Here is a 54,463-nt window from a genome sequence, read left to right as displayed (position 1 = left end):
TCTGGGCGATCATCTTCGCCCACTTCGCGGTGCCCGCCCAGTTCCAGCACCGGGTCCTGTTCCTCGGCGTCCTGGGCGCGCTGGTATTCCGCGGCATCTTCATCGCCGGCGGCGCGCTGCTCATCCAGAACTTCTCCTGGATCCCGTACATCTTCGCCGCATTCCTGCTGTACACGGGCTTTCGCATGATCCGCCAGCGCGACGAGCACCTCAACCCGGACCAGTCCCGCATTCTCGCGGCCTTCCGCCGGCTGGTGCCCATGACGGACACGTTCCACGGTCAGCGGCTGCTGGTCCGTAAGGGCGGGCTGATCATGGCCACTCCCCTGTTGGCTGTGCTGGTGCTGGTCGAGACGACCGATGTGGTCTTCGCCGTCGACTCCATTCCCGCCATCTTCGCGGTCACCGACGAGGTGTTCCTGGTCTTCACGGCCAATGCGTTCGCGATCCTGGGCCTGCGCGCGATGTACTTCCTGCTGGCGGATCTGGTCCACCGGTTCGTCTACCTCAAGATCGGGCTGGCACTGGTGCTGATGTGGGTCGGCGCGAAGATGCTGCTCAAGATCGACGTCTTCTACATTCCGACCCCCATCTCGCTGGCCGTGATCGCGACCATCCTCACCGTGTCGGTCGTGGCGAGCCTGCGGGCCACGCGTGGTCACGAGCGCCAGAGCCCGCCGACACCGGCCGAGCCTCCGTTCCGCATCGCCACCGCCGAGGAGGACGCGCAGCTCGAACCGCTGTTCCGTCGCGGGCGGACGCGCGGCGTGTCAGAGGACTCCCCCGCCGCGACACCACGCTGACCGTTGCCGAAGAGCGTCCCGCGCACACCCCGCGACAAGCGGGTGCGCGGGACCCTCTCGAGCCCCAGCCCGGGTACGCGTGACGCCTTATAACTTCCGGTTTTCGGGAGTAGGGTCGGCAACAACGCCGGTGATCCTCGTCACTAGCACGGGCCGCACCGGCACCTCTACGAAAGGGCCGGTCATGAGTGTCAACAGTTTCGGTTCGAGGGATTCGCTGGCAGTCGGGGGCGTGGACTACGAGGTCTACCGACTCGATCAGGTCTCCACCGCGGTCCCGCTCCCCTACAGCCTCAAGGTCCTGCTGGAGAATCTTCTGCGCAACGAGGACGGCCGAGTGGTGACGGCCGAGCAGGTCGAGGCACTGCGGGAGTGGACTCCCCAGTCCCGGCCGGAGCGGGAGATCCAGTACACGCCCGCCCGGGTGCTGATGCAGGACTTCACCGGGGTGCCGTGCGTGGTGGATCTGGTCGCGATGCGCGATGCCATCACCGACCTCGGCGGCGACCCCAAGAAGATCAATCCGCTCATCCCCGGCGAGCTCGTGATCGACCACTCGATCATCGCGGACGTATTCGGCCGCCCGGATGCGTTCGAGGTCAATGCCGAGCTGGAGTTCGGCCGCAACCAGGAGCGCTACCAGCTGCTCCGGTGGGCGCAGGAGTCGTTCGCCGACTTCGTGGTGGTCCCGCCGAACACCGGCATCTGCCACCAGGTCAACCTCGAATACCTGTCCCGGGTCGTCTTCACGCGCGAGGGGACCGACGGTATGACCCAGGCCTACCCGGACACGCTCGTCGGTACCGACTCCCACACGCCGATGGTCAACGGTCTCGGCGTGCTGGGCTGGGGCGTCGGCGGCATCGAGGCGGAGGCCGCGTTGCTCGGCCAGCCGATGAGCATGCTGATCCCGCAGGTCATCGGGCTCAAGCTGACCGGCGAGTTGCGGGAGGGCACCACGGCCACCGATCTCGTCCTCACCGTCGCGGAGCTGCTGCGCCAGACCGGCGTGGTGGGCAAGTTCGTGGAGTTCTTCGGCCCGGGCGTCGCGGCGGTCCCGCTGGCCAACCGGGCGACACTGGGCAACATGAGCCCCGAGTTCGGCTCGACGTGCGCCATCTTCCCGGTAGACGACGAGACGCTGGACTACCTGCGGCTGACGGGTCGGTCGGAACAGCAGATCGAGCTGGTCGAGGTCTACGCCAAGGAGCAGGGCCTGTGGCACGACCCGGACAACCCGGCCGAGTACAGCGAGGTCATCGAGCTGGACCTGGGGACGGTGGTCCCGTCGATCGCCGGGCCCAAGCGGCCGCAGGACCGCATCGCGCTGGGCGATGCGCCGGCCGTGGTGCTCGGCAATCTCGATGAGGAGAAGAACCGGTCGGAGAAGGACGACGGGAGTCTGGATGACGCCTCGGCGGACTCCTTCCCCGCCAGCGACCCGGTCTCCCCCGGTTCCACTACGGCGAAGAACGAGCCTCCCCGCCACTACTCCGAGGAGCAGCTGACCGCCAACGCCGAGCTCGGGTGGCCGAGCGATCCGGCGGAGATCATGATCGACGGCGACGAGGCGCCGGTGATCTTCGACCACGCGGACGTGGTCATCGCGGCGATCACCTCGTGCACCAACACGTCCAACCCCTCGGTGATGATCGGAGCGGCGCTGCTGGCCAAGAAGGCCGTGGAGCGTGGTCTGAAGCCCAAGCCGTGGGTCAAGACGACGTTGGCCCCCGGGTCTCGGGTCGTCACCGACTACTACGACCGGTCCGGCCTCACCCCTTACCTGGAGGAGCTCGGGTTCGATCTGGTCGGCTACGGCTGCACGACGTGTATCGGCAACTCCGGGCCGCTGACCCCGGCGGTGAGCAAGGCGGTCAATGACAAGGACCTCAACGTCGCCGCGGTCCTGTCGGGCAACCGCAACTTCGAGGGCCGCATCCACCCCGAGGTCAAGATGAACTTCCTGGCGTCCCCGCCGCTGGTCATCGCCTATGCGCTGGCCGGGACGATGCGCAAGAACCTTCTTGAGGACCCGCTCGGAACGGGCTCGGACGGCGAGCCGGTCTACCTCCGTGATGTGTGGCCCAGCTCGGCGGAGATCAAGGAGGTCGTGGACGCCAATCTCGAGGCAGACATGTTCACCAAGGGCTACGCCGACGTCTTCGACGGGGATGACAACTGGCGCGGCATGGACGTGCCGGGGGGTGACAAGTTCGACTGGATCGAGGACTCCACCTACATCCGCCGGCCGCCGTACTTCGACGGAATGGCGGTCGAGCCCGAGCCGATGCGGGACATCACCGACGCCCGCGTCCTGGCGCTGCTGGGCGATTCTGTGACCACGGACCACATCTCACCGGCCGGGGCGATCAAGCCCAGTTCGCCCGCGGGCGAGTACCTGCAGCAGCAGGGGGTCGAGCCGGCGGACTTCAATTCGTACGGGTCGAGGCGCGGCAATCACGAGGTGATGATCCGTGGCACGTTCGCCAACGTCCGGCTGCGGAATCTGTTGGCGCCCGGCACCGAGGGCGGGGTCACCACCCATTTCCCCAGCGGTGAGCAGACCAGCATCTATGACGCCTCGAACCGCTACGCCGAGGAGGGCGTGCCGTTGGTGGTGATCGCCGGGGCCGAGTACGGGTCCGGGTCGTCGCGGGACTGGGCGGCCAAGGGTACGTCCCTGCTGGGGGTACGGGCGGTGATCGCGCAGTCGTACGAGCGGATCCACCGCTCGAACCTCATCGGGATGGGCGTCCTGCCCCTGCAGTTCCCCGAGGGCGAGTCCGCCGAGAGTCTCGGCCTCAAGGGCGACGAGTTGTTCTCCATCACCGGGCTCGAGGGCCGGGACAGCGTTCCGGAGGAGGTGACGGTCCGGGCCGGCGAGGGCGACTCGGCGGTCGAGTTCACGGCGAAGGTCCGCATCGACACCCCGGCGGAGGAGGCGTACTACGAGCACGGCGGCATCCTGCCGTACATGCTCCGGCAGATGCTCTGATCCCACGCCCCACCCCACGCCCCGCGACCCAGCCCACCGTCGCGAAGAGCGTTACGCGCACGTTCTGCGAGAGGCAGGTGCGCGGAACGCTCTTCGCGTTGGGGCCGCCCCGGCACCGGAAGTCTCGACGACAACGACAACGACAACGACGACGACGAGATGGGCGCCCGCTGACGCCCCGCAGTTGCGGAGAGAGCCGAACGTGACGAGTATTCGGTCAGGCGTCGAGGTCCCGCGTGCGCATGCTGAGCTGGTGACCCGGCGGCACCGGACCGAGGTTTCCTCGCGAACCGCCTTGACGCGCCCCGTCGTATTTGACCGCCTGGTAGTCGGCGAGGTCCACTGTCCGTCCGTCTTTCCGTCGGGACACAATGGTCCAATCCGACCCGGCTCGTCGCGCTATGACTCCCCATTTGCCGTTCGGAATGTCGGCCTGGTCAATTGTGCGCTCGATCTTCTTGAAGTCCGCCGAGACGCCCCGCGGGGCGGAACCCGGTGCACAGTAGTGCTCGAATGTGGGCCACCAGGCCCACGTTCCGGACACAGGCGCTAACGCTCCGGCCCTTGGCGCCGGTGTCTGGGACGAGGGGGCAGACGCCTTGGTGATGATCTTTTTTCGCCCCTCGAGCACGTCCTTCGTCTCGAGCAGCGCTCGCCGGAGTCGCGTCCTGCCGTCGCGGTTGTTGAGCCCGCGTTGCGATGGATGCGGAACGTCCTCGGGAACGTGAACGTTCGGAAGCTCGAGACCCGCCCGCTGCCACCCATCCCGCGCGTGGTCACCCATGAGAAGAACGACCTCGAGATTGGGCAGCAGTGCGACAATCTCCCTGAGCCACCCCGCGCCCCGTTCGCGTTCAGCCGGCGACGACGCACCGTTCTTCTCGCCTGCGATCGGAGCCGGCGCGGCATTCCAATGGACGAACAACTCTGGACCCAGCTCGACGTCGTTGTAGAAGGTTGCACAATTCTTCGCGGAGCGATCATCGTTCTCCAGACTGAGCAGGCCAGAACCAGTTCCCGCTTCCGCTTTGGTCGACGGATTGTCGAGTAGTACCAACACCCGGGCGTCAACGCCCCCGAGCTGCGGATCGACGTACGGCACCAGTCCATGCTGGAGCCCTTCTGCATCCGCTACCGAATCCGCCACTGCGTTCAGAGCCGCGACGTGCGGAGCACGCAGATGGCGCTTCTTCTTCGCCAGCGCCTCCGCTGCCGCGTTGCGCCCGGGCACGAAGGGCCCAGTCCGCATATCCGCGATGGTGGCGACCAGGTGATTCTGTCCTTGATTCATGCGGCCACCTTCGCACACGTCTACGACAGCAACATTGTGAACGGTGAGGCAGTCAGTGTCCCTCGGTTCTTGGTATGCGAAGCACGCGATCCGGCCGGTGCCGCTGCTCGGCGCAGGTAACGTCCGACATCATGCAGCCCTCGCCGGATCAGGCTTCCGAGACCCCGCCCGACCAGCCCGAGGTCATCCTCGATCGCCACGGCGAGATCGCCGTGATCCGGCTCAATCGTCCGGCCAGGCTCAACGCGGCGACCTACGAGAACCTGACGGACATCATCACCGCCCTGGACAACTGCGATGCGGACGACGATGTGCGTGCCGTGGTCCTCACCGGCACGGGCCGGGCGTTCTGCGCGGGGGCCGACATCTCGGGCGGGGGCGACACGTTCGCCGCTGACCCCGATGCCGACACCGGCGACGCCCCGCCGGACACCGGCGGTCAGGTCGCGCTGCGCATCTTCCGCATGACCAAGCCGGTCATCTCGGCGATCAACGGGTCGGCCGCGGGCGTCGGGGTGACCATGACCCTGCCGACGGACGTGCGCATCGCCGCGGACACCGCCAAGTTCGGGTTCGTGTTCACGCGCCGGGGCCTGGTCCCGGAGGCGTGCTCGACGTGGTTCCTGCCCCGCATCGTGGGCATCTCGACCGCGATCGAATGGGCTGTGGGCGGCAAGACGATCCTCGCCGCCGAAGCTCTGGAGAGAGGACTGGTGAGCGAGGTGCTCCCGGCGGACGAGGTCCTCCCGCGCGCCATCGAGGTCGCACGCGAGATGACGCGCGGCACGTCGCCCGTGTCGGCCGCGCTGACCCGCCAGCTGATGTGGCGCATGCTCGGCGCGCCCGATCCCGAGGTGGCCCACCGCGCCGAGTCGATCGGCATCTACACCCGTGGGAAGTCGGCGGACGTGCGGGCTGGCGTCACCGCGTTCCTCGCCAAGAAGGAGCCGGAGTTCCCGGACCGCGTGTCCGACGGCCTGCCCGACCTCTTCTCCTGACCCGGCTTCTCCTGAACCCGGCCGCTCTCGGGCCCACGACCGATAGGACCCCACCATGACTGCTGATGACCTCACGGGACGCGTCGCGATCGTCACCGGATCGACGGCCGGACTGGGCGCCAGGTTCGCCCACGTGCTCGCAGGCGCGGGCGCGACTGTCGTCGTCACCGGGCGGCGCACCGAGCGGATCCGGGAGGTCGTCGAATCCATCGGCCGGAGCGGCGGCAAGGCACACGGCGTCCGGCTCGACGTCACCGATCCCGCCTCGATCGAGGATTGCCTCACCGGAGTCACCGAGCAGATCGGCCTCCCCCAGATCCTCGTCAACAACGCCGGCATCCCGGACGCGCAGCGTGCACACAAGATGTCGTTGGAGCTGGTGGACGCGGTGCTGGACACCAATGTCCGCGGCCCGTGGCTCATGGCGACCGGCGTGGCCCGCCGCCTCATCGAGGCAGGGATGCCGGGCCGGATCGTCAACATCACGTCGATGAGCGCCTACCAGTACGACGGCAACGGAGCAGCCCTCTACTCGACCACCAAGGCCGCGGTCAGTCGGATGACGGAGGCCCTGGCCGTGGAGTGGTCGCGCAGGTTCATCAACGTCAATGCGATCGCCCCGGGGGTCTTCGCCTCGGAGATGACCGACGGCATGCTCGCCCGCGTGGGCGACATCGCGCCCGGACTCCCGCGTCGGCGCCTCGGGCAGCCCGAGCAGATCGATTCGACGCTGCTCTACCTGGTGTCCGACGCGTCCGAGGCGGTCACCGGCACCGTCATCAAGATCGACGACGGGCAGCTCCCCCGCTGACCTCTCAGCTGACCCCCGCTGTCCCCTCAGCAGACGGGCTGGCCCCTCACGCCGTGCACTTGCTCAGGTCGTTCTCGAGGAGCTCCTTGCCCGCCGGGGTCACGTAGGTCGCCATCAGAACCATGTCCTCCGTACCGTGATTCCGGCTCTCGTAGATCGAGCCCGCTTCCTCGATGTTCGAGTCCCCGACGCGGTAGATGCGGGGGCCGTCGGGGTGGCGATCGGAGTAGTGCGTGAGTTCGCCCTGCTTGACGACGGCGATCAGAGATCCGTAGTGACAGTGTTCGCCGGTGCTCGCCCCCGGCTCGATCGTGATCTCGCGGAAGGTCACCGATACGCCGTCGTCGCCGCCGTCCACCTGGAGGTCGACGGGGCGGGACTGTCGGCCCTGCACGATGTCGACGGCCAGGAAGGGCTGCGACCCCGCGATCGTCGAGGCGGGCGGGAGCGGCTCGGCCGGGTTCACGGTCCTCACCTCGGGCGTCTCCGCCGTCGGGTCGTCGGGACTGCACGCGACCGTGGCGAGGACGCAGACCCCGGCGAGTAGTGCGAAGACGGATCTGGTCACTCTGTGGCGCATGGCGTGTTCGTCCCTGAGTCGGCTCGGACCGTATGGGGATATCGGTCGGCTCTGTGCACGTTATCAGCGAACGAGGGCGAATTCCGGCCTACGCCGTCCCGTGCGGCTGTGCTGGGGCATCGCGTCCTGCGCCGCTGACGACAACGGGGACGACGACGGGGACGACGAAATGGACGACGACGACGAGGACAGCCCCTCATCGAAGCGCCGCCGGCTCGTGGAAGGCGGAACCGGTCGCGCGACCCCGCTGCTAGCGTGGGATCTCACTCTCACCGACCCAGGAGTTGCCGTGCCCCTGCCCCATTTCGCGTGTCGGCGTCTCGGCCTCGCGGTGGCCCTGGTCGGCGCGGTGAGCGCGCTCGGCCCCGCCACCGCTGCCGCCGATCCGGACGCCGCGGGACCTCCCGGCGCGGCGCCTCCGATACCCCGCGGGATGCCGCAGGTCGTCAGCGACGTGCTCGGGCCGGAGGACCCGGCGTTCTGGAATCCGGCGATCCCGGGGACGAGGGTCCTCACTCCGCTCGAGCCGCGCGCCGAGGTGATCTGTGCGACGGGTTTCGTGCCTGTCATCTCGTGCTCGACGGTCAACAGGTGGGACTTCGACTCGAGGCAGCGTTCGCTTGAGTTCGTGGACGTGCCCGTGATCGGTGGGCCGCCTCTACGGGTGTGGTTCGACGTACCCCGCCTGGGCGACGGGTCCACGCGCGAGCCGGTGCACCGCGCCGTGACCTGGTGGCTGACGGATCGCACGCTCTCGTAGCCCGTTCACCTAATCCACGCCCCGAGCAGCGCACTGTCGGCGCCGGGCCTCAGTCCTCGCCGACCGAGACGGTGACCTCGATGTTGCCCCGCGTGGCCCGGGAGTACGGGCACAGCTCGTGGGCCAGCTTCGCGAGCTCGTCGGCCTTCTCGGCCTCGACGCCGGGGATGATGACCTCGAGGTCCACGGCGATGTCGATGCTCTCCTCGCCCGAACGCACCAGTGACACCCGCGCGCCCACGGACGAGCCGTCGATCGTGACCTTCTCCGCCCGCGCCGCGCTCTGCAGGGCGGAGTGGAAGCAGGCGGCGAACCCGGCGGCGAACAGCTGCTCGGGGTTGTTTCCCTCGCCCGAGCCGCCGAGTTCCTTCGGCGGGGCCATCTCCAGGTCCACGGCCTTGTCGGCGGTGGCGACGTGCCCGTCCCGGCCTCCGCCGGTGGAGAGTGCTTCGACGGTGTAGAGCGCATCGGACATTCAGGGATCTCCTCGGTAGGGGGCGTGCAGGTGTCGCCCAACGTACGCGGCGGCCGCGAGCGCTGCCGCCTGACCGCCGGGGGTTAGGCGAGTGGCCAGGCCGGCGATCAGGAGGGATTCGGAGCCACCTCCGCCGCGGACGTGTGCCCGCGCGGCCTCACCGATCAGAGCTCAGCCGCGGCCGCGTACATGGCCGCGAGTTCCCGCAGGGTGGCGTGGTCCTGTCCGAGCAACCCCATGGGTGAGCGGCGGTCCGGCAGCGAGTCGGCCGGCGCTGTCCACCACGCGGTGGCGGCCTCGGGGTAGTGGCCGGCGTCGAGCATCCGGTTGATCATGGCGACGATGTTGTCCGGGTCGCGCGGGTCGAAGTGGTCGAGCTGGAACCGCGGGTAGACCCAGCGTCGGTCGCCGCGGAGCACGATGAGCCGGCCGTCCCTCGCGAAGGTCCGCAGCGCATCTGCGGGTGTGGAGCCGGGGACCACGCCCCGCTCGATGAGGATCTCGCATGCCTCGGTGGAGCAGGCGTGGGGTACCTGCAGCACGGCGCTGTGCACTGCGGAGGCGATCATCGCCCGACGGGCGGCAGCGGCGGGGTCGGCGGGCGGCCAGAACGGATCCCCTATCGGGAAGCGCGCTGCCCGGAGGGCTCCGTCGACCTGGTCGGCCACCCTGGCGAACGTCCTGCGCCGCCTCAATTCCCGCAGCATGACCTCGGTGAGGTGTCGGTCGTCGAGATCCCGCAGGGCACGCTCCGCGGTGTCCTCGGACACGGATCTCCGTGACGCCGTCCGGTTCTGAAGAGTCATCGCGGGCACCTCGCCTTCTCCAGCGAATTCTAGGCCGCGCGGTCGCCCGCAGCGAGGGGCTGGGCCGACTCGAAACATGCTGGAAACGTGGCCGCCGGTACGGGTCTCAGGACTCCGCCCGCCGCAGCTCGGCTGCCTTGCGGGCCAGGTACCGGCGCTCGGCCACCGACGTCGCCTCGGTGGCGGCGCGGCCGTAGAGCCCGGCGGCCCCGCCGGTGTCCCCCGCCAGTTCGTGGAGGTACGCCTGCGCGGCGGTGCGCCGGGGCAGCGACTCCGGCAGGTCGACCAGCGCCGCCAGGCCGGCGTGCGGGCCGACGGCGTGGCCCACCGCGACGGCCCGCCCGAGCCGCGCCGCGGGGTTGTCGCGCAGAGCGGCGATCGCGGCCTGCGCCTGGTACTCCCCCAGCTGGTCGCGTGCGAGCGCTGCCTGCAGGATCGCGACACCTTCCGCGATCGCTCGCGCGTCCCATCGGGTGCGGTCCTGCTCGGCGAGGGGGATGAGCTCGTCGTCGTCGTCGCCGCCGTCGTTGCTGTCACGGCCGGCCCCGCCGCTCCTGAACCGCGCGGCGCGGCGCGCGTGGTGCAGCAGCATCAACGCGAGCAGGCCCCGCACCTCGGGGTGGTCGATCGACGCCGACAGCTGCCGGGTCAGGCGCAGGGCCTCCTCGGCGAGGTCGACCTCGCCGGTGTAGCCCTCGTTGAACACCAGGTACAGCACCCGCAGGACAGTGGCCACCTCGCCGGGCCGGTCGAGGCGCTCGCCGGCGAGGGTGCGCTTGGCGCGGCTGATCCGCTGCGCCATGGTCGCCTCCGGCACGAGGAACGCCCGCGCGATCTGGCGGGTGGTCAGCCCACCCACCGCGCGGAGGGTCAGCGCGATCGCCGACGGCATCGGCAGCGACGGGTGGGCGCACAGGAAGTAGAGCCAGAGGGTGTCGTCGGTGGGGTCCGGAGGCACGAGCAACGACGACGACAGCGACAACGACGAGCCCGGCCCCTGCTCCTCCGCCGCCCGCTGCTCCCGACGCCGACGGGCGCCCTCGGAGCGGACGATGTCGAGGAACCTGCGCCAGGCCACGGCGGTCAGCCAGGCGCGGGGGTCACGCGGTGGGTCGTCAGGCCAGACGCGCAGTGCCTGGATGAGCGCCTCCTGGACGGCGTCCTCGGCGGTGGCGAAGTCGGCGCCGCGGCGGATGAGGGTGCCGATGACCTGCGGCGTCAGCGTCCGGAGGTCGGGGGCGGTCATGGCACCGGTGCGTCTAGGCGTGGCCGGTGCGCGGGCTGTTCTTCTGCAGGCGGTCGATGTGCTCGGAGGCCTCGGCCTTGGTCAGCGTCGCCGGGAGTTCCTCGCCGGCCTCGCGGGCGAGGGTATCGAGGTAGCTCTTCTGCGCCTCCGTCATGGGCTCGTCGCCGGTGACCCAGTCGTCGGGGTCACGCTGCACCGAGCTGCCGTCGGCGGCCCGGCCCTCGGGGACGGGCGAACCGAGGGTCTCCTCTGCGCGGTTCTGGTTCTCGTCGGGCATCGGGGTGGTCGCGTCCGGGTTGGTCATGCCCGCACGGTACGCCCGCGCTCCCGGTCGAACCACCGGCCAGTGCGGGGTGCCCGACGCCAGAATGGGGATGGTCACTGGGACCTGCTGGGGATACGATGTGGGAAACAAGGTGGGATTCAGCAGTGACAGCCCACACGTCAGGGAGCATCACGATGGCGATACTTCATCGGCGGCCGGATCTCGCCGCGTTCGAAGAGGCGAACCGGATGACGAACGCCGAGCTCGTCGGTGCACTCCGGCCACTCCTGGGTGATCGGTTGGTCGCCTACTTGGGGCAGGTCAAAGAAACCCGTGCGGTACGGGGATGGGCCGACGGCACCCGACAGATCGCCGGGCCGGAAACCGTGGAACGGCTTCGAATCGCCTACCGGATCGCTCGAATGATCTGCGAGCGCGATTCCCCGGCGGTCGCCCAGGCGTGGATGCAAGGACTCAATCCGCTTCTCGATGACAGGGCCCCGGCTCTGCTGCTCCGCGATGGTGACGTCGGAGAAACCGGCCCGATGGTGCTCGCCGCCGCGCGTCAATTCGTATCGGTCGGATGAGCCGCGAGACGGTAGTCCGTACCGACGCCGGCGACATAGTCGTCCGGAGACACACCGCCATAACAGTTCACCGCGTGGGATTCGCTCCCACACCGTGGCAGTGGACCGATTGGGCTTACGCCGAGGACGGCCGATTCGATGGACGGTGGGACGACCCCGGAGGCTCCTGGCGGACCCTCTACGTGGGCGAGACCCGGCTCGCCTGCCTTCTGGAGCTCCTCGCGAGATTCAGGCCCAGCTCGCGGGTGTCCGACGACCTCGATGCTGCGGCGATCAGGGACGCGAGACCCCGCACCCTCACACGGGGAATCGCCTCCTGGCTCCACGGGGTCACGGACGTAGACGACGTCCCACTCGACGGAATCGAATTCGCCTCCCGACACGGGGACGACCTCACCTTGTGGGCGATCTTCGAACGCTCCCGAGATGGGGACGTGTCGGCCATCCTGGCGCCGCGCTTCGACAACGCGGGTCTCGGAACGGGTGACGCAGACCTTAACCGCGCGATGGAATTGCTCGGCCTGCGCTGGGCCGACTGAGGCGGACCGGCCGCGGTCAGTCCTCGATCTCCGTGGGAGCGGTGAGCAGGGGCCGCAGTTCGAGCCACTCGCGGATCGGTTCGCCGCCCGGGCCCGGCGCCGCGGACAGCTCGGACGCGAGCGCCAGGGCCCGGTCGTAGTCGGCCACATCGATGATCATCCAGCCGGCGATCAGGTCCTTGGTCTCGGCGAAGGGGCCGTCGGTCAGCGGCGGGCGGCCCTCGCCGTCGTACCGCACCCACGTCCCCGACTCCGACAGTGCGTGGGAGTCCACGTACTCCCCGGAGTCCCGCAACCGGTCCGCGAAGTCCTCCATGTACTGGAAGTGGGCGGCGACGTCGTCGGGGTCCCATTCGCCCAGCGGCGGATAGGTGGGCTCCTCCGGAGCGGAGCCGCGGTAGTGCTTGAGCATTAAATACTTGGCCATGACAGAACCTCCTCGTGCTGTGCGACCCAGTGTGGTCGCTTCACCGGGGAGACGGAACAGGTCGCGGGTTCTCGACATCGGGGCCGCCGCCCACCGCCATGGCCCGAGCCGTCGCCGATCCGCCGCGCCGGGCGCAGAGTTTCTAGTAGAACTTGTTCCAGTAATCAATTTAAGAAACCGACTTAAGGATGGGCATGGGAACTCTGGACGGACGGGTGGCCGTGGTGACCGGTGCCGGGATGGGCATCGGCCGGGGGATCGCCGGGGCGCTGGCCCGCGAGGGCGCGTCGGTGGTGGTGGCCGAGATCAACGAGGCCGCCGGCACGGACACCGCGCAGTGGCTGCGGGACGAGTGGGGTGCGCAGGCCGAGTTCGTGCGCACCGATGTCACCGACAAGGAGCAGGTCCTGGCCATGGTGGACGCCGCCACCGACCGCTTCGGCCGCCTGGACATCCTGGTCAACAACGCCTGGCGGGGATCGGGGTTCGCCCGCCTGGAGAACATGACCGACGAGAAGCTGCGCGCGGGCTTCGACATGGCCGTGATGGCCGCGTTCTGGGCGATGCAGGCGGCCCTGCCGGAGCTGGAGAAGCGTGGCACCGGCCGGGTCATCAACCTGTGCTCGCTCAACGGCGTCAACGCACACATGTACTCGGTGCAGTACAACGCGGCCAAGGAGGCGTTGCGGACGCTCACCCGCACGGCCGCCCGGGAGTGGGCGCCGCGTCAGGTGTGCTGCAACGTCATCTGCCCCGGCGCGCAGAGCGAGGCCTATCGGCGGGTGGCGGAGGCCGATCCGGAGATGGCGGCGGGCATGGCGGCGGCCAACCCGATGGGCCGCGTCGGCGACCCGCTCGCCGACATCGGCCCGGTGGCGGCGTTCCTCGCGGGCGACGCCAGCCGCTACCTCACCGGCAACACCCTGTTCGTCGACGGTGGGGCGCACATCAACGGTGTGCAGTGGGCGCCGTCGGTGGACTGAGGAACGACGACGACGAGGGCCTTCAGCAGCAGGACGTGCCCGCGGTCGCGGCCTCCTCGGAACGGGTCGAATCGGCCGGGTCGTCGAGGTGCTGTGGGCTCGTGCCGAAGGTCTCGGAGTCGGCGAGGACGGTGTAGACCTCCCACTTCTCCCCCGCCGGTCCGGTGACCCACACCTTGTCCTGGGTGGCGAAGCAGCAGGTGGTGCCGATCTCCTCGTCGGTGAACAGACCCTCGTCGGTCAGACGGGCGATCTCGGCGTGCACCTTCTCCGACGACTCGACCTCCACGCCGAGGTGGTTGATGGAGCCACCCTTGCCGGGGTTCTCGAGCAGGACGAGCTTGAGCGGCGGCTCGGCGATCGCGAAGTTGGCGTAGCCGGGCTTGAGCTTGGCGGGCTGGACGCCGAAGAGCTTCGAGTAGAACGTCACCGCCTCGTCGAGGTCGTCGACGTTGAGGGCGAGTTGAACACGGGACATGGCGGCCTCCACCTGTGTGACATATATCGAATCGGTTTGCTCCACCAGAATGCTCCTGCTCTTCGATATATGTCAAGAGGGTCGCTACACTCTGTTCATGCCCAAAGCGCTCCCCGTGATCGACGTCAGCGGGCCGATCTGCTGCGACTCGGTGTCGGCCGCCCCCATGAACGATGCCGCCGCCCTCGAATTGGCTCTGCGCCTCAAGGCCCTCGCCGACCCGGTCCGCCTCAAGCTGGTGTCGATCCTGCTCACCGACAACGGCGACGGCGTGTGCACCTGCGATCTGGCGACGGGTGTCGATCTGGCCGAATCCACCGTCAGCTACCACCTCGGGCAGCTGCGCAAGACCGGCATGGTCGTCTCCGAACGTCGCGGCATGAACGTCTACTACCGGGCGCGCGCCGAGTCCCTCGACGCCCTGCGAGGGGTGCTCGACCCGAACTGCTGCCGCTGACCGCCCGGCAGGCTGACCAGTCAGTCGAGGCGTAAACCACCCCACGACCGCCGCGCCACGGCGGAGACTGAGTTCCGTGCACACGATCGAGGCAGAGGACTACCGGCGCGAGATCCTCGGCTACTGCTACCGCTACTTCGGCTGCTTCGCCGAGGCCGAGGACGCGACCCAGGAGACCATGCTCCGCGCGTGGAAAGCCCGGGACGGCGCCGGGTTCCAGGGCCGATCGTCCCTGCGTACGTGGCTGTACTCGATCGCCACCAACGTCTGCCTCGACATGACGCGGGCTCCACAGCGCAGGGCCCTGCCCACGGACCTCACCGAACCCGGCGCAGTGCCCGACGACCCCACGATGTTGGCGACCCTGCCCGAGGTCACCTGGATCGGCCCGGCGAGCGACGCACACCTCGGGATTGATCCTTCTGCCACCGCAGTCGTGCGCGAGTCCGTCCGGCTCGCCTTTGTCGCCGCCCTCCAGCACCTGCCGCCCCGGCAGCGGGTCGTGCTGCTTCTGCGCGACGTCCTCGACCACTCGGCCGCGGAATGCGCCGACCTGCTCGGCATGACCCTCCCGTCCGTCAACTCCGCACTCGCCCGTGCCCGGAAGACCCTGTCCCGGCACGAGATCGCGCTCCCCCACCCGACGGAGAACACCTCGTCGTCGTCGCCCCGCCCCGACCCGCACGTCGACGCGGGCCTGCTCGAGCAGTACGTCGCGGCGTTCGAGGCCTACGACGTCGACCGGCTGGTCACACTCCTGACCGACGACGCCGAGTTCTCCATGCCGCCGTTCGAACTCTGGCTGCGCGGCTCGGCCGAGATCGAACGGTGGTGGCGCGGTCCTGGCGAGGTCTGCCGCAACGCGCGCACCATCACCACCTCCGCCAACGGCCGACCAGCCGTCGCGGTCTATCACGCGGCCGTCGACCAGCGTTGGGAGCCGTTCGCGATCCACGTCCTCGACTCCGACGCCGGCCGCATCTCGGCCATCACCCACTTCATCGGCGCGCACCACTTCTCCGAGTTCGGCCTCCCCGCACGGTTGCCGTAGGCGTGGAAACCGGTGCCCCGACCCCGCCGGCCTGCAGACGACCGGCGCGGCAAGGAAATCCCCCCGGCACCGATCAGTTTCGCCGACCCGTCCCGTCTACCCCTGTGAAGGCAACTCCCCCGGGCCACGGGCACCCGCTCGACCGGCCACCGAAACCCCGCAGGAGGGATCATCATGAGCCGCAAGATCACCGCGCACATGTTCTCCACGCTCAACGGCGTGTCCGAGCACGCGGAGCGCTGGCAGTTCGACGCGTTCGGCCCCGACGAGATGCAGTCCATGCAGCAGATGACCGCCTCCACCACGGACCTGGTGCTGGGCCGCACGCTCTGGCAGGAATGGTCCGGGTTCTGGCCCACCTACGCCGACGACCCGTTCGCCCAGTGGGTCAACCCGGTCCGCAAGCACGTGCTCACCTCGACGCTGACCGGGGACCTGCCGTGGAACAGCACGATCGTCTCCGGCGACCCGGCGGAGTACCTCGAGCAGTTGCGCACACAGCCCGGCGGCGATATCGCCGTGGGCGGCGGGATCGAGACGACCCGACGACTGGTCCTGGCCGGGCTGGTCGACGAGCTCACCCTGACCATCCACCCGGTGATCACCGGTGACGGTCGCAGGCTCTTCGACGACTCCGTACCCACCACGCGGCTGCAGCTTCGAAGCTCCACCCAGACCCCGGCGGGCAACATCGTCGCCACCTACTCCGTCCGCCCGGAAACCCCGGACACCCCGGCCGCCTGACCGACCGGCCGCCACCCACCAGCAAGGAGAACCCGATGTCATTCCAGGCCTACCTCGACACGATCGAGACCAGGACCGGACTCACTCCCCGGCAACTGGTCGATGCCGCCACCGCGAAGGGCTTCGGCCCCGGGACCAAGGCCGGTCCGATCCTCGCGTGGCTCCAAGGAGGACTACGACCTGGGTCGGGGACACGGGATGGCCCTGGTCCATGTCATCACCACGGGTCCGAAGATCGATCCGAAGCACGTGGGGGAGGGCGGTGCGCACTCCGACGCCTCCGACACGCTGTGGCTCGACGGGGCGGCCACCAACCCCGACAGGTGACGGGCGACTGGCTTGTGCCAGGGCCGGCGGGCGACGCGAGCGCCCGAGGGGTACCTCCCCGACGAGCTCCCGGAGGGATGGTCTAGAGTTCTTTCTCGCAACGCGGTGAGCGAGAGCGAGCCTGCGAAGCGATGCGGATGTGGCGCAGCTGGTAGCGCATCACCTTGCCAAGGTGAGGGTCGCGAGTTCGAATCTCGTCATCCGCTCTCTCGGAAGTGACGACGACGAGGTCGTTCATTTCCCTCTGGACGCACACGCGCCGGGATAGACCGAACCGGCCACATTCGCAGTTACCTCAACCAACAGCCGGACGCCGCTCTACCCTCCTGACATGAGTCGAGGCGCGTCCCTCCTGCGAATCACCGTCGCGTACGTCATCGCCATCGCCGCCGGGTTGGCGTGGCTGGTGTGGGGTCCGGACACCGGGCAGTTGTGGCTGGACGGGCTGATCGCGGACATCGTCGCGACGCTGGTCATCTTCGGGTTCAGCCGCATCTTCGGGAACTCCAGCACGTACGACGCCTACTGGTCGGTCATCCCGCCGCTCCTGGCGTTCTACTGGTGGGTCGCCGCCGATGCCGGCGTGAACGACGTCCGCTGGTGGCTCATGATGGCGGTGCTGGTGGCGTGGGCGATCCGCCTCACCGCCAACTGGGTCCGCACCTTCCCAGGGATGCATCACGAGGACTGGCGCTACCCGCTGGTCCGCGAGCGGGCCGGGAAGTTCGGCCTCGTCGCCGACCTCATGGGGATCCACGTATTCCCCACCCTGGTGGTGTTCGCGGGCCTCATTCCCGTCTACGTGGTGGCCACGCGCGCGGGGCAGCCACTCGGCTGGTTGGACATCGTCGCGTTCGCCGTCGGCATCGCCGCACTGGCCCTGGAGACGATCGCCGACCTGCAGATGCACCGCTTCCTCGCCACCCGCACGCCGGGCCAGGTCATGCAGACCGGGGTGTGGTCGTGGTCGCGACACCCGAACTACGTCGGCGAGTGCGGCATCTGGCTGTCGATGGCCCTGTTCGGCCTGGCCGCCTGGCCCGGCGCGTGGTGGGTGTTCGTCGGCGCCGCCGCGATGCTCGCCATGTTCCTGGGCGTGAGCATCCCGATGATGGAGCGCCGCAGCCTCGAACGCCGCCCCGAGTACGACGACGTCGTGCAGCGCGTGTCCCGGTTCCTCCCGCGACCGCCCAGGAAGGCCACCGCCCGCGTATGACCCGCCCCCGCGTCGTGATCGTCGGGCTCGGCGACGCGGGCGTCCTCACCGCCATCGCGCTGCACCGGTATGCCGACGTCGTGGGAATCACCGCCACGCCGGAGTTCGTCAGCGGCCAGGAGCTCGGCCTGCGCCTGGCCCGGCCGGAGGCGTGGGAGCGGGACTACCGCATCGCCTACCGCCGATTCCGCGGCCTCGACCGCACTCGCATCGTGCACGGCACCGCGACCGGCCTGGACACCCGCGAGCGGCTCGTGCGTGTCACCCTCGCGGACGGCACAGCGGGCGACAGCACAGTGGCCGAGGAACCGTACGACGTCGTCGTCGTGGCCACCGGGGTGACCAACGGTTTCTGGCGCCACCCCACCCTCCGGGGCGCGGCGAACGTCGACGCCGAGCTCGCCTCGCCGCACCAGCGTCTTGCGGCGGCCGGGTCGGTGGCGGTGATCGGCGACCTGCGCGGCGGCGGTGAGCGCGGCCGCGCAGGTCGCCGAGCAGTGGCCGGACACGGCCGTGCACCTCTACTTCCCCGGCGAGCGCGCGCTGCCCCATCACCACCATCGCGTCTGGTTACGTGTGCGGTCCCGCCTCGAGCGCCTCGGCGTGGGCATGCACCCCGGGCACCGCGCGGACCTGCCGCCCGACCACGACACCCGCCACCTCACCGGCGGGCCCGTCACCTGGACCACGGGGCAGCCGCCGGCCGACGCCGACGTGGTGATCTGGGCGATCGGCCGCGTCACCCCCAACACCGCGTGGTTGCCCGACGGGGTGCTCGACGACCGCGGCTTCGTCGCGGTGGAGCCGTCACTGCAGGTCAACGGGCATCCGGGCGTGTTCGCGGTCGGGGATGTCGCGGCCACCGACCCGCTGCGCACCTCCGCCCACAACCGCGGGCACGTCCTGCTCGCGCGCAACATCCGGGCGCATCTCGCCGGCCGACCGCTACGCGCCTACCGCCGGCCGCCGCGCCGATGGGGTTCGGTGCTCGGTCCGCTCCGCGACGGCCTGATCGTGTTCGCGCCCACCGGCCAAGGCGTGCGCGTGCCGGCGCGGGTCAACGACGTCGTGCTCCAACGCGTCATCACCCGCCAGGGGATCTACGGCGGGGTGCGGCGCCGGCCGCGGTGACGCCGGCGCTCAGGTGGTCCGGTCGGGCCGGGCGGGTCGGTCACCGCCCCGATGGGTGACGAGTCCGACGACGACGAGGAGGACTGCACTGGAAGTTCGTCGCTCTGTGGCCGCCCATAACGCCACCTACGGGCTCGACTGCTGGGCCACTCCTCAGCTACACTGAATCAGTTCTGCAGTAGTGATTCAGGAGGGGGTCCGGATGCCAACGCTGCCCCACGGTGCGAGGATTGCAGCTGCGCTCAAGCTGGCGAACATCTCCCAGCGAGAACTCCAGAACCGCACCGGGATCTCGCAAGCGACGCTGAGCCGGGTTGTCAGCGGCCATCGCGCCGCCAAAATGCCCGAGCTCATCCAGATCGCCGACGCCACCGGCGTGACAGTTGCTTTTCTGACTGGCTCAGACGCCTCCGAACGAGTGCAGTTCGCCGCTCGAGCCACCAACGGATCGGCCATGGAGCAAATGCACGAACAGCTACTTCACTTCATTGAGCTGGACGCCTACCTCGACGACCAGGCGATATTCGCGAGCATATGACGGGCACAGAGGGAATGTCCGCCGAGCAAGCCGGCAAGCGCGCGGCGATGGACTTCCGCGCCAGGCATGGGCTCGGCGTCCAACCCTTGGGCGATCTCGCGGCGATCATCGAGCAGTCCACGGGGATCGATGTCGCCGTCCTCGACGCGGACCGAGACCAGCACGGATTAGCGATGCGGGATCCGTCGCGCGGCGCCATCTTCATTGGCGTTGCGCGTACTCGCCACCCAATGAGGCAACGAAGCACACTCGCCCATGAGCTTGCCCATGTGATTTTCGACGACTGGAACGCAGGTCAAGACCTCAGCGAACGCTCTCCGGCAGAGGTTCGCGCCGACTCATTCGCGCGACACCTGCTGATCCCAGAAGAGGGACTCGAAACTCACCTGGGTCAGCGCGTGTCGTTTTCCGAAGCGGACTTGTCAGCGGTGGTGCAGTGGTTTCTGGTGTCACCGCCGATTGCCGCGATAAACCTGGAACGTGCCGGGTACATCACCGAGTCGACTAAGCAGGAGTGGAGATCTCTCTCTACCCCGACGCTCGCCGCCCGCTACGGATGGAGCGACCAGTACCGATCTCTGGAAGCAGAATCCGACCGGCCGCGTCCACCGCGAAAGCTCTTGGCTCGCGCAATCTCCGGTTACGCAGAGGGGGTCGTCAGCGCGCAGACCATCGCCTCACTGAGAGGCATCGACGCCGAGCAAGTGGAAGCCGAATTGGCACAGGCAGGTGTCGTTCCGCGCAGGGCCGAAGTCTCATCGCTCGATGCATCCGACCTTCCCACCGTCAGTATCGACCTGAGCGACCTCGACGACGAGGGGCGCGAGGGCGGGACGGTATGACCCCGCGCCCGATCATGGACGCCGGACCCGGACTGAACTTCTTCGCCTCGCACAGCGAACGACTGCTGTTCGGCACGCTCGGCTCCCTCTGCGTGCCGGAAACCGTCGCGCGAGAGATGCGACAGAAGGCCACACATCCTCGGTTTGAAGCTGCTGGACGGGTAATGAGCAAGCTCACGCCGAAGTATCTGGAAGTCCTTTCCGACGACGAGACGGACCAGTTGGTACGCGCGGTCACCCGCATTAGCGGTACGCCCTTCGCCCAGCGCATTCGACGCTCCCGCGATCTCGGGGAGACCATGGTCATTGCCCACGCCGCGGTAGCTGCCGAGTCGGGAAGCGACGTGCTCGTACTCATCGACGACCGCGACGGTCGCGAACGCGCATCGCGGGAGAGCGATCGTCTACGTCGACTCAGGCACAGCGGCCAGTCGGTCGGGAGCATCAATCTCATCAGTACGCTCACCGTGCTCGAACGCGCCGCTGGCGGCCAATTCCTGCCCGACAAGCGTGCGCTCAGAGACCTCTACGCCAAACTCCGCCCGCTCGACGACGGCCTACCGCCGCTGAACTCGACTCGGCTGTTGGCCTTGCCCTGCTGGACCAAGATCTCAGGCGACGAGTAATGCCCGATTATGGGCGCTGGCTGAATGCACATTGGACGATTCCTTGTTGCGCCGGAGCGTGTGGCTACGCTTGCCTCGTAACCGCAGAACAGTCGAGCAAGACCGAACCAGGGAGGACTCGATGTCGCAGTCACTAGTTCACTTCCTGCTGGTCTACAGCTTCGACGAACAGCGACTCATCCACCAGGACGAGTTCACCGATACCGAGCTGGCCGTCGCCGCCTACGAGGACACCGAGGCGCAGTACCGCAACCGCGCCGACGTCGACCGTTTCGAGGTCGTTCTTGTGGGAGCAGACAGCATCCAGACCGTGATGCGCACCCACGGCCACTACTTCAAGGACGCGGACGAAGCCATGTTCGCCGACCTCCTCGCAAGTCACTAGCCCTGTTAGACCGCGCCGAGCCCCCCGCCGCCGGTATACGTAGGCTCCCACCAGCCCGGCCACACGGCGCCCGTAGTGGACACTTGGCCCATGACGATCCGCACTCCCCTGACGCCCGAGCTCCTGCGCGGTCACGAGTACCTCGAGACGACCTCGCGCGGGCTGCGGCCGCACCGGCTTCCGGCCTGGGTCTGCGCCCGGTTCCCCGATCCGCAGTTGCTGTCGGTCGAGGCGCAGCCCTCCGGGGTCCGGGTCGCGGTGGTCACCGACGCGGAGAGCATCGAGCTGGTCACCCACCCCACCCGCCTCGCCTACCGCGGTATCCACCGTCCTCGCGGGAGCATCGATCTGGTGGTCGACCACCGACTCGTCGCGAGCGACCGGCTCACCGGCGGCGACGCCATCGAGACGGACCTCCAGACCGGCGTGACCGAGCTCGTGCCCGGCCCACCGCACCTCACGCGGTTCACCGGGCTGGGCGCCGGCGAGAAACTCGTCGAGCTGTGGCTGCCGCACAACGAGCAGGTCGACCTCGTCGAACTCCGGACGGATGCCCCGGTGACACCCGCGCCGACGGACAGGCGCCGCTGGCTCCACCACGGGAGCTCGATCAGCCACGGCTCCAACGCCACGTCGCCGGCGCGGACCTGGCCCGCCCTCGCCGCCCGACTCGGGGGCGTGGACCTGCGCAACCTCGGCGTCGGCGGCAGCGCGCTCGTCGACCCGTTCATGGCCCGCGTCATGCGCGACACCCCCGCCGACCTGATCAGCCTCAAGCTGGGCATCAACGTCACCAACTCGGACTCGATGCGGCTGCGCGCGTTCATCCCCGCGGTGCACGGGTTCCTCGACACGATCCGTGACGGGCACCCCACCACCCCGCTGCTGCTCGTCTCGCCGATCTACTGCGGCATCCACGAGGACACCCCGGGCCCCGGCGCGTTCGATCCGGACACCTTCCACACGGGTGAGGTGCGGTTCATCGCGACGGGCGAGACCGGGGACACCGCGCAGGGGCGGCTGACTCTCCGCGTCATCCGGGACGCGCTCGCGTCGATCGTGGAGGCCCGGGACGACGAGAACCTCCACCATCTCGACGGCACCGCGCTGTACGGATCCGCGGACGCCGACGAGCACCCGCTCCCCGACGCACTGCACCCCGACACCGCCACGCATGAACTGATCGGCACGCGCTTCGCCCGGCACGCGTTCGGGGACGGGGGCCCCTTCGATCACGGCGGTCACACCCGTGGCGAATCGTGTACACACGGGCTATGACGACTACGCCCCCGGATCCGGATCCCAGCGACTCCCCCGACCTCGACGCGGGCGGCTCCCCCGTGGGTCCCATGACGCCGGACTCGGATTCCACCTCCCTGGCCTCGGACAGCGCTCGCACGGGCCAGAGCCCGACCAAGTCGAACTCGCGGGCCGGCATCGTGGTGTTGCTGGCGATCGTGGTCCTGGTAGTGCTGGTGATGGTCTTCGGGCTCGTCGGGAGGATGTTCGGACTGGGGTGAGCGGACGGGGTGACGACGACGACGAGGGCCGCGGCAGAGTCCGATCCTGCCGCGGCCCTCGTTGCGTGAAGGCTCAGCTCCCGGCGACGGCGCCGATCAGCTGCCCGACGTCGATGTTGTTGATGAGGTCGGCGGAGAACACGGCGGGGTCGGCGCCGATGTCGCCCAGCGCGCTCGAGCCGGAGGTCAGCGACCCCAGACCCAGTCCCTCGAGGCTGCCGGTGACGGCTTCGGCGGGGTTGGGCTCGCGGATCGTCACGCAGGTGTTGATGGGGTTGGCGACCTTGCGGCCGCTGGCCAGGACGAGGGTCGTGGCGGCGCCGGTGTTGAGCACGTCGCCGGGGGTCGCGTCGTCGGGCACGCGGTAGGTGGTCTCGAGGGTGGCCTTGGCGTTGCCGGCGGTGGTCCACCCGGCCCCGGAGTGGCGGACGGAGTTGGTGGCGGAATCGCGGATCACGTCGTCGGTGACCGTCGACCACGTCTGGCCGCCGACCAGGTACCAGACGCTCTCCCGCGCCCGGACCAGCTCGAACCCGGCCGGATGGAAGTCGTCGATCCGGCCGACCAGGGCCCCGGCGCCGCTGACGGTGGTCCGGAACGTCACGGTCCCGCCGGGGGCGGCGGTGCCGTCGCCCACGACCTCCTTGGTGAGGTGGTAGTCGGTCCACAGGGTGGAGGCGTCGTTGAACGTCACGGTCTGCTAGGTCGCGCACTCTGTGGCGGTGGGCTCTGCGGTGACGGGCTCGGCACCGGCGACGCCGGCCCCGGTTCCCGCGGCGAGCCCGGAGGCGACGAGCAGTGCGGCCGCGCCGGTAGCGACGGATCGGAGGGTCCGTGACGTCATGTGAATCCTGTCTTCAGGCGACGGCCGCGGGGCCGCTCGATGCGAGTGAGGTGGCCGGCAGGTGAGCTGGTGCTCATCACGTGTCGGCGCTTCCGATGGTAGGTCGGAATCCGACATTTTGGACGGTTGTCTTGGTTCTTGACGGTGTCAACCTCACGGCCGATCCCCGGCCGATCACAGGGCCGATCGCCGGGCTGTTCGCCGGGCTGATCGCCGGGCTGTTCGCCGGTCGGCCGCCGGGCCGCACCGTAGCGGCGATCGGTCGCAACCGGCAGCCGCCGCCGCTACGGTCGAGCCATGCCTCAATTCACTGTTCCAGGATTGTCCAGCGCCGACTCCGCCACGCTCGCCGAGACGCTGCAGAAGCGCCTGACGGCGTGCAACGACCTGCACCTCACGCTCAAGCATGTGCACTGGAACGTCGTGGGTCCCAACTTCATCTCGGTGCACGAGATGCTCGACCCGCAGGTCGAGCTGGTGCGCGGCTTCGCGGACGTGCTGGCCGAGCGCATCGCCACGCTGGGCGGTTCGCCGGTGGGCACGATGGGCGCGAACGCCGATCACCGCTCGTGGGACGACTACTCCCTCGGCCGGGACACCGCGCAAGCCCACCTCGGTGCGCTCGACAAGGTCTACGACGGCATGATCTCCGACCACCGCAAGGCCATCGCGGTGGCCGGCGACGTGGACCCGGTCACCGAGGACATCCTCATCGGCCAGACCGCGGAGCTGGAGAAGTTCCAGTGGTTCGTGCGCGCACACCTCGAGAACGCCGCCGGCAGCCTGCCCACCGGTGACGACGCCTCGGAGAAGGCCGCCGCCAGGGACGCCTCCGCCTGAGCCGGGACACGCGCTGAGCCGCAACACGCGCTGAGCCGTCGGGCCGGACCCCTCCCCGGGGTCCGGCCCGTCGGCGTCTCTGGACAGCCGGCGCCTCTGGACAGCCGGGGGATACTTGTGACGGGCGTCACTCGTCTGGTGCGTCCTCCGGCGAGTCAGCGAGGTGTGCAGCCATGAAGGCAGTCGTGTTCGAGGGTTTCAAGACCTTTCCCGTACTCAAGGATGTCGACCGGCCCTCCCCGGGTCCCGGCGAGGTCCTGCTCAAGGTGGCCGGTTCCGGTGCGTGCCATTCCGACGTGGGCCTGTTCCACGATTTCCCCGGCGATCCCACGGGCTTTCTGACCCCGCCGTTCACCCTGGGCCACGAGGTCTCGGGCTGGGTGGAGGAGCTGGGCCCGGGCGTCACCGGGCTGACGGAGGGCGACGCGTACCTGGTCTACGGCCCGATTGGCTGCGGCCGGTGCAAGTCGTGTTCGCGCGGGCAGGACACCTATTGCCAGGACGTGCCGTCGGTCGGCTACCTGGCCACCGGGCTGGGGCGCGACGGCGGCATGGCCGAGTACATGACCACCTACGCCCGCAACCTCGTCCCCCTCGGCGACGCCGACCCCGTGGCCGCGGCCCCGCTCGCCGACGCCGGCCTGACCCCGTACCACGCCATCAAACGCGCGATGCCCCACCTGACCACGCCCGGGGCGACCGCGCTGTGCATCGGCCTGGGCGGTCTGGGCCTGGTCGGGGTGCAGATCATCAGGGCGCTCACCGGGGCCACCGTGTACGCCACCGACACCAAGCCCGACGCGGTCGCCGCCGCGGAGGCCGATGGCGCGATCGGTGTCCCGACCGACGGCGCCGCCGAGAAGGTCAGGGAGCTCACCGGCGGGCTCGGCGTCAACGCGGTGTTCGACTTCGTCGGCGCCGCCCCGACCCTCGAGCTCGCCGCGGCCTGCGTCGCCCAGCAGGGCTCGCTGACGGTGGTGGGACTGGCGGGCGACGACTTCGCCTGGAACGCCTTCAAGCTGCCCTACGAGGTCGACTTCTCCTCCACCTACTGGGGCACGCTCGAGGACCTCCACGAGGTGGTGGAGTTGTACCGGGCGGGCAGGATCTCGCCGGAGGTCCACGTGTATCCGCTCGACCGGGCGCTGGAGGCCTACCAGCAGCTCGTCGACGGCCAGATCAGCGGGCGGGCCGTGATCGCGCCGCACGGAACGTAACCCCGCGAGGACACCGCGCCCACCGCCCGCCGCAGGAGCCAGCCAGCCCTAGCGGTTGTCCCGCTCGCAGGCGATGCCGTCGTTGTCGCCGTCCATCGACGGGTCGTAGTACTCGCTGCCGCGGTGGATGGGGGCCACTCCGAGGTCCCACGCCTCGCGACAGCCCGAGAGCCGACGGGCCGGCGTGGTCGCGGGCGCGCTCTCGACCGGCGCGGGCATGAACTGCGGGGCCCAGACCAGCGGGAACGGCAGGAGCGGCACGGTGGCGGCGTCGAATCCCATCGGGACCGGTACGACGATCGGTGCGATGTCCGGTACGGCGATGACCCCTGATCCGACGGGGATCTCGGCGGCGACGGCGGAGGGGGCGGCGCCGAGGGCGACGAGAGTCGCCAGGCCGAGAGCGGTGAGGGAACGACGGATCATGGTGTGAACCTCGAGGGGGAAGGCCATGGGAGTGGCGTTGAGTAGTGAGCTCAGATTAACCGAGGCATGTTCACGTCGCTGACCGTTTCGCGCGGACGCATCACACGAGCATGCGCCGGGAATGCGACCGCGAGAGTTCGTAGGTCTTGACGATCCAGAACATCGCGAAGGCGTAGAGCGCGGCGGTCTCGACCAGGAACAGCCACAGGGTGGAGTCCATCAGCCAGGCGAGGAGCAGCGCGAGGGACGGGAAGAGCAGGACCAGCACCACGAGAATCCGATAGCCCAGGCGATAGCTGCGCTGCAGCTCCGCGTTCGGAATGGAGGCGATCGTCTCCTGCCCGTAGAAGAAGATCGACAGTGCCGCCAGGACGAAGAAGGACGTGGCGGCCACCGCGTGGGTGATGCTCACCGCGTTCAGCCCGGGCATCACCGGGTCCTCCGTCGGGAAGAGAGCGACGACGATCGCGAGCGTACCGGCGGCGTTGAGCAGCCGGTTCTCACCGCGCGTGTAGCCGCGGTACGCCACCAGAGCGACCCCGATCGCCACCAGCGTTCCGACGAACAGCCCGCGGGCCGGCGTGTAGTAGAAGGAGCTCAGCGAGTCCATCATCGGAAAATCAGGGTCTAGGGTCACCCACACCAGAAGTGCCACGGGAAGGCCGATGGCCGCGCCCGCGATCACCATCCGGAGCACGAAGTACGTCTCCACGATGTAGGCCGCCGGGGCCTCGCAGAAGGTCGCCCGATCACCCGGGGCCTGCCGACCACTCTCTGACTGCTGCACGCGCACACCTCGAATCCGACTCGGCCCCGCCGTGGTCTCAGCCTCGCAGTCGGGTACCCGTCTTGGTGTAGATCCGGTTGAGGTGCCCCTCCACCGTCCGCTTGGACAGGTGGAGTTCGGCGGCGATCTCGGCGTTGGTCAGTCCCTGCCCCACCAGGTCGGCGATCTGGGATTCGCGGCGGGTCAACGAGACCCCGGCCGGGACCGAGACCGCCGGGCCACCGACGCGGGTGAGGCCGGCAAGGGGCCCGCCCAGCTCGGTGGTCGCGAGCATCCGCTCCGCCTGGGAGTGGTACTGCGATCCCGGCGACGCCGCTTCGCGGGCACGGTCCGCGGCGACCGCCGCCACCATGTGCAGCCCGTACGTCCGGGCCCGGCGGGCCGCGTCCAGCAACAACCGGGGGTTGCGGGCCGACATCGCCACCGCCAGGTCGCGTACCAGCACCGGCACGTCGCCGGTGACGTCCACCTCGGCCAGTGCCCGGCAGATCTCCGGGTCCGCGGTGAGGACCCCGGCCAGGGCAGCGCGGGTGGCGGCACCGTTCAGCCCCTCGTCGATCAGCGACCGGACGACCTCGCCCGCCTCGTCGGGGCGGCCCAGGCAGACGAGCACCCCCGCCTCCACGCCGCGGATCTCGGGACCCACCGGCGAGTTGGCGTACCCCGGGATGGCGCGCATCCGCTGCAGGTACTCCTCCGCCGTGGCCGCCTGCCCGGACATCGCGGCGGCCAGCGCGTACAACGACAGCGCACGGGACAGGAAATCCTCGGGACCGTCCACCTCGACGATCGCCACCGCGTCGGACGCCGCACTGATCGCGGCCGGCAGGTCACCGGCGGCCAGTGAGATCTCGGCGTCGACCACCCGTCGCACGCCGTGATCGACGCGCACGGAATCGTCCTGCTCCACGGCGACGACCGGCGCCAACTCGGTGAGCAGCGCAGTGATCCCGAAGCCGTGCAGCATCACCGACACCAGCGCCGCCAGGAACTCCTCCGACGCCCACGTCTGGTTGCCCATCGAGCGGGACCGGCGGGCCACGCGCCGGATGACCGCCAGGGCCGCATCGGACTGCCCCATGGCGTCCAGCGCGAGGGCGTGGATCGGCTCCAGGCGGCGCGCCCACTCGGCCGGAAGATCAGCGGTGAGCTCGCCGTAGGCGCAGGCCGCCTCGCGGTAACGGCCCGAGTAGCTCAGGTGCACCACGGCCAGCGCGTCGAGCACCGCGTGCCCCGGGTGGCCGGCGGGGAGCCACTGATGCGCTGAGGCGATCAGCGGCAGCGACTGCTCGGGGCCGCGGTCGCGGTAGTGCGCGAGGTCCGCGCGGGCCGTGACGTTCTCGATGAGCACCCGGGTGTGGTCGGCCCCGCCGGGATCGTCCCGCAGGCAGGCCAGCGAGCGGTCGAACATCGCCGCGGCGTCGGGCAGCCGGTCGAGCAGGCGGAGACACGAGCCCGCGATCAGCGACAGCTCGGCCTGCTGGAACGACGCTGTGGTGAGCGCGGAGCGCTGGGCGGCGTCGTGGAGCTCCACCCCGGTGCGGTAGTCGTGGCCGTCGAGGGCGGCGCGGGCGGCGGCCACCACACACCCCGCGTCGATGGGGCGGGCGTTGACCAGCGCCCACAGGATGATTCGCGGGTCCGGTTGGAAGGGAGCCGCCATGCCGGTGATCTCGCCTGAAGCCCGCCCGCCGGCCCGGTCGTCGGCCCGCTCGCTGGCCCGGCCTGCGTCACGGCATGCAGCGCGATCGAGCACGGCCGCGTAGACCTCGCGGCGCCGCCGGTGATCGGCGCCGGCCCGCAGCGTCCTGGCCAGGACCGGCGGCTGCACCGACAGCACCTCGATGCCGCCCTCGTGCCGCTCGAGCAGCATCCCGCGGGAGAGGAGGTCGCTCACCACGTCGTCATCGTGTAGCCGAGCCAGGTCGTCGAGCAGGATGCGTCGGGCGAGGGCCGCGGTGGTGAGGGGGCCGAGGTCCGCGGCGGCCGTGCGGGGGTCGATCCACAGGTGCGGGTCGACGGCCACGCCCGCGATCGCGGTCGCGGGATCCTCGACCAACTCCAGCCGATCGCGGGTGCGGCGGGTCAGCTTGCGGGCGGCCAGGTCGTCGTAGGTGGCGCGCAGCGCCGTGAGATTGCCGTGCGAGCACGCCCACAGCGCCTCGACCAGTCGCGCCGAGACGGGCATCCCGACGGCCGCCGAGACCACCTTCTCCGATTCGCCGCGCGTGAGCGGACGCAGCGGCAGCCGGGTGGTGCGGACGCTCACCTCGTCGTCGTATCCAGGGGGCAGTGCCGCGCCCACCCTTGCCGATGCCACCAGGACCGCACCCGGGGGCACCTCACGGGGCGGTCGGGGTCCGGGGCCGGCGACGCCGGGCGCACCGACCCCGGACAGCGCACCGAGACGATCCAGGTCGTCCCACACCACCACGGGGACCCCGGCGGCGCGGAGACCTGCGGCGATGTCGGCCGCGCACCGGCTGGCGCCTGCGCCCGGAGGCCCCACCACGAGCACGCCGCGCCGCGTGTCGGCACATCGCGCGGTCGCGCGTGCCACGGTGTCGGACCGCACCGCCGCACGGGTCGTGTTCCACGCGGGCACGGGACCCTCCTCGCTGCGCCGGAAAAATCAGGTGTGACGCACTCTATCGACACCTGTCTGCGGCGGTACACGCTATAGGCAATCTGTTCCGTTTTCGTGGAGAGGTAACCGCATGACCCGACCGTCGACCGTCACCGCCGCGTCGTGGATCTGGCTGTTCTGCGGCCTGTTCAGCACGCTCACCATCACAGGCGTGCTGGCGGCGACCGACCTGTTCGGGTTCGTCGTGCCGCTCGGCGGCCCCGAGGACGTGTCGACCGCCGCCCCGGGGGTCGCATGGATCGGCGCGATCATCGCGATGGGCATGGTGTCGGCGATAGTCCTGCAGGTGGTGGCCGCGGTGAAACTGCGCGACGGCGAGCGGTGGGCGCGGGCGCTGTTAACGATCGCGGCAGGCCTCACGCTGGTCACCGCGCTCTGGGACATCACCCTGTGGTCGGCGTGGGTGCTGCTCGGGGCCCACCTGGTGGCGTTCGTCCTGGCGTACACCGACTCCGCCACCGCGTACCTCGAGGTCCGGTCCCCCGACCCGGCGTGGGCGCCGGTCTACGCGTAACCCGGGCAGGAGGGTCGCTGGTCACACCGGCTGCCTACTGCTCACACTTCGCGAGATCCGTCTCCTCCGTCGGCATCCCCTCCGGAGTGAAGTGGGTGACCATCACCACCAGGTCCTCCGACCCCTCATTGACCGTCTCGTGCACGTACCGAGGGTCTTCGACCACCGAATCGCCGGCGCGGTAGACGTGTACGCCGCCGGGGTGGGCGTCGGCGTAGTGGGTGAGTTCGCCCTGCTCCACAACCACGACCAGTTGTCCGTGGTGGCAGTGTCGACCGGTGCCGACCCCGGGCGCGAGGGTGATACTGCGGTGCGTCACCGTCACCCCGTCGGCGCCGCCGTCCACAGCCAGCTCGATGGGTTCGTCCTGCTTGCCTTCGACAATGTCCAGGGCGCGGATGGTATCCCGCTCCACTACAGGAGGCTCGGTCGATTGCGGGCTGCACGCGGCCGTCGCAAGCACGGGTACTGCGACGGCGAGTGCGACGCCGCCTCGGATCGATGGGCGCGTCATGGTCACTCCCCCGCGTCCGCTCGGACGGTCTCGACTCACAGGCTCGGCTCCACGCTAACGCACACCGGGACGCGGGTGAAGGATCGATTACGGAAGGTTGATAAGGGAACTGCACCGACGACGACGGCTCTCCCGCGTCCGCCCCCAAGCATTGGGAAGGCGGAACTGACGGGGTGGGCGGTCACTGCACGGCCGGTTGGCACTCCGGCCGCGGCAGGGAACTTTTTTCGTCAATGCGCGTCCACCAACGAGCAGAGAAAGGAAGCGGCGGTTTTCGGGCTACAACCAGGCCGCTCGAGGGAGCAATCACGACTGCGGCGAATACAAGGTCAACCAGCCAGCCTGCGCCGACCATTTGGCGATTTACAGCTCTCGCGAACCACGCAAGAGCGTTGCCGGAGTCCAATCTGGCCAATCAGGCTCGTCCACAAGTATGCCATTGATATATTGCGCAACCACGCGCGTTTTTGAGCGCTCGTTGCTGTATATCGTTGCCTGCCCACAGCGTGGGATGGCAGCTTGAACAAGAGGCCACACACGGTGGTAACGCTCACGGATCTTGCTTTCGGGAACAGAATGGCCGCCACTATTCACGCGCAGACGGACCCTTTCGACTGCAAACTGTTCGGGCACCATCAATACATGGAGGACCACTCGGAAACCCGCGTCGCGGGCACGATCAATTAGTTCGAGCTTCGACGGGTGCGAAAAGACCGTTTCTGCAATGAATGACCTGCGGCGCACAATAAGCTGGTTCCGAGTTAACTCCGCGACCTTTGCTGCTTCGTAGGAGTGCGACTCTGGGTCTGTCGGCCATTTGCGTTTAGCGATCTCGTCCGCATTTACAAACGGCACACCCAGTAGCGGCTGCAATTGTCGATCGACTAGTGTCGACTTACCCGCGCCGTTGCAACCCACGACCAAGTCTAGGCGCGGATTCACCAGTCAAGTACGACCGTAGATCCGTCTGGCCGGTATTCGACCATACGTCCAGCGTCATCCAACGCGACCGAGGCAAATCCTTCCGACGCGCGACGCTCTACATGATCGTCGCTACTTAGCCTTTCCTCCAGCCGGGCATCGAAACCGGCGTCGTGAACCACCGCGTCCTCCTCGGGAAGTAGCTCGCTCGGTATTGATCCCGTTTTTTCTTCAACCAAACGTCGATATACGGACAACCGAGCAATTAAGTTGCCGGCGATCTTTTTCCAGTCATCGACTTCCATGCCTCGCCCGGCCACCACCGCAGAAGCTTTTCTATCCCCCTCGTGCACCTCTGGACCCAGTGAAGCATCTGTAAGCCGCTCATCGGACCCCGCCGAGCCTAGAGTGTTCACATAGTTTTCAATGAGCACTCGCGAAACAAACGTTTTGAGTTCGGAATCTAAGACGTTTTCGCTGGCGACTACAAGCCTTACCGACTTAGCGAATTCATCCGCGCGCGCTTCGCTACCACTTAGCGCCGATCGAATTGCCATGTATCCGGGACTTCCTGAGCCTGACAAGATCGCCTTATACGCGGAGTTGAATTTATCTTCCGAAGACGGTAGGTGCGAAATCCCCGCAGCCCTATCAGTTAGTGTCATTATCGGATCAAACTCCTTGTAGCGTCCGTAATAGAGGCTTCAAAAGCATAGTTCTTTACCGCCCTTAGCGAGGCCAACTCGTCCACCAATTGATCCCCCATCCTCTCCGCCGAAACATCAATCACAACGGGCCGCCGTGCGTCGATATCCAAAACAACCTGAACGCCGCCAGGCTCGTCGCCATCCGGCGGCAGGCTGGCTGTCGTGATAGCGACCGTGCCCTCTTCCGCTATGGGTAGGACTATTTTGCCGAAAAATCCTACCGCGGATTGCGTCAGGAAGGAAGGGATCTCGACAGTGGTTCTTACGTAGTCGCGAATATCTGTTACTCTGTCGGGGAGTTCGATCTTATTAATGTACCTAATTCCTACAGCTACTATCCGGCGTGGGGCGACGGCCGCAACATAGCTAGAAAGGGCATTCGTGGCGTGCGCGAGGAATCTCTCCCAGGTCAAATATTTCTCAGTGGTGGAGTACACGAACTCAGTCGCCCCACAGAACGCTACGTGCTCACCTTCCTCCGAATAAGGCGTGGCGCTTGATTCAAACGTGTACCCCTTAATATGCGCGTCTCTGGTGGCGGTGGGGGGGTCGCTAAGTGTGTAACGGACTTCGCCGACAGCTTCAGCGGTCACCGTAGGGCCTGAGAAGGTATCTTGATCGCCGTATACGTGTTCCAAAGAGTCGAGTTCAAGCCCCAGTCTTGGTTCAACCTCGATGGACATTATTGCTTCCACGATCGGCGCGGCAGCATAACTCTCCACCGGCAACTCGATTTGCGGCGAAGACGTCAAAACGTTGACATCGTCGTCTCGGAGCTCATGGGTACTCACAGATCCCACACTAGCCGAGCGGTTACCGCCGCTTGGCGGACCGACATCGGCGATCCGGCGTTTCTAGGTCCTGACGGCTCCTGCATGCCTTCCCCTCAGGGCCCTGCCCTCTAGCAGTAGTGCCGATCCATCCCGCACTCATGCAGTACACATGAGTCGGCGCGCACCCCTACTCTGGATCACCGCCGCAACGTCGTTGTCATCGCCACCGGTCGCGCGGCTGCGCGCTGGCCTGATACCGCCAAACTGTGACTGGACGACCTCATCGTTGAGCCCTCGCGTGATCGGGAGCTCGGCAGCGCTGCCGCAAGGCTGGCGCGCCGGGGCCAACGGCAAGCAATGCCCATGACGTCGACGTCTCAGACAACGGGCAGCGGAAGTGGCGGGCCGGCTGGTACCGGCCCGCAGTCACCGGGTGGCACGGAACCGGCCGTCCTCCGCCGCGTCGCGACCGCCGCCTCGCGCACCCCGATCTCATAGCGAGGTCGATTTTGATCGCGTTTGCTCAGGCGAGACCAGCACCGATCGCTCAATTATGAGCACTCGACGAGGCCGCCAACCAGAGCGTTCCGAGCTTTCAGTGTCAGTTCCGAGGGTGGTTTATGGGTGGGGCAGGCGTCGTGGGCCATGTCGAGACTCCCACGCGAGTGCGTGGTACGTTCCTACATCCTCACCTGGGGCGGGTCGGTACGAGGACTGCAGCTCCACCCCAGCCCGGGTAGCTCGCGTGAGCTTGGAACCCCTCATCTCACCCCGTCCGCTGCCGCCCGGCGAGCTTGTGCCGGTCGAGTTCGGTCATCCCACCCCAGACGCCGTAGAGCTCGCCGGCCTCGATCGCGAACTTCCGGCAGGTCTCGAGCACGGCGCAGCCGGAGCAGATCGCCTTGGCGGCGTCCTCCTTACGACGACGCACTCCCTTGGGCTCGTCCTCCGCACTGTAGAAGAGGTCGGGGTCCCCGATGCACGCTCCGTCGTCCCTCCAAGCCCAGTACTCCGATGTGGGTTTCAGATTCCTGAACCGTGGCACTCGTACTCCTGTCGCGGAAGGCGGAAGATCAACGACGAAGTGTCTCCCGGGACCACCCGGGCGCGCCTCACCCTTAGGGGTGTAATCGCTGGCGCGGCCGGTTGTCGTCCGTTGCTAGGCTCTGCACATGCCGATCAGGGTCACAGTGGTCAATGACTACCTCGTCGTCGTCGCCGGGGTGAACGCCTTCCTGGCCCCCTACTCCGACCGGATCGAGATGGTGGAGAAGGAGATGGTCACCAGCGGCTCGGCCACGGTGGACGTGGCCCTGTACGACTCCTTCGCCTCATCCCTGGGCAAGGACGACCGCCTCGAGAACCTCCTGCAGGATCCGACCATCGGGGCGGTCGCCGTCTACTCGTTCACCTCGGACCCGGCCGCGGTCCGAGACAGCCTCGACGCGGGCGCCCACGGGTTCCTGTCCAAGTCCCTGACCGCGCCTGAGCTGGTGAGCGGCATCGAGCAGATCGCCGCCGGGAACCGCGTCACCCTCACGGGAACGGGCCTGCCGATCATGGGTCCCGACAAGTGGCCTGCCAAGGAGGCCGGCCTCTCGCACCGTGAGGCCGAGGTGGTCAGCCTGATCGTGCAGGGGCTGTCCAATGACCAGATCGCCGAGCAGTGCTACCTCTCGCTCAACACGGTCAAGACCTACGTGCGTTCGGCCTACCGCAAGATGGACGTGACCACCCGGGCGCAGGCTGTCGCGTGGGGCATCGAGAACGGCCTCAAGCCCGACCGGTAGGACTGAGTGCGACTTCACACGTGACGGGACGGATCCATTCGCTGGTGGAGGAGCCGGAAGAACGCGTCGAAGTCGAATTCCTCCGGCGCACCGCTCTCCTCGCCGGCAATGAGCGCGCGGCGCAGCGCGGCGAGCTGGGTTTCGTGGTCCTCGAGGAGCCGGAGCCCTGCTCGGACGACCTCGCTGGCTGAACGGTAGCGCCCGGACTCGACCTCGCGAGCGAGGAAGTCGATGAAGTGTTGGTCCAAACTGATGGAGGTGTTCTGACCCATGCGGCAACGATACCAAGAATTGGTAACACCGTGGCTCCGGATTCAGCTCCGGCCACGCCGATCGAGCGGGACCACGGTGGGCGTTCCCGTCACCGGGTCGGCCGCGATCAGGCACGGGAGCCCGAAAACCTGCTCCGCCAGCTCGGCGGTGAGGACCTCTGCCGGGGCGCCGGTGGCCACCACGCGGCCGTCCTTCATCACGACCAGGTGCGTGGCGTAGCGGGCGGCCTGGTTGAGATCGTGGAGCACGGCGATCACCGCGCGACCGCTCTCGTGCTGGTCTCGGAGCAGGTCCAGCACATCGTACTGGTGCGCGATGTCGAGGTAGGTGGTGGGCTCATCCAGCAGGAGGATGGGCGTCTCCTGGGCCAGCAGCATGGCGACCCACACGCGTTGGCGCTGGCCGCCGGAGAGTTCGTCGACGAACCGGGTCGCCAGATCGGACACGCCGGTGGCGGCCATCGCGGCGGTCACGGCGGTGTCGTCGGAGCGGCTCCACTGGCGTAGTGGGCTGTGGTGCGGGTGTCGGCCCCGGGCCACCAGGTCGTCGACCCGGATCCCCTCCGGAGTGACGGCGCCCTGCGGCAGGAGCCCGATCCGGCGGGCGACCTCCTTGGTCCGCAGCTTGTGCAGGTCGTGTCCGTCGAGCAGGATTCGCCCCTCGCCGGGAGCGATCACCCGGGCCAGCGCCTTGAGCAGCGTGGACTTGCCGCAGGCGTTGGGGCCGACGATCACCGTGAACGCGTCCTCGGGCAGTTCCAGGTCGAGGTCGGTGGCCACGACCCGGCGTTCGTAGGCGAGCCGCGCCCCCTCCACCGTGAGCCCGCGCCCGCGCTCGAGCTGGGCGCCGGCGCGGGCATCACGGTCGAGGGAGGTGGGGCGCATCAGCCCAGGATCTCCTGGACGTCGTCAAGGATCTCGCCGGCGCCGAGGACGCCGATGCCGACCATCCAGGTCTCGTCCTCGACCTCATAGGTCTGGCCGGACTTCACAGCGGGCAGGTCGCCCCACAGTCCGGTCACGGTCGCCATGGTCGTGGCCGACGGGTCGCCGCCGGGGTTGGTGAAGAACACGACCTCGCCGGTGATCTGCTCGTACAGCTCCGGGGAGAGCTCGGCCATGGAGTACTCGTTCCACTCGCGCTCGCCCAGGTCGAAGCCCATCTGGGACAGGATCGAGCCGGAGAACGTCTCGGGGCCGTAGAGGCGGAAGTTGTCCGGGCGGAACCGGACGATCGACAGCGTGGTGCCCTCGGCGCCCACCTGCTCACCGACCTCGGCGATGCGGGTGTCGAGGTCGTCGATGAGCTGCTCCATCTCGTCGTCCTCGCCGACGGCGGCGGCGGTGATCCGCGCCTGCTCCTGCCAGTCGGTGCCGGAGTTCTCGGAGTACACGGTGGGGGCGATGCCGGAGAGCTCGTCGTAGATGGCCTCGTGGCGGACCTTGGCGCCGATGATGAGGTCGGGGGCCAGCGCGGCGATCGCGTCGATGTCGGGCTCGGAGGTCAGACCCACGATCTCGGCGTCCACGCCGCCGAGGTACGGCGGGGCGCCGGTGCCGGCGCCGGATTCGGTGATCCCGACGGGCGTGTGGCCGAGTGCGACGAGCGCGTCGAGGTGCGGGGAGTCGAGGACGACGACCCTCTCGGGCGTCCCGTCGATCACGGTCTCGCCCATCGCGTGGGTGACGGTGTAGGCGTCGTCCGAGGAGGCCTCGGCAGTGTCGCTGCTGCCGGAGCACGCGGACAGGGCCACCGCGGAGGCGAGGGCCATGGCGATCAGGGCGGGCACCGAGCGGCGCCGGCGTGAGATTCTGGTCATGGATACAGATCAAACCACACAGGCAAGGCTCACCTAACAACTAGTCTGGTCTAGGGTTCCACCGTGGCCCCACGACCTCTCCCCGACGCCGACGCCGACGCACGGCCCGCGGTGCCGGCCCCCGACCGGGCAGCCGCCCCGGCAGCAAGCGCTGCCCAGCCACCCCGCCGCGGGGTCGGATTCCTCCCCGGACTAATCGTGGCCGTGCTGGCCCTGGCGGCCGCCGTCGTGGCCAGCCTCGCGATCGGCGCACGCCCGATCCCGCCCGCCGAGGTGGTGGGCGCCCTGCTCGGCCAGGGCACGCAGAGCGTGGTGGGGATCGTCGGCGAACTGCGGGCCAACCGGACCGTGCTCGGGCTGGTGTGCGGTGCGGCGCTCGGCGCGTCCGGGGCGCTCATGCAAGCCGTGACCCGCAATCCGATCGCCGACCCGGGGATCCTCGGCGTCAATGCCGGCGCCGCGCTGGGGGTGGTCGCCGGAGCGACGCTCACCGGCGGCCTCGGCCTGGCCTCCACGGTGTGGTTCGCGCTGGCCGGCGCGGGCGTGGCGTCCGCGATCATCCTGCTGCTCAGCACCTCGGCGCTCGCGGCGTCCTCACCCGTTCGGCTCACGCTGGCCGGGGTGGCGCTGGCGGCGGTGCTGTCCGGTCTCAGCCAGACGTTCGTGGTGCTGGACGAGACCGTCCTGCAGGCGTACAGCTTCTGGCAAGTCGGCTCGCTCACTGCGCGGTCGATCGACGAGGTCACCGGCGTGATCCCGCTCGTCGTCGCGGGCGCGGTGATCGCCCTGCTGCTCCTGCGCGGCCTGGACGCGCTCGCCCTGGGCGACGATTCGGCGGTGGCGCTGGGCGTGCGCCCCGGGTGGGTGCGGGTGTGGTCGCTCGTCGCCGTCGCACTGCTCGCCGGGACCGCCACGGCGCTGGCCGGCCCCATCAGCTTCGTGGGTCTGGTGGTGCCCCACCTCGTCCGCGGTCTGGTCGGTCCGAGCCTGATCCGGGTGGTCCCGCTGTCCATGGTGGTGGCGCCCGCGCTGTTGTTGGCGGCCGACGTGATCGGCCGGGTGATCGCGGGCGGGTCCGAGACCCCGGCGGGCGTGGTGATGGCGTTCATCGGCGCGCCGCTGCTGGTGGCGTACCTGGCCGCCGGCCGACGAGTGGGTGTCGCATGACGATAACCGCACCGCGCCCCGCAACAGGCCTGCCCAGCGACGAACGCCTCCTCGCCGCCGGCCGATTCTCGGTGCGGCTGCACCTGCGCACTGCGTGGGTCACTGCGATCCTCGCCGTCGTCGTCGTCATACTCGTGGCCGCCTCGCTGGTGATCGGCGAGTTCATCATCTCGGTCCCCGACGCGGTGGCGACCCTGCTCGGCGACGCACCCGACCGCACCACCAACTTCTTCATCCACGAACGCCGCCTGCCCCGGGCGCTGGTCGCGCTGGCGGTGGGCGCGGCTCTGGCGACGTCGGGCGCGCTGTTCTGCGCGCTCACCCGCAATCCGCTGGCCAGCCCGGACATCATCGGCATCACCCAGGGCGCGTCGGCGGGCGGGGCGACGGTGATCCTCGTGCTGGGCGGTGGGATGGCGCAGGTGGCCACGGGCGCACTGGTCGGCGCGGCGCTCACCGCCGGGTTCATCCTGGCGCTGACGTGGTGGCGAGGGCTCAGCGGCGCGCGCCTGGTCCTTCTCGGCGTGGCGCTGGGCGCCCTGGCGATGGCGTACGTGGCGCACCTGCTCTCCCGCGGTTTCGTGGCGAGCGCGGTCACCGCCCAGATCTGGCTCACGGGATCGCTGCAGGGTCGCGGCTGGTCCGAGCTCTGGCCGCTGGCGTGGGTGCTGCTCGTGGCGTCGGTGGTCATCGCGAGTCGGTCCCGGGCCATGCGCGCGCTCGCACTCGGCGACGACGTCGCGGTGGCCCTGGGCGTGCGACTGCGGAGCACGCGGCTGGTCCTGCTGGCGGCGGCCACGGTCCTGGCCGGGGCGGCGGTGGCGACGGCCGGGCCGATCTCGTTCGTGGCGCTGGTGGCTCCGCACCTGTCGCGGCTGCTCACCCGCAGTGATCGGGTCCTGCCGGCGGCGCTGCTCGGCGGGGTGCTGCTCCTGGCCTCTGATCTGGTGGCCCAGCACGCGTTCGCCCTGCCGCTCCCGGTGGGCGTGGTGACGGTGGTGCTCGGCGGGCTGTTCTTCCTGGGCCTGTTGTGGCGGGAGGGGCGTCGTGCCTGACCAGGCCGGAATGTCCAAGAGATCCGACCGGCGCCCGTCCGCCCGCGAGGCCCCGCGCCCGCGCAACCCCCACCGGGCGGAAAGCTGGCAGCCGACCGCGCTGCGCCGGGTCCGGGTCCGTGCCGTCGAGCCGCTCGCTCCCGAGCTGGTGCGCGTCACGCTTGAGGGCGATGAGCTCGGGAAGGTCGCCGCTACAGGCTCCGCAGGCGCCCCCGCGGCCGACGCCCCCGAGCTCGTGCCCGCCGTGCGCAGCCCGGCCTTCGACGACGTCGTTGTCTTCTGCCTGCCCGATCCCGACACGGGCGAGGTCACGCTCCCCGTTCCCGCGCCGGGCGGCGGGCTGGGCCACCCGCCGGGCGGGGCCGCGCTGGTGCGGGAGTACACCGTGCGCTCGCTGCGCGACGGCGCGCTGTGCGTCGACCTGGTCCGCCACGCCTCGGGCGCGGGCGTGCGCTGGCTCGAGTCGGTCCGGCCGGGTAACGAGCTGACGATCGTCGGCCCGCGCGTCAGCCGGGCACTCCCCGCGGCCGACCGCATGCTCGCCGTCGGCGACGCCACCGCCCTGCCGGCGCTGGCCCGGCTGATCGAGGACCGGCCTCCGACGTTGGCACTCGACGTGCTGGCCGCAGTACCCGACCCATCCGCGCTCCCCCGCACTGTCCTGCCCACGGTCTTCCCCGCCGACACCGACCGCGTCCGGATACGGATGGTGGCGGCCGCGCCCGGCTCGGCGGACGAGCCCATTAACGCGCTGACCGCAGCCGAACTCCCCACCGGGTTCGCGTGGGTGGCCGGCGAGTCCGGGATGGTCACGGCCGTCCGCCGTCATCTCCTCGCACGCGGCCAGGAGCCCGACCGCGTCCAATTCACCGGATACTGGCGCCTCGGCGGGCCGCTGTAGCAGTTCGCCTGCCGAGAGCACACACTGTGAGCATGCCGGAACCGGATGCCGCCGAGGCCTTCTCCGAACTGTATGCAGTCGTCCTGACGTATCGAAATCACTCGAACGTCCGGGTGAAGTGGTCACCCGATCGCGCCGTCTGGCTCGCAACTCACCCCATGTTTGCTGACGAGTGGGTGGACGCCCCCGGGGTCTCGTGGGCCAGCACCCCGAACGCACCCGCGGATGAGGAACTCAAGGCGGCTGTGCAGTTGGCCGCCAAGGCGCGCGACTGGTGCAACCGCTGCGGACTGAGCGACCCCTTGGCGCACTTCATTGCGGTCAACGTCTACGGCGTCCCCACTCTCTACTGTGTGCAGGCTCCGAGCGCCGACACAGTCGGATCGAAGGGAGGTGGCGGCCGCTCGAAGCACTGGGGAGGCCCTCTTGGATGCCGCAATGTCGGCCCATCGTTCGAGTCCGACTGGGGCCCGAACACCCCCTACGTCGGAACCGTCGCGGTTCACCTTTTCGGCCGGCCGCTCATCGCGGAAGAGGTCATCAACTGGCCTTGGTGCACCTTCTGCACCAACGCGGCCGGAGGCCCGAACGAAGTCGCCGACGAAAAGCGGCTCGAGTACATGCGCGACCAGGTCGCCAAGCAAGAGAAGCGCATCGCGAGTCAGCTCTGATGGTCAGCGATCTGATCCGGCAGCCGTCTTGAGCCGCCAGAGATGATCGCCGGCACTCAACCAATGCCCAGCACCCTGTCGAAGGCGTCCATCGCCGTGGAATCCGTGACGGGGCCCGCGAGCGGGGCGGGGCAGGGTCGCGCCGGGAGGTCACCGCAGGGCAGATGAGAAGACGACGACAACAGCCGTGCGCGCTCACAGTGTTAGCAATAGCGAACAGAACCGCTTGTGTTGGCTATTTCGAACGACTACCGTTTGTTAGATCCGCCGAACACTGGGAGCATCATGGCAACGTTCGCCGCTCGGGCCCGGGCTGTTACCGACATCGCTACGTCGGTGAGGGACGCCCGTCTCGCCGCTGGGATGAGTCAGGCCGACCTCGCGGCGGCAGCCCACCTCAATCGCTCGTGGGTGAGTCTCTTCGAGAGCGGACACACTCCCAATGCGTCACTGAGCAAAGTGCTCGCGATGATGGACGTTCTGGGCATCACGATTCGACTGTCATACACCGTTCCTGACTCAATTCCCCACGTACTCGAGTCAGCCCGTCGCACACGGCGCACGACGGAAGAATTCGAGATGGTCGAAGCACCGGCGGACGATGGTGAAGCCCTCACCGCCGCACGCCCGACTCCCCTCGATGAAGTGGCCCTTGCAGCGGCTCGCGCCATTCGGGAATCCCACCGTGCCCGCGCCATTGCAGATGACCTCGACCGGCGATCCTCCGATGACTGACAAGGAGCTCGCCGTCCTACTGTCAGGCCAGCGACTGGGGACGTTGAGGGAGGACCGTCATGGCAAACATTGGTTCTCCTACGATCTCGACGGCCCGGAACGGAATCTCTCGTTGTCCATGCCCAGACGGCGTCAACCCTGGGGCCCGGATCGCGTTGAACCCTTCCTCGACGGACTATTGCCGGGCGATCAGGCCGCGCGGGTCGAGATCGCCCGCACCTACGGTGCCGTCGCGGGCAACACGTTCTCCCTGCTCTCCGTTGTGGGTCGCGATTGCGCGGGCGCTGTGCAGTTCCTCCGCACGGAGGCGATGAACGAGATCGACGACGGGAGCCTCATACCGATGTCGGACTCCGACATCGGCGAGAGACTCAAGGAGCTCATCACGAGCAGGCAGCCATCCTGGCAGCTCCACGGCGAGCATTGGTCTCTTGCCGGAGCTCAAGAGAAGATCGCTCTCCATCACCGGGGAGGCCAGTGGCACCAGGCGACCGGTGCGATCCCCACTACGCACATCATCAAGCCCGGTGTTACCGATCTCCACTGCCAGGCGTACAACGAAGTCCTGTGTCTGGAAGCGGTCCGGATAATCGGGCTGCCGACGGCGAACACTGACTACGTCGACTTCGCCGGCACTTCCGCTGTAGTCAGCCGTCGTTGGGACCGCCACGTCGCCTCGGATGGAACCGTGACCCGTGTCCATCAAGAGGACCTATGCCAAGCTCTCGCTGTTCACCCGTCACGTAAGTACCAGGCCGACGGAGGTCCGTCCCCCGGCAATGTCATCGCCTTCCTACGGTCGCTCCGCCTCGAGGACGACATCTGGCTATTCGTTCGAGCCCTTTCGATCAACTTCCTCCTCGGCGCAACCGACGCCCACGCCAAGAACTACGCGATCCTCCACACCGACGATGCACCACCCCGGCTCGCACCGCTCTACGACATCGCGTCGATCTACCCCTACTCCCCGACTCGGAGTCAGCGCAGACTCGCCATGAAGATCGGTAGCCGGTACGGCTACGACGAGATCACCCTCCGCCACTGGATTACCTTCGCCGAAGCCAATGGTCTCGACCCGAATGTCGTCACCGCCCAGCTCTACCTTGACGCTGGTGAATTGCCCGGGGCACTCCGAGCTGCCCTCGATGTGCACGCCCCGCGCACGGACGACGAACACCGATTGGCGGAGACACTTCTGGATGGGGTCGATGCTCAGTGTCGGCAGGTTCTCGCCTGGTTCGGGTGAGCTCTCCGAGTTGCGGCCACGACGACGCCTGTCACCACCAGTCGAGCGGGGTGCCGTAGAGCCGGTCGTGCGGCAGGCTCCGGGCGATCAGCTCGGTGAGGCCCTCGTGGTCGTTCTTCAGCGCCGAGCCCCGGCGGGTCGGCCGGAGCTCGCCCTTGTACTTGCGCACCAGCCCCAGCGCGCGGGCCCAGTCCCGCAGCTGCCAGATCGGGAACGTGAGGTCTTCGCGATTGTTCTTCCCGATCCACGTGCGGTCCCAGCCGGTGTCGGCCATGAGTCGCTCGACCATCGTCGGCGGCAGGTACCCGGCCGCGGTGAGCTTGACGCCGTCCCCGATCCGCTCAAGCAGGATCTGCAGCTTCGCGGCCTCGTCCCGCTGGACTTCCCTGAGCGTGGCGGGCGTGTCGGCGATACCGGCCACTCGCCGCTGCGCATCCTCGAGGTCGAATTCTTCCGCGTCCCACCCAGCCCAGAACTCGATCACCTCCGGGTCCCAGTCCTCCGGGTCCATGTCCCCGGCGATCCACTCGGTGTATGACCAGACTCCCCCGCAGTCCTCCGGTGGGCATGCTCGGCGACCGGCCACCACGGTCGCATCGGGGAACTCGCCGTCGTCGTCGTCAGGTTCCAGGACCTTCTCCACGGTGACGCGGTGCGACCAACCGTCACCGAAGTCGTACAGGTAGAGGAACTTGTCGCCCACGCTGTGCGCCAGCTCGTCGAGCCGTACGTCGGCCTCGTCGAGCTCGCCCATCTCCCCGGCGTCGGGGTAGTCCATGGAGGCGAAGCGCTCGGCATCGCGGTCCTGGCGCGAGGATGCGTGGACGAACTCGTGGAGGTGACTGTTCGTCCAGCCCATGGCTTCCTGCAGGATCAGGTGCAGGCGCGGCAACTCCAGGTCGCTACGCAGGTCCAGGCGTCGCCAGATGGGCGGGGACGAGTCCAGCAGCTCGACCTTGACGCGATACGTCACCGGCGACTCGCGCCTCGGGTGCCGCCGGTTGACGGCCGGGCGTTCCCACGGGGACTGATAGTCAGCCCCGGCCGCCAGCGAGGCCATCAACTCGGTCTGCGGGACTCCCGCGCTCGCCAATGCGTCGAGAACCGCGTGCTTCAACTCGTCTGCGGTGAGGTCGCCTGGTCCGTAGGGGCGATCTGTCGAAGGCGTCACCTCACCGACGATACGAGATGCGAGTGGCGTGCTGGGACGCCCCCGTTCGGGAAAGTAGGCTCAGCCGCCATGGACACCGACGAGCCCGGGCTGTTCGACCTACCCGAGTCCGCGCCTGAGCCCACCCCGCAGCCCTCGCCTGCGCAGCCCCGTCCCGGGAGGAACCGCGAGACGTGGGCCTGCACTGTCACCGCGGAGGTGACCATCGTCGATGCGGCGACGGTAACGGCGGCCCTCACGCGGTACCTCAAGGACACCGTGGTGGTCGACGCGTTCTCCGGTGAGGTGATCGAGGATCCTGCGAGTGAGGATGCGGGACCCGATCCCGACCTTCCTCCACTGCCTCAACTGGCCTGGCTGATCTGGCCTACGCGCGGTCAGGAGGAGCTCCTCGAAGAGAACGCGTTCCGGGTTCTCGATGTCGAGAGCACTGTGACCACCGAGACCTACGACCGGGGCACGATCACGTGGACGGTCACGGTCAAGCTCACCGACGTCCAGCTCCTGCGTCGCGTCGCCACGCGCGCCCACCCCGCCGACGCCGACCTCATCGCGGACAGCCTGGCGGTCGCCTGGCAACGCGCCGCGGACCCGTTCGCTCCCCTGCACTCGATCCCGGGAATCTCGTGGCGCCCGCTGTCCGTCGACATCGCTCACGTGCCGGCGCGAAAGCGATGACGACGGCCGCCGCTCCCGCGCTCCGCGCACCGAGCCCCCAACCACCGGGCGGATCCCGCCGAGTGGACGATCCCGCTCGATCCGGGGCGCTCGCCCCCGACGCGGAGCGATCGGGCGGAGGCCAGGACGGTCAGCACGCGGGTCGAGCGACGTGCGGTAGTTGCGCGGAGTGGCGGGGTCCCTTGTGTAGGCCCACGGCGCCGGGGTGGCGGAGAGCCGAGGTGATCTGCCTGCCGGGTGTCGCCCCGGCGCTCAACTGCGGGACCTCCGAAAGGGACGTGCTCGCCTCGACGATGCGCCCACTCGCCCATGTCGACCTCCCGATGATCGGCAGTCCACCATTGCGCATCTGGGTGGACCTTCCGCGGTGGGGCGACGGCTCCACCGGCGAGGGCCCGATCCCCGAGCTGACAAATAACGTGATCACCTCGTGGCTCACCGGACCCGCTCCGTCTTAACGCTCGCTGTCCGACGTGGACTGCGGTCTTGAGGGCGACGACGACAAGGCCCACGACCGCCGAGAGCGGACCGCCACTTCCCGCCATTCGAACCGACCGGCATAGACCAACTCGTGCGGCGCGACGTAGAGCTGGTCCACGCTATTCACCCACCGCGCCCTCAACTCGTCACAGGGGCCTACAAGGCTGTGACTTGCTGGGGAGTGCCTGTGGATTAACAGCTGAATATTCGCGCTGACCTGCCTTTATGTCATCTGCGGGTAATGGCGCTTAGTGAGTTTCCCGCCCGAGGAGTGTCCTCTCGATGTGCTTCCATAGGTGGCAGTCGAGAGAAAGGCCCCTTCGTGGCGATCAAGTATCTGTTCGCAGATGAGAGTGGCGACCTCCAGTTCCTCCGCAATGGGAAGGCATCCAGGTACTTCGCGGTTGGCACGCTGTGCGCCGACGAAGAACAGGTGTGGGCGCTCCGGACGCGCCTCATGCGGCTCCGGGACGAACTGGCCTGGAAGGCCCAGGGTTTGGATTCGTGTTTTCACGCCTCTCCGGACGCCCAGGTCGTGCGAGACGCGGTGTTCGACGCCTTGGTGGAACTTGAGTTCCGGTTCGACATCACTCTGTTGGAGAAGTCCAAGGCCCAGCCCTCGATCCGCCCAACCGAACCGAAGTTCTACCAGTACGCCTGGTTTTTTCATCTCAGTCGGGCCGCCCCTCAGTTGTTCCACCAGGGCGATTCCATCCAGGTCGTCGCCGCTCAGATGGGAACCAGGAAGACCCGGGCTGCGTTCAGGGGCGCCGTGGACGATGTCATGGCCCAGTGTCTGCCCTTCCGCGCCAAGCGAGTATTGGCATTCTGGCGGGATGAGTCCGACTTCGGTCTCCAGGCTGCGGACTACTGCACCTGGGCGGTCACACGGAAGTGGGAGACCGGCGACGACCGGGCTCACAGACTGATCCGGAGCAAGATCAGGATCGAGAGTGACTACTTCGGGTACGGCACCGAGCACTACTACTGACGCACGAAACCCCAACCAACTAGGGATCATTCCCGAAGCCCAGGGGCTCTTTCGTCGATTGGGGTCGCACTGAAAACGTACCACCGTGTCAAGCAACTTGACAGCCCCAAAGCGTGTCGAGGTCATGACGGGCGGCCCTCCATGCCGGTCTCGCAATCAGCCCGTCGACTGCGGCCTGCTCGGACAACGCCTCGGCCGCGTCCAGAAGCGCAGACCGGGCACTGACGAGCAGATCGCCACTACCCCCTCCAGGACTGTTCATGTGCCCTCATCCATTCGATCAACTCGTTCGCCTCTGCGGGTGCCCGGCCCGGCCCGGTCATGAGGTCCACAGCCACCTGGGCCGGGCGGGCGACCGTGAGCCCTTCCAACGCGGTCATGGCGCGTTCCATGACGACGGGGTAAGTGGGTTCGATCAGCAGCACGTTCGCTCCCGCTTCGGTCGCGCGCAAGCCCCAGTTCGCCGCTGCACGTTCGACGTTTCGGACGTACACCATCGCCGACCTGGCTGGCGCGTAGGCAGCCCACGCTGCTGCTGCGACGGACCCGGTCAGCGCGTAGTCGACGTCCTCTTCCTCGCGCACCGTATCGAGAAGGTCCGACAGGCCCCGGGGAGCGATCCAATGGGACACGGCATTGGACCGGAGTAACTGATAGTCGTCGCTCCATCTGCGCAGAAGAGCTGCCCAGTCGGACACCAGGAATCGCCGGTCAGGCAGCCGCTGCGCAAGTTCCTGATCTTCGAGAAACTGCATCACACGGTATACCGACCCCACCGAGGCATTGGCGACGTCGGCGAGTTCCCGCACACGCCATGGCCCGGGAAGATCGAGTAGCGCTCTGACTACCTTCGCTGCGGGTTCTCCCTTGAGGGTGCCCCTCGGGCGCCCTGGCCCCCGCCAGGGATCTCTTTCGGCACCACGATCCGAGACGAAGAGTGCGGGAACGGGGGATGAAACCCTCATATTGCCGGTCGCATCAATATATGAAATGCCAGCCGCGTCGAGCCGCGCACGGTCGGCGGGCGCGAGATAGCGAGTCAAGACCAGGCACCCACTGTCCGGCACCTGGGCCATAGTGTCGCCGCACCTCTTCCGAAGCGCAGGTATGTCGCGAGCTACGACGGCGCTCTTGACGGTGACACAGAATGTTGCGGCACTCCCATCGGGAGCCTCGGCGATCATCAGAGATTCTGCGCCGCCAGATGTCGACGATGTAGCGCCCTGCCTGGTATCGATCTTCCACTCCGGCGGGAGTCTCTCGCGAAGTGCCTGGGACGCGGCATCGACGAGTTCCGCCTCCGAAGGGGGTCTCGAATCTATCGTCTTGCCGTTTATCATGTTCGGATAATAGCGCCGTTCCGCAGCCAACGGAAGCGGACAATTTGCCGAACACCGCCAGCGCGACGCGAGTCAGCCGCCTTCGGGCCACACCACGTCCTGCACGACCTCGTTGCGCCGCAGGAACCACGGCGTGAACGGCGGGTCGAACCGGGCGTACCTGGGCGGCCCGGTGGCGACCAGCCCGGCCCGGGCGATCGCGGCCTCGAGGTCGGCCAGGTGGCGTCGATAGGCCGACTCGCTCCACCGTCCCGAGTAGCGCACTGCTGCGGCGACACGGTCGGGCACCTGCTTGACCCGCACCCGAGGATCGGTGGGCACCGGCGCGGTCGCGGCGGTGAGCGAGGCGGGCAGGACAAAGGCGACCACGTGCTCCCGCCGTCGGCCTCGGTCTGGACCACGGGCGCGGTCATGGCGACCTTCTCGGAGCCGGAGGCCTCCTGGACGACCGGTGCCGTCATGGCGATGGACCCGGCGGACTTATTGTGACCGGTGATGTACCTGAAGAGAGCCCTGAACGCCTGGTTGCCGGCACTGCTGAAGGACCCGCGAACGGACACCTCCGCCGCGGCGTGGGAGGGGTACCGCCGCAGCTCGAACTCCGGGTGATGCTCGAGCACCTCGTAGGGCTGCTGCTCGGTCATGAATCGACGGTACGCGCGCGAGCGGCCAGTGGCGGCGCCGCGCGCCCAGTCACCGGAGACTGCCAGGCGGGCATGCCACTGGGCGACGTGGTGCGGGTGGAAGATCGCGACGACGACGATGACGACGACGAGGCCCACCTCCACCCGCCCGACCCGCGGCTGCCGGGTGGCGCGGAACCGGCCGGGTCAGCCGGTGAGCCCGCGGAGCCAGTCGACGATCGCGCCGGCCAGCTCGTCCGGGGCCTCCACCGGCAGCATGTGTCCGGTCTCCGGGATCTCGACGTAGGTGACGCGACCATCCCCGGCCCCATTCGCCTCAGCCCACCGCCGCTGCTCCTCGGTGGACACCACCTGGTCGTCCGACGCCCCCACGATCAGCACCGGGACACCAGCCTGCGCGGGAAACTCGCTGCGATCCGGCCGGGCGCCGATCGCCACCGAATGGGCGGCGAACCTCTCCGGCCCGTACACCCGCGCCGCGCGCAGCCGCTCGGCCCTCACCTCGGGGTCGTGGCCGCGGTCGCCGTAGTACACCGCCTCCATACCGTCGAGCGCAATCTCCTCGTACGCCTCCGGGCTCAGTCCCGCGGCGCGGTCCGCCCGCGCCTTCGCCGACTCCGGATCTTCGGCACCCACCGGGGCGGTGACCAGGACGAGCCCGGCCAGTAGCGACGGGTGCCGCTCGGCGAGATGCATCGCCACCACGCCGCCGAGCGAATGCCCCACGACGACGCTGCCGGGCGCAACCCGGCCCGCCACCTCGTCGACGAGTGCATCGAGGTCGGCCACGGCCGGAAGATCCAGCGGCGTGGCGTGGACGCCGTCCGGCAGCGCGCGCATGACCGGCGCCCACGTCTGTGCGTCACCGTGGAGGCCGGGGAGGAGGACGAAGTCGGTCATGGCCGCGAGGTTACCCACCCGAAACGCGCTCCGCGCCCCGCTCCGTCACTCCTCGCACAGACAGAACGGATGCCCCACCGGGTCCAGGTACACCACAAACCGCCCGTCGGGGCTGGGCTGGTGATCGTGTCGGCGGGCGCCGGCGGCGAGGACGGCCGGCTCGGAGTCGGCGATCGAGCTCACGTAGAAGTCGAGGTGCACTTGCATGGGAACCGAGCCGTCGGGCCATGTCGGCGCGCGGAAGTCGTGACGGTCTCGCAGCCGAGCGCCCGGTGCGCTCAAAGTTGAGATCGGCGCGCAGAGCTGACGCGGCGACAGCACATTCCCGTCGGGCTCAATGGTGGGACGACGACGAGGATCGCCGTCGCCCCTGATCGGCTCGCAAGTACTGGGTTGTGCGCAACCGCTTGAGCTCCCGAGTTAGATGGGACGGTAGGGCGGCGCCCGCCTCGCTATTCGCCCTCCGGTCCGTTCTTGTGGGATCGACGGGGCAGAAACTTTGACGCTCGCGAGTTGAGAGACCGCGGTGATTCTGCCGCTGTGTCCTCGGAGGACGCGGTCTCGTCCTCGACCGCCTCATCGTCGGTGCGCTTCCGAAGCAGTCGCTTGCTGAGCCCCTCCGCGGCCTTGCCGGTGGCCAGCCGCGCAGACTCAATCGTGTTGCTGCCTGCCTGCACTGCGCTGCCGAGGCCTTCACTCCCGGAAGCGACAACCTTGTCTCGCGCTTCGAGGGCGGCATCACGCCAGCGCCGGCCTTCGAGATCTGCTTGGTCGCCGTCGATGCCGAGAAGCTGCTGGAAGTCGATGACGTCGTTGTGGACCTTGTTACGCGCGCTCAACACCCGGGGTGCGGCCATCGGGTTGAGCAACAGCTTGGCGTCGGCCAGACCAGCGGCTGCATCCATGCGCTGGAGGAGTGAGGCGGTGCCGGTCGCGAGCTGGTCGAGCCGCCGCTGTCTGGCCAGCTGAAGTCCCTCACGATGGTCGTCGAGTTCACCGGGCGACGCGTCAAGAACTCGGTCAAGTTCCAGCACGGCGATCCCGTCCTGAAGACGGAAGCAGTGTGCAAGCACGGCCAGCCATTCCTGGACTGTCCGCTCCGCCTGCTTCGACACATCCGCCAGGTCATTCACCTTGTCCTGGCTCTCCAACTTCTCGGCGATGCCGGACAACTGCTTGAGCGCGTAGGCCTGCGTCCGCCCGATGGCGAGGCTCGTCGACTGCACCTTGGACCAGGTGATCTCGGAGACTCGTCCAACCGAGTCGCGGATGGTCATCGCTTCGTCGAGCACAAAGTCGACGCCGATCATGTCCGCGATCACGGCGTCCTTCTGGGCCCGCAGTACGTCGTCAACCTTGGCGTCGATGACGGCGAGGTAGTCGGTGATCTCGTCCATCGTCTGCTGCATGGCCATCTGCGCCATGACTCCGGCGGCGCCGGCCAGCATCGCAGGATTGGCGAGTGTCTGCCCGGGGCCGTTCACGATCTCGAGGATGCCCTTGATCTTCCCGTTGTCCTCGGTGAGGATCGCGCGGCTCACCTTTCCGCTGGAGCCCGTCATTTTCCGGCTCGTGTTGAACGCCGCTGCCGACTCCTTGGTGAGCTTGACCCAACGACCCGATTCGGCAGAGATCTCCGCCCCTGCTTGGGCGACGCCAGCTGCCGTATTGAGCGTGGAACTGATCCGCTTCAGATCCAACTCCTTCGATGGAAGGCCTTGCGAAGCCAGGAACTGTTCCACCGCGGTGCTGTCGCCGATCACGGCGACGCCGTCCCCGTCGTTGATCAACTCGATCTCGTGTGTCATTGACTACTCCAATGTGAGCGGGGTTCGCCCGCAGCCTGACGATAAGAATGCACTATCGGTACGACACTCACTGGCGCCGGTCTGGCACCCGCTTTGTTGGACACGCTGGAATGGACCGGACCACCCGTCGAAGTGGTACCGATCCCCGCTCCGTCACTCCCCACAAAGGCAGAACGGGTGCCCCACCGGGTCGAGGTACACCACGAACCGCCCGTCGGGGCTGGGCTGGTGCTCGTGTCGGCGGGCGCCAGCGGCGAGGACGGCCGGCTCGGAGTCGGCGATGGACTCCACGTAGAAGTCGAGATGCACCTGCGTGGGGACCGGCCCCTCGGGCCAGGTCGGCGCACGGAAGTCGGGGACGGTCTGGCACGCGAGCGCGATCGCGTCCGGCTCGCTCTCCGCCGGCAGGACATCGACCCAATCCGAGTACTCGGCATCGGCACGAATCCGCCAGCCGAGCACCGAGGCGTAGAACTCGGCGAGCTCTCGAGCATCGGGGCAGTCGAGTGCGACGACCACACGCCGCGCGGTGATCCTAGCCATGGCACCACGCTACGACCTGCGCTCCAGGCGCCTCAAGCATTCATGGACCGAGGCTCCTTCCGGGGTTCGAAGCTGGGGCGCTCCCCCGGTGTGCTCTGAGAATCGGCGACGACGACGAGGGCCCGCCGCCACTTGAACCGCCCCGCCGCTACCGGCGCTGCGCCTGACGCAGGCGGGGATCGCGACCCACATCGTGGAGATGGGCCGCAGCTGGGACACGCCGGGCCCGGACGGCAAGATCTTCTCGGGGATGCTCAATCCGGACAAGCGCTCCACCTGGCTCGCGGACACCACCAGCCAGCCGGTCAGCAACTTCATGGGCTTCGGGATCGACACGAAGGTGGAGCGCTACGTCGGGATCCTCGATGCCGAGAAGTTCTCGGGGGTCAAGGTCTACCAGGGCCGCGGCGTGGGCGGCAGCTCCCTGGTCAACGGCGGCATGGCCGTCACGCCCAAGCGCAGCCACTTCGAGCACATCCTCCCGAACGTCGACTCGGCGCAGATGTACGCCACCTACTTCCCGCGCGCGAACGCCGCCCTTGGCGTGAACCACGTCGACCAGGCGTGGTTCGAGTCGACCCCCTGGTACCAGTTCGCCCGCGTGGGCCGGAAGACCGCGCACCGCTCCGGGTTCGCCACGACCTTCGTGCCCAACGTCTACGACTTCGACCACATGAAGCGCGAGGCCGCGGGCACGGCGCCGGCCTCCGCCCTGGGCGGCGAGGTGATCTACGGCAACAACGCCGGCAAGAAATCGCTGGACAAGACCTACCTCGCCCAGGCCGCCGCCACCGGCCGGCTCACCATCTCGCCGCTGCACCGGGTCACGGCCGTCACCCCGGCCACCGGGGGCGGCTACAGCGTGACGATCGAGCAGATCGACGAGCAGGGCGCGGTGATCGCCACCAAGAACGTCACAGCCGACAAGGTGTTCTTCGCCGCCGGCAGCATCGGGACCAGCAAGCTGCTCGTGTCGATGAAGGCGCAGGGCCTCCTGCCCAACCTGTCCAACCAGGTCGGCGAGGGCTGGGGCAACAACGGCAACATCATGGTCGGGCGCGCGAACCACATGTGGGACGCCACCGGCTCCAAGCAGTCGACCATCCCCACCCTCGGGATCGACAACTGGGCCGACCCCACCGCATCGATCTTCGCCGAAATCGCTCCCCTACCGGCCGGGCTCGAGACCTACGTGAGCCTCTACCTGGCGATCGCCAACAACCCCGAGCGGGCCCGCTTCCAGTTCAACTCCGCCACCGGCAAGGTCGACCTGACCTGGAGCGCGTCCCAGAACCAGCCGGGCATCGCCATGGCCAAGAGGGTCTTCGACAAGATCAACAAGAAAGAAGGCACCGTCTACCGCACCGACCTGTTCGGCGTGTACAAGACCTGGGGCGACGACTTCACCTACCACCCCCTGGGCGGCTGCCTACTCGGCAAGGCCACCGACAACCACGGGCGCCTCCACGAATACCCCGGCCTCTACGTGGTCGACGGCTCCCTTGTCCCGGGCAACGTGGGCGTCAACCCCTTCGTCACCATCACCGCGCTCGCCGAGCCGAACATGGACGCGATCGTCGCTAACGACCTGTAGTAGACGAACCGCTGCCGCGGTTGTGCGGAGGGCACGGGCGGCGCCGACGGGCCGGACTCCCCACCGGGGTCCGGCCCGTGCGCCGTAGTTCGAGCGAGAAAACCGGACGACGACGAAGTCCGCCAGTGCCCTGACCGGCAAGGTGCCGCCGGGTAGCGCGGAACCGGCCAAATCAGCCCAAAGATCCGCGACGCCAGTTGACGAGGCCCTTTCCGCCAGACTGAGGTGAGACACCCGGGCTGGCTGGTTGAGAGGCTGGGGCGCGAGTAGAGGGAGAACCCAGCACGACGATTACTGCGACCACTGGCGCGGCCATGGAGGCCTCGCAGCCGACGACTTCGACACAGGAGACGTTTGAGCCCCCGCGGACCGGTCGGCCGGCTCGGCGGACGTTCTCAGCGGAGTACAAGCGGCGCATCGTCGCCGAGTACGACCAGGCCCCGGCGGGTGAGAAGGGCCGGGTGCTGCGCCGGGAGGGTCTTTACGATTCCAGCGTCAAGCAGTGGCGGGCCCAGATCGAAGCCGGAACACTGGGCACCGTGTCCAAGAACAAGCCTCGGGCGGGTCAGTTCCCGGAGCAGGCGCGTATCGCCGAGCTGGAAAAGCAGATCAGCAAGCTCGAGTCAGACGCCGTCCGGAAAGACAAGGTCATCGCCGACCGTCACGCCGCGTTGGAGGTCATGGGAAAAGGTGTCGCGTTCTTGGAAGCGCTCTCCAAGAAAAACAAGGAGTGAGCCGGGCTTCCTAGCGTACCTGGCAAGCCGAGACCGCGCAGCAGTTGACCGCGCTGCTGGGTGTGGTGCGGGCATGCGCGCTGGTCGGCAGGTCGAGAGCCACGCACCACCGGCAGGCGAACCCGACGCCGCGCCCCTACGGGCCGCACCCCAAAGCCCGGCACCCTGCCGAGCTCACCGCCGCCGAGCGCGCCGCGATCCTCGGGGTGCTCACCAGCGAGGCCTACGCTGATCTGTCCGTGGCCCAGGTGTGGGCCCGCGAGCTCGACGCCGGCCGGTACTACTGCTCGCAGCGCACGATGCACCGGATTCTGGCGGCGGAGGCGATGAACGGTGAGCGTCGCCGGCAGGCCACCCATCCGCCACGGGCGATTCCCGAACTGGTCGCAACCGGCGCAAATGACGTGTGGTCGTGGGATATCACGAAAATGCGGGGCCCGGCCAAGGGCATCTGGTTCCACGCCTACGTCGTCATCGACATCTACTCCCGCTACGTCGTGGGCTGGCGTATCGAGACCGTCGAAGACGGCAAACTGGCGGCCGACCTGGTCGCCGCCGCCATCGCTGAGCAGGGTCGTGCACCGGGGTATCTCCACGCCGACGGGGGCGCGGCGATGACCTCGAAGCCGTTGGCCTCACTCCTGTGCGATCTGGACATCACCCTATCCCACAATCGGCCGCGCACCAGCAACGACAACCCCTACAGCGAGTCCCAATTCAAGACGATGAAGTACACGCCGGACTACCCCGAACGGTTCGCCAGCATCGGTGCGGCACGGGCCTGGATGAACCAGTTCATCCACTGGTACAACCACCAGCACCGCCATAGCGGGATCGGACTGCACACCCCGG

General features: G+C 68.4%; 62 protein-coding genes, 1 tRNA gene and 3 pseudogenes (1 of these 66 cut by a window edge). 37 read left to right on the top strand and 29 right to left on the bottom strand.

Annotation, left to right across the window (positions count from 1 at the left end; translation table 11 throughout):
* Together AYO52_RS09020 and AYO52_RS09015 are read left to right on the top strand one after the other, a co-directional pair.
* Positions 1-803 carry the 3' portion of a TerC family protein gene (locus tag AYO52_RS09020; protein WP_067716136.1) on the top strand. Its footprint begins 250 nt before the window's first position, so 803 of the gene's 1,053 nt are visible here — the last part of the coding sequence; the start codon falls outside the window, past its left edge; the stop codon is at positions 801-803.
* Between the two features lie 184 nt (positions 804-987).
* Positions 988-3,798: an aconitate hydratase gene (locus tag AYO52_RS09015; protein ID WP_067716133.1), complete on the top strand. Its 2,811-nt coding sequence runs from the start codon at positions 988-990 to the stop codon at positions 3,796-3,798.
* Positions 3,799-4,015: 217 nt separating this feature from the next.
* On the opposite strand, the gene AYO52_RS18710 is transcribed toward AYO52_RS09015, so the two are convergent.
* A complete protein-coding gene (locus AYO52_RS18710) occupies positions 4,016-5,089 on the bottom strand; it encodes a uracil-DNA glycosylase (protein ID WP_216635319.1) in 1,074 nt (357 codons plus the stop codon).
* Between the two features lie 131 nt (positions 5,090-5,220).
* Here AYO52_RS18710 and AYO52_RS09010 point away from each other — a divergent pair, with 131 nt between their 5' ends.
* Together AYO52_RS09010 and AYO52_RS09005 are read left to right on the top strand one after the other, a co-directional pair.
* On the top strand, positions 5,221-6,087 hold the full coding sequence (locus tag AYO52_RS09010) for an enoyl-CoA hydratase-related protein (RefSeq protein WP_067716131.1): 867 nt from the start codon (positions 5,221-5,223) through the stop codon (positions 6,085-6,087).
* Between the two features lie 55 nt (positions 6,088-6,142).
* Positions 6,143-6,898, top strand: a complete 756-nt coding sequence (locus AYO52_RS09005) for an SDR family NAD(P)-dependent oxidoreductase (protein WP_067716128.1) — start codon at positions 6,143-6,145, stop codon at positions 6,896-6,898.
* Between the two features lie 46 nt (positions 6,899-6,944).
* On the opposite strand, the gene AYO52_RS09000 is transcribed toward AYO52_RS09005, so the two are convergent.
* Positions 6,945-7,466 carry a cupin domain-containing protein gene (locus AYO52_RS09000; protein ID WP_156523576.1) on the bottom strand — a complete coding sequence of 174 codons (522 nt, stop codon included), beginning with the start codon at positions 7,464-7,466 and terminating at the stop codon, positions 6,945-6,947.
* A 301-nt stretch (positions 7,467-7,767) separates the two neighbouring features.
* Here AYO52_RS09000 and AYO52_RS08995 point away from each other — a divergent pair, with 301 nt between their 5' ends.
* Positions 7,768-8,238, top strand: coding sequence for a hypothetical protein (locus AYO52_RS08995; protein ID WP_067716158.1), 471 nt, complete (start codon positions 7,768-7,770; stop codon positions 8,236-8,238).
* Positions 8,239-8,287: 49 nt separating this feature from the next.
* Here the strand turns inward: AYO52_RS08995 and AYO52_RS08990 are convergent, their stop codons facing one another.
* The 4 genes from AYO52_RS08990 to AYO52_RS08975 form a co-directional block, all read right to left on the bottom strand.
* Entirely contained in the window at positions 8,288-8,713 is a 426-nt protein-coding gene (locus AYO52_RS08990; RefSeq protein ID WP_067716123.1) for an organic hydroperoxide resistance protein, read from the bottom strand.
* 164 nt (positions 8,714-8,877) lie between these two features.
* On the bottom strand, positions 8,878-9,483 hold the full coding sequence (locus tag AYO52_RS08985) for a hypothetical protein (RefSeq protein ID WP_067716121.1): 606 nt from the start codon (positions 9,481-9,483) through the stop codon (positions 8,878-8,880).
* 142 nt (positions 9,484-9,625) lie between these two features.
* Complete coding sequence (locus AYO52_RS08980; RefSeq protein ID WP_067716118.1) at positions 9,626-10,765, bottom strand: RNA polymerase sigma factor; 1,140 nt, start codon at positions 10,763-10,765, stop codon at positions 9,626-9,628.
* 13 nt (positions 10,766-10,778) lie between these two features.
* The gene (locus AYO52_RS08975; RefSeq protein ID WP_067716115.1) at positions 10,779-11,069 is read right to left on the bottom strand and encodes a DUF3072 domain-containing protein; all 291 of its coding nucleotides are present in this window, start codon (positions 11,067-11,069) and stop codon (positions 10,779-10,781) included.
* 155 nt (positions 11,070-11,224) lie between these two features.
* On the opposite strand from AYO52_RS08975, the gene AYO52_RS08970 reads away from it, so the two are divergent.
* Both AYO52_RS08970 and AYO52_RS08965 read left to right on the top strand, forming a co-directional pair.
* Positions 11,225-11,617 carry a hypothetical protein gene (locus AYO52_RS08970; RefSeq protein ID WP_067716113.1) on the top strand — a complete coding sequence of 131 codons (393 nt, stop codon included), beginning with the start codon at positions 11,225-11,227 and terminating at the stop codon, positions 11,615-11,617.
* The gene (locus AYO52_RS08965; protein ID WP_067716111.1) at positions 11,614-12,156 is read left to right on the top strand and encodes an RES domain-containing protein; all 543 of its coding nucleotides are present in this window, start codon (positions 11,614-11,616) and stop codon (positions 12,154-12,156) included. The genes AYO52_RS08970 and AYO52_RS08965 overlap by 4 nt, the downstream gene beginning before the upstream one ends.
* Positions 12,157-12,172: 16 nt before the next feature.
* Here AYO52_RS08965 and AYO52_RS08960 read toward each other — a convergent pair whose 3' ends face one another.
* Positions 12,173-12,583, bottom strand: a complete 411-nt coding sequence (locus tag AYO52_RS08960) for a YciI family protein (RefSeq protein WP_067716108.1) — start codon at positions 12,581-12,583, stop codon at positions 12,173-12,175.
* A gap of 194 nt (positions 12,584-12,777) precedes the next feature.
* Between AYO52_RS08960 and AYO52_RS08955 the strand changes: the two genes are divergently transcribed.
* A complete protein-coding gene (locus AYO52_RS08955) occupies positions 12,778-13,566 on the top strand; it encodes an SDR family NAD(P)-dependent oxidoreductase (protein ID WP_067716105.1) in 789 nt (262 codons plus the stop codon).
* Positions 13,567-13,588: 22 nt separating this feature from the next.
* Here AYO52_RS08955 and AYO52_RS08950 read toward each other — a convergent pair whose 3' ends face one another.
* A complete protein-coding gene (locus AYO52_RS08950) occupies positions 13,589-14,044 on the bottom strand; it encodes an ArsI/CadI family heavy metal resistance metalloenzyme (protein WP_067716155.1) in 456 nt (151 codons plus the stop codon).
* Positions 14,045-14,141: 97 nt separating this feature from the next.
* On the opposite strand from AYO52_RS08950, the gene AYO52_RS08945 reads away from it, so the two are divergent.
* From AYO52_RS08945 to AYO52_RS08885, 14 genes and pseudogenes are all read left to right on the top strand, one after another.
* Positions 14,142-14,501, top strand: a complete 360-nt coding sequence (locus AYO52_RS08945; RefSeq protein ID WP_067716102.1) for an Rv2640c family ArsR-like transcriptional regulator — start codon at positions 14,142-14,144, stop codon at positions 14,499-14,501.
* A gap of 76 nt (positions 14,502-14,577) precedes the next feature.
* Positions 14,578-15,552, top strand: a complete 975-nt coding sequence (locus AYO52_RS08940; RefSeq protein WP_216635318.1) for a sigma-70 family RNA polymerase sigma factor — start codon at positions 14,578-14,580, stop codon at positions 15,550-15,552.
* Between the two features lie 174 nt (positions 15,553-15,726).
* A complete protein-coding gene (locus AYO52_RS08935; protein ID WP_067716097.1) occupies positions 15,727-16,296 on the top strand; it encodes a dihydrofolate reductase family protein in 570 nt (189 codons plus the stop codon).
* A gap of 35 nt (positions 16,297-16,331) precedes the next feature.
* Positions 16,332-16,406: pseudogene (locus AYO52_RS18860) on the top strand (DUF4287 domain-containing protein); the annotation flags it as partial.
* An 88-nt stretch (positions 16,407-16,494) separates the two neighbouring features.
* Positions 16,495-16,623, top strand: coding sequence for a hypothetical protein (locus AYO52_RS19140; RefSeq protein ID WP_256388222.1), 129 nt, complete (start codon positions 16,495-16,497; stop codon positions 16,621-16,623).
* Positions 16,624-16,756: 133 nt separating this feature from the next.
* Positions 16,757-16,829, top strand: a tRNA-Gly gene (locus tag AYO52_RS08925).
* Between the two features lie 125 nt (positions 16,830-16,954).
* The gene (locus AYO52_RS08920) at positions 16,955-17,839 is read left to right on the top strand and encodes a DUF1295 domain-containing protein (protein ID WP_067716095.1); all 885 of its coding nucleotides are present in this window, start codon (positions 16,955-16,957) and stop codon (positions 17,837-17,839) included.
* A pseudogene (locus AYO52_RS08915) lies at positions 17,836-18,970 on the top strand (FAD-dependent oxidoreductase). The gene AYO52_RS08920 and the pseudogene AYO52_RS08915 overlap by 4 nt, the downstream one beginning before the upstream one ends.
* A gap of 202 nt (positions 18,971-19,172) precedes the next feature.
* Positions 19,173-19,508: a helix-turn-helix domain-containing protein gene (locus AYO52_RS08910; RefSeq protein WP_067716093.1), complete on the top strand. Its 336-nt coding sequence runs from the start codon at positions 19,173-19,175 to the stop codon at positions 19,506-19,508.
* Positions 19,505-20,350, top strand: a complete 846-nt coding sequence (locus AYO52_RS08905) for an ImmA/IrrE family metallo-endopeptidase (protein ID WP_253695405.1) — start codon at positions 19,505-19,507, stop codon at positions 20,348-20,350. Before AYO52_RS08910 ends, AYO52_RS08905 begins: the two co-directional genes overlap by 4 nt.
* A complete protein-coding gene (locus AYO52_RS08900; RefSeq protein WP_067716090.1) occupies positions 20,347-20,976 on the top strand; it encodes a hypothetical protein in 630 nt (209 codons plus the stop codon). Before AYO52_RS08905 ends, AYO52_RS08900 begins: the two co-directional genes overlap by 4 nt.
* Before the next feature lie 121 nt (positions 20,977-21,097).
* Positions 21,098-21,361 carry a hypothetical protein gene (locus tag AYO52_RS08895; RefSeq protein WP_067716088.1) on the top strand — a complete coding sequence of 88 codons (264 nt, stop codon included), beginning with the start codon at positions 21,098-21,100 and terminating at the stop codon, positions 21,359-21,361.
* A 90-nt stretch (positions 21,362-21,451) separates the two neighbouring features.
* A complete protein-coding gene (locus tag AYO52_RS08890) occupies positions 21,452-22,639 on the top strand; it encodes a GDSL-type esterase/lipase family protein (RefSeq protein WP_067716085.1) in 1,188 nt (395 codons plus the stop codon).
* Positions 22,636-22,881 (top strand): DUF6480 family protein, encoded by a 246-nt coding sequence (locus AYO52_RS08885; RefSeq protein WP_067716083.1) that lies wholly within the window; start codon positions 22,636-22,638, stop codon positions 22,879-22,881. The genes AYO52_RS08890 and AYO52_RS08885 overlap by 4 nt, the downstream gene beginning before the upstream one ends.
* A gap of 73 nt (positions 22,882-22,954) precedes the next feature.
* Here the strand turns inward: AYO52_RS08885 and AYO52_RS08880 are convergent, their stop codons facing one another.
* Together AYO52_RS08880 and AYO52_RS18265 are read right to left on the bottom strand one after the other, a co-directional pair.
* Complete coding sequence (locus AYO52_RS08880) at positions 22,955-23,575, bottom strand: hypothetical protein (protein WP_156523575.1); 621 nt, start codon at positions 23,573-23,575, stop codon at positions 22,955-22,957.
* Between the two features lie 6 nt (positions 23,576-23,581).
* On the bottom strand, positions 23,582-23,725 hold the full coding sequence (locus tag AYO52_RS18265; RefSeq protein WP_156523574.1) for a hypothetical protein: 144 nt from the start codon (positions 23,723-23,725) through the stop codon (positions 23,582-23,584).
* A 297-nt stretch (positions 23,726-24,022) separates the two neighbouring features.
* Here AYO52_RS18265 and AYO52_RS08875 point away from each other — a divergent pair, with 297 nt between their 5' ends.
* A complete protein-coding gene (locus AYO52_RS08875) occupies positions 24,023-24,565 on the top strand; it encodes a Dps family protein (protein WP_067716080.1) in 543 nt (180 codons plus the stop codon).
* A 173-nt stretch (positions 24,566-24,738) separates the two neighbouring features.
* Positions 24,739-25,782 (top strand): alcohol dehydrogenase catalytic domain-containing protein, encoded by a 1,044-nt coding sequence (locus tag AYO52_RS08870; protein WP_067716077.1) that lies wholly within the window; start codon positions 24,739-24,741, stop codon positions 25,780-25,782.
* Positions 25,783-25,830: 48 nt separating this feature from the next.
* On the opposite strand, the gene AYO52_RS08865 is transcribed toward AYO52_RS08870, so the two are convergent.
* The 3 genes from AYO52_RS08865 to AYO52_RS08855 form a co-directional block, all read right to left on the bottom strand.
* Positions 25,831-26,208 (bottom strand): excalibur calcium-binding domain-containing protein, encoded by a 378-nt coding sequence (locus AYO52_RS08865; protein ID WP_067716149.1) that lies wholly within the window; start codon positions 26,206-26,208, stop codon positions 25,831-25,833.
* Positions 26,209-26,308: 100 nt separating this feature from the next.
* Complete coding sequence (locus AYO52_RS08860) at positions 26,309-26,995, bottom strand: hypothetical protein (RefSeq protein WP_253702024.1); 687 nt, start codon at positions 26,993-26,995, stop codon at positions 26,309-26,311.
* A 37-nt stretch (positions 26,996-27,032) separates the two neighbouring features.
* Positions 27,033-29,600: a helix-turn-helix transcriptional regulator gene (locus AYO52_RS08855; RefSeq protein ID WP_067716072.1), complete on the bottom strand. Its 2,568-nt coding sequence runs from the start codon at positions 29,598-29,600 to the stop codon at positions 27,033-27,035.
* A gap of 112 nt (positions 29,601-29,712) precedes the next feature.
* Here AYO52_RS08855 and AYO52_RS08850 point away from each other — a divergent pair, with 112 nt between their 5' ends.
* Positions 29,713-30,156, top strand: coding sequence for a hypothetical protein (locus tag AYO52_RS08850; RefSeq protein WP_067716069.1), 444 nt, complete (start codon positions 29,713-29,715; stop codon positions 30,154-30,156).
* A gap of 34 nt (positions 30,157-30,190) precedes the next feature.
* Here AYO52_RS08850 and AYO52_RS08845 read toward each other — a convergent pair whose 3' ends face one another.
* The 5 genes from AYO52_RS08845 to AYO52_RS08840 all read right to left on the bottom strand — a co-directional run bounded on the left by AYO52_RS08845 (position 30,191) and on the right by AYO52_RS08840 (position 34,116).
* Positions 30,191-30,571, bottom strand: coding sequence for a cupin domain-containing protein (locus tag AYO52_RS08845; protein WP_067716066.1), 381 nt, complete (start codon positions 30,569-30,571; stop codon positions 30,191-30,193).
* Between the two features lie 462 nt (positions 30,572-31,033).
* Entirely contained in the window at positions 31,034-31,612 is a 579-nt protein-coding gene (locus tag AYO52_RS17710) for an AAA family ATPase (RefSeq protein WP_081615253.1), read from the bottom strand.
* Positions 31,609-32,148: a hypothetical protein gene (locus tag AYO52_RS18260; RefSeq protein ID WP_132064195.1), complete on the bottom strand. Its 540-nt coding sequence runs from the start codon at positions 32,146-32,148 to the stop codon at positions 31,609-31,611. Before AYO52_RS18260 ends, AYO52_RS17710 begins: the two co-directional genes overlap by 4 nt.
* 107 nt (positions 32,149-32,255) lie before the next feature.
* Positions 32,256-33,089, bottom strand: coding sequence for a TIGR04255 family protein (locus AYO52_RS17705; protein WP_132064194.1), 834 nt, complete (start codon positions 33,087-33,089; stop codon positions 32,256-32,258).
* Positions 33,090-33,837: 748 nt separating this feature from the next.
* Positions 33,838-34,116, bottom strand: coding sequence for a WhiB family transcriptional regulator (locus AYO52_RS08840; RefSeq protein WP_017838456.1), 279 nt, complete (start codon positions 34,114-34,116; stop codon positions 33,838-33,840).
* A 127-nt stretch (positions 34,117-34,243) separates the two neighbouring features.
* Between AYO52_RS08840 and AYO52_RS08835 the strand changes: the two genes are divergently transcribed.
* Entirely contained in the window at positions 34,244-34,861 is a 618-nt protein-coding gene (locus tag AYO52_RS08835; RefSeq protein WP_067716063.1) for a response regulator transcription factor, read from the top strand.
* Between the two features lie 14 nt (positions 34,862-34,875).
* Here the strand turns inward: AYO52_RS08835 and AYO52_RS08830 are convergent, their stop codons facing one another.
* From AYO52_RS08830 to AYO52_RS08820, 3 genes are read right to left on the bottom strand one after another with little or no spacing between them, the layout of a single operon-like run.
* Positions 34,876-35,133, bottom strand: coding sequence for a type II toxin-antitoxin system ParD family antitoxin (locus tag AYO52_RS08830; protein WP_067716061.1), 258 nt, complete (start codon positions 35,131-35,133; stop codon positions 34,876-34,878).
* 42 nt (positions 35,134-35,175) lie between these two features.
* A complete protein-coding gene (locus AYO52_RS08825) occupies positions 35,176-36,018 on the bottom strand; it encodes an ABC transporter ATP-binding protein (protein WP_067716058.1) in 843 nt (280 codons plus the stop codon).
* A complete protein-coding gene (locus AYO52_RS08820) occupies positions 36,018-36,953 on the bottom strand; it encodes an ABC transporter substrate-binding protein (protein ID WP_043569174.1) in 936 nt (311 codons plus the stop codon). Before AYO52_RS08820 ends, AYO52_RS08825 begins: the two co-directional genes overlap by 1 nt.
* A gap of 63 nt (positions 36,954-37,016) precedes the next feature.
* Between AYO52_RS08820 and AYO52_RS08815 the strand changes: the two genes are divergently transcribed.
* From AYO52_RS08815 to AYO52_RS08795, 6 genes are all read left to right on the top strand, one after another.
* Positions 37,017-38,120: an iron ABC transporter permease gene (locus tag AYO52_RS08815; protein ID WP_223210273.1), complete on the top strand. Its 1,104-nt coding sequence runs from the start codon at positions 37,017-37,019 to the stop codon at positions 38,118-38,120.
* The gene (locus AYO52_RS08810; protein WP_082923897.1) at positions 38,117-39,175 is read left to right on the top strand and encodes an iron chelate uptake ABC transporter family permease subunit; all 1,059 of its coding nucleotides are present in this window, start codon (positions 38,117-38,119) and stop codon (positions 39,173-39,175) included. Before AYO52_RS08815 ends, AYO52_RS08810 begins: the two co-directional genes overlap by 4 nt.
* Positions 39,176-39,185: 10 nt before the next feature.
* Positions 39,186-40,076, top strand: a complete 891-nt coding sequence (locus AYO52_RS08805) for a siderophore-interacting protein (protein ID WP_156523573.1) — start codon at positions 39,186-39,188, stop codon at positions 40,074-40,076.
* 32 nt (positions 40,077-40,108) lie between these two features.
* The gene (locus AYO52_RS08800) at positions 40,109-40,747 is read left to right on the top strand and encodes a hypothetical protein (RefSeq protein WP_067716053.1); all 639 of its coding nucleotides are present in this window, start codon (positions 40,109-40,111) and stop codon (positions 40,745-40,747) included.
* A 285-nt stretch (positions 40,748-41,032) separates the two neighbouring features.
* Positions 41,033-41,482 (top strand): helix-turn-helix transcriptional regulator, encoded by a 450-nt coding sequence (locus AYO52_RS17700; protein ID WP_082923896.1) that lies wholly within the window; start codon positions 41,033-41,035, stop codon positions 41,480-41,482.
* Positions 41,475-42,728: a type II toxin-antitoxin system HipA family toxin gene (locus AYO52_RS08795; protein ID WP_067716144.1), complete on the top strand. Its 1,254-nt coding sequence runs from the start codon at positions 41,475-41,477 to the stop codon at positions 42,726-42,728. The genes AYO52_RS17700 and AYO52_RS08795 overlap by 8 nt, the downstream gene beginning before the upstream one ends.
* A gap of 31 nt (positions 42,729-42,759) precedes the next feature.
* Here AYO52_RS08795 and AYO52_RS08790 read toward each other — a convergent pair whose 3' ends face one another.
* Positions 42,760-43,899: a plasmid pRiA4b ORF-3 family protein gene (locus AYO52_RS08790; protein WP_067716050.1), complete on the bottom strand. Its 1,140-nt coding sequence runs from the start codon at positions 43,897-43,899 to the stop codon at positions 42,760-42,762.
* 69 nt (positions 43,900-43,968) lie between these two features.
* Here AYO52_RS08790 and AYO52_RS08785 point away from each other — a divergent pair, with 69 nt between their 5' ends.
* Positions 43,969-44,577, top strand: a complete 609-nt coding sequence (locus AYO52_RS08785) for a hypothetical protein (RefSeq protein ID WP_067716048.1) — start codon at positions 43,969-43,971, stop codon at positions 44,575-44,577.
* A gap of 802 nt (positions 44,578-45,379) precedes the next feature.
* On the top strand, positions 45,380-46,048 hold the full coding sequence (locus tag AYO52_RS08775; protein WP_067716045.1) for a DUF3800 domain-containing protein: 669 nt from the start codon (positions 45,380-45,382) through the stop codon (positions 46,046-46,048).
* 239 nt (positions 46,049-46,287) lie between these two features.
* Here the strand turns inward: AYO52_RS08775 and AYO52_RS18855 are convergent, their stop codons facing one another.
* The 7 genes and pseudogenes from AYO52_RS18855 to AYO52_RS08745 form a co-directional block, all read right to left on the bottom strand.
* Positions 46,288-47,388: a type IV toxin-antitoxin system AbiEi family antitoxin gene (locus tag AYO52_RS18855; RefSeq protein ID WP_253702022.1), complete on the bottom strand. Its 1,101-nt coding sequence runs from the start codon at positions 47,386-47,388 to the stop codon at positions 46,288-46,290.
* 72 nt (positions 47,389-47,460) lie between these two features.
* On the bottom strand, positions 47,461-47,757 hold the full coding sequence (locus AYO52_RS18705; RefSeq protein WP_216635317.1) for a heme-binding protein: 297 nt from the start codon (positions 47,755-47,757) through the stop codon (positions 47,461-47,463).
* Positions 47,758-47,879: 122 nt separating this feature from the next.
* Positions 47,880-48,032: pseudogene (locus tag AYO52_RS19265) on the bottom strand (heme-binding protein); the annotation flags it as partial.
* Positions 48,033-48,218: 186 nt separating this feature from the next.
* On the bottom strand, positions 48,219-48,932 hold the full coding sequence (locus AYO52_RS08760; protein ID WP_067716141.1) for an alpha/beta fold hydrolase: 714 nt from the start codon (positions 48,930-48,932) through the stop codon (positions 48,219-48,221).
* A gap of 45 nt (positions 48,933-48,977) precedes the next feature.
* Positions 48,978-49,139, bottom strand: coding sequence for a VOC family protein (locus AYO52_RS19260; protein WP_253702020.1), 162 nt, complete (start codon positions 49,137-49,139; stop codon positions 48,978-48,980).
* Positions 49,140-49,384: 245 nt separating this feature from the next.
* Positions 49,385-50,740, bottom strand: a complete 1,356-nt coding sequence (locus tag AYO52_RS08750) for a hypothetical protein (protein ID WP_067716043.1) — start codon at positions 50,738-50,740, stop codon at positions 49,385-49,387.
* 153 nt (positions 50,741-50,893) lie between these two features.
* Positions 50,894-51,283, bottom strand: a complete 390-nt coding sequence (locus AYO52_RS08745) for a VOC family protein (protein WP_067716040.1) — start codon at positions 51,281-51,283, stop codon at positions 50,894-50,896.
* 199 nt (positions 51,284-51,482) lie between these two features.
* On the opposite strand from AYO52_RS08745, the gene AYO52_RS08740 reads away from it, so the two are divergent.
* The 3 genes from AYO52_RS08740 to AYO52_RS08730 all read left to right on the top strand — a co-directional run.
* Positions 51,483-52,877: a GMC oxidoreductase gene (locus AYO52_RS08740; protein ID WP_253702018.1), complete on the top strand. Its 1,395-nt coding sequence runs from the start codon at positions 51,483-51,485 to the stop codon at positions 52,875-52,877.
* A gap of 314 nt (positions 52,878-53,191) precedes the next feature.
* On the top strand, positions 53,192-53,611 hold the full coding sequence (locus AYO52_RS08735) for a transposase (protein WP_067716035.1): 420 nt from the start codon (positions 53,192-53,194) through the stop codon (positions 53,609-53,611).
* 44 nt (positions 53,612-53,655) lie between these two features.
* Positions 53,656-54,463 (top strand): IS3 family transposase (locus tag AYO52_RS08730; protein WP_067716032.1); only part of this gene is annotated, 808 nt, incomplete at its 3' end.

Source organism: Dietzia sp. 111N12-1, from assembly GCF_001658045.1.
Lineage (GTDB): Bacteria > Actinomycetota > Actinomycetes > Mycobacteriales > Mycobacteriaceae > Dietzia > Dietzia kunjamensis.
This window is presented reverse-complemented; position numbering and strand designations above follow the sequence as displayed.

Bases quoted from the DNA above. Each gene is read 5' to 3' on its own strand.
- AYO52_RS17700 (WP_082923896.1), top strand. From the start codon at position 41,033: ATGGCAACGTTCGCCGCTCGGGCCCGGGCTGTTACCGACATCGCTACG.
- AYO52_RS19140 (WP_256388222.1), top strand. From the start codon at position 16,495: ATGGCCCTGGTCCATGTCATCACCACGGGTCCGAAGATCGATCCGAAG.
- AYO52_RS08835 (WP_067716063.1), top strand. From the start codon at position 34,244: ATGCCGATCAGGGTCACAGTGGTCAATGACTACCTCGTCGTCGTCGCC.
- AYO52_RS08955 (WP_067716105.1), top strand. From the start codon at position 12,778: ATGGGAACTCTGGACGGACGGGTGGCCGTGGTGACCGGTGCCGGGATG.
- AYO52_RS08735 (WP_067716035.1), top strand. From the start codon at position 53,192: ATGGAGGCCTCGCAGCCGACGACTTCGACACAGGAGACGTTTGAGCCC.
- AYO52_RS08785 (WP_067716048.1), top strand. From the start codon at position 43,969: ATGGACACCGACGAGCCCGGGCTGTTCGACCTACCCGAGTCCGCGCCT.
- AYO52_RS08820 (WP_043569174.1), bottom strand. From the start codon at position 36,953: ATGACCAGAATCTCACGCCGGCGCCGCTCGGTGCCCGCCCTGATCGCC.
- AYO52_RS09010 (WP_067716131.1), top strand. From the start codon at position 5,221: ATGCAGCCCTCGCCGGATCAGGCTTCCGAGACCCCGCCCGACCAGCCC.
- AYO52_RS08935 (WP_067716097.1), top strand. From the start codon at position 15,727: ATGAGCCGCAAGATCACCGCGCACATGTTCTCCACGCTCAACGGCGTG.
- AYO52_RS08905 (WP_253695405.1), top strand. From the start codon at position 19,505: ATGACGGGCACAGAGGGAATGTCCGCCGAGCAAGCCGGCAAGCGCGCG.
- AYO52_RS08910 (WP_067716093.1), top strand. From the start codon at position 19,173: ATGCCAACGCTGCCCCACGGTGCGAGGATTGCAGCTGCGCTCAAGCTG.
- AYO52_RS08900 (WP_067716090.1), top strand. From the start codon at position 20,347: ATGACCCCGCGCCCGATCATGGACGCCGGACCCGGACTGAACTTCTTC.
- AYO52_RS08825 (WP_067716058.1), bottom strand. From the start codon at position 36,018: ATGCGCCCCACCTCCCTCGACCGTGATGCCCGCGCCGGCGCCCAGCTC.
- AYO52_RS08875 (WP_067716080.1), top strand. From the start codon at position 24,023: ATGCCTCAATTCACTGTTCCAGGATTGTCCAGCGCCGACTCCGCCACG.
- AYO52_RS08805 (WP_156523573.1), top strand. From the start codon at position 39,186: ATGTCCAAGAGATCCGACCGGCGCCCGTCCGCCCGCGAGGCCCCGCGC.
- AYO52_RS19260 (WP_253702020.1), bottom strand. From the start codon at position 49,139: ATGCAAGTGCACCTCGACTTCTACGTGAGCTCGATCGCCGACTCCGAG.
- AYO52_RS08960 (WP_067716108.1), bottom strand. From the start codon at position 12,583: ATGGCCAAGTATTTAATGCTCAAGCACTACCGCGGCTCCGCTCCGGAG.
- AYO52_RS09005 (WP_067716128.1), top strand. From the start codon at position 6,143: ATGACTGCTGATGACCTCACGGGACGCGTCGCGATCGTCACCGGATCG.
- AYO52_RS08810 (WP_082923897.1), top strand. From the start codon at position 38,117: ATGACGATAACCGCACCGCGCCCCGCAACAGGCCTGCCCAGCGACGAA.
- AYO52_RS08970 (WP_067716113.1), top strand. From the start codon at position 11,225: ATGGCGATACTTCATCGGCGGCCGGATCTCGCCGCGTTCGAAGAGGCG.
- AYO52_RS08885 (WP_067716083.1), top strand. From the start codon at position 22,636: ATGACGACTACGCCCCCGGATCCGGATCCCAGCGACTCCCCCGACCTC.
- AYO52_RS08865 (WP_067716149.1), bottom strand. From the start codon at position 26,208: ATGATCCGTCGTTCCCTCACCGCTCTCGGCCTGGCGACTCTCGTCGCC.
- AYO52_RS08950 (WP_067716155.1), bottom strand. From the start codon at position 14,044: ATGTCCCGTGTTCAACTCGCCCTCAACGTCGACGACCTCGACGAGGCG.
- AYO52_RS18710 (WP_216635319.1), bottom strand. From the start codon at position 5,089: ATGAATCAAGGACAGAATCACCTGGTCGCCACCATCGCGGATATGCGG.
- AYO52_RS08920 (WP_067716095.1), top strand. From the start codon at position 16,955: ATGAGTCGAGGCGCGTCCCTCCTGCGAATCACCGTCGCGTACGTCATC.
- AYO52_RS08980 (WP_067716118.1), bottom strand. From the start codon at position 10,765: ATGACCGCCCCCGACCTCCGGACGCTGACGCCGCAGGTCATCGGCACC.
- AYO52_RS08975 (WP_067716115.1), bottom strand. From the start codon at position 11,069: ATGACCAACCCGGACGCGACCACCCCGATGCCCGACGAGAACCAGAAC.
- AYO52_RS08750 (WP_067716043.1), bottom strand. From the start codon at position 50,740: ATGACACACGAGATCGAGTTGATCAACGACGGGGACGGCGTCGCCGTG.
- AYO52_RS08740 (WP_253702018.1), top strand. From the start codon at position 51,483: ATGGGCCGCAGCTGGGACACGCCGGGCCCGGACGGCAAGATCTTCTCG.
- AYO52_RS08895 (WP_067716088.1), top strand. From the start codon at position 21,098: ATGTCGCAGTCACTAGTTCACTTCCTGCTGGTCTACAGCTTCGACGAA.
- AYO52_RS09015 (WP_067716133.1), top strand. From the start codon at position 988: ATGAGTGTCAACAGTTTCGGTTCGAGGGATTCGCTGGCAGTCGGGGGC.
- AYO52_RS18260 (WP_132064195.1), bottom strand. From the start codon at position 32,148: ATGGCAATTCGATCGGCGCTAAGTGGTAGCGAAGCGCGCGCGGATGAA.
- AYO52_RS08830 (WP_067716061.1), bottom strand. From the start codon at position 35,133: ATGGGTCAGAACACCTCCATCAGTTTGGACCAACACTTCATCGACTTC.
- AYO52_RS08990 (WP_067716123.1), bottom strand. From the start codon at position 8,713: ATGTCCGATGCGCTCTACACCGTCGAAGCACTCTCCACCGGCGGAGGC.
- AYO52_RS18855 (WP_253702022.1), bottom strand. From the start codon at position 47,388: ATGATAAACGGCAAGACGATAGATTCGAGACCCCCTTCGGAGGCGGAA.
- AYO52_RS08800 (WP_067716053.1), top strand. From the start codon at position 40,109: ATGCCGGAACCGGATGCCGCCGAGGCCTTCTCCGAACTGTATGCAGTC.
- AYO52_RS08850 (WP_067716069.1), top strand. From the start codon at position 29,713: ATGACCCGACCGTCGACCGTCACCGCCGCGTCGTGGATCTGGCTGTTC.
- AYO52_RS08760 (WP_067716141.1), bottom strand. From the start codon at position 48,932: ATGACCGACTTCGTCCTCCTCCCCGGCCTCCACGGTGACGCACAGACG.
- AYO52_RS18265 (WP_156523574.1), bottom strand. From the start codon at position 23,725: ATGACGTCACGGACCCTCCGATCCGTCGCTACCGGCGCGGCCGCACTG.
- AYO52_RS08795 (WP_067716144.1), top strand. From the start codon at position 41,475: ATGACTGACAAGGAGCTCGCCGTCCTACTGTCAGGCCAGCGACTGGGG.
- AYO52_RS08890 (WP_067716085.1), top strand. From the start codon at position 21,452: ATGACGATCCGCACTCCCCTGACGCCCGAGCTCCTGCGCGGTCACGAG.
- AYO52_RS08945 (WP_067716102.1), top strand. From the start codon at position 14,142: ATGCCCAAAGCGCTCCCCGTGATCGACGTCAGCGGGCCGATCTGCTGC.
- AYO52_RS08870 (WP_067716077.1), top strand. From the start codon at position 24,739: ATGAAGGCAGTCGTGTTCGAGGGTTTCAAGACCTTTCCCGTACTCAAG.
- AYO52_RS08745 (WP_067716040.1), bottom strand. From the start codon at position 51,283: ATGGCTAGGATCACCGCGCGGCGTGTGGTCGTCGCACTCGACTGCCCC.
- AYO52_RS08965 (WP_067716111.1), top strand. From the start codon at position 11,614: ATGAGCCGCGAGACGGTAGTCCGTACCGACGCCGGCGACATAGTCGTC.